Origin of the sequence: Streptomyces sp. NPDC014801 (genome assembly GCF_043082085.1) — a bacterium.
In the GTDB taxonomy this organism is placed as follows: domain Bacteria; phylum Actinomycetota; class Actinomycetes; order Streptomycetales; family Streptomycetaceae; genus Streptomyces.
In genome coordinates this window covers 56,799-111,814 of sequence record NZ_JBIBXG010000016.1, presented here as the reverse complement: position 1 = coordinate 111,814, position 55,016 = coordinate 56,799, and the positions used below count along the sequence as shown (strand labels likewise).

Below are 55,016 nucleotides of genomic sequence, written 5' to 3'. Positions count from 1 at the left end.
GGCCACCGTCACCGCCGTCGAGGGCGTCCCTCTGCCCGCCACCGGCGACAGCGGCCCGTTCACCATCCGCTCCACCGAGCGGGCCGCGGGGCGCACCCAGCTCCCGCCCGACACCGCGACCTGCGCCGACTGCCTAAGCGAGGTGGCCTCCCCCGGCGACCGCCGCCACCGTCACCCCTTCGCCACCTGCACCCACTGCGGCCCGCGCTTCACCATCGCCACCGGCATGCCCTACGACCGGGCGGCCACCACCATGGCCGGCTTCCCCCTGTGCCCCGCCTGCGCCCACGAGTACGGCGACCCGGCCGACCGGCGCTTCCACGCCCAGCCCGTCGCCTGCCCCGACTGCGGCCCGCGCCTCGCCCTCACCCCGGCAGAAGGCCTCGGGATCCGCCCGGCCCGGGACGCGGAGGCCCTCGCCACGGCGCGGGCACTGCTCGCCGCCGGGCGGATCGTCGCCGTCAAGGGCGTCGGCGGCTACCACCTGGCCTGCGATGCCACCGATCCCAGGGCGGTGGGCGCGCTGCGCGAGCGCAAGGAGCGGGGTGGCAAGGCGTTCGCGGTGATGTGCGCCGACCTGGCCACAGCCGAGCGGATCGCCCTCCTCTCCGACACGGAACGCGCCGCCCTCACCTCCGCCCGCCGCCCCATCGTCCTCCTGCGCCGCCGCACACCCCCGGACGGCCTCCGCCTCGCCGACCAGGTCTGTCCCGGCAGCCCGTACATCGGCCTGCTGCTGCCCTACACCCCGCTGCACACCCTGCTGTTCGGACTCCCCGGTGATCCCCCCGGCCCCCGGACACTGGTCATGACCAGCGGCAACCGCTCCGGTGAGCCCATCGTCACCGACGACGCCGAGGCACTGACCCGGCTGGCCGGGCTCGCCGACGCCTGGCTCGGCCACGACCGGCCCATCGCCGCCTTCTGCGACGACTCCCTGCTCCGGATCCGCCCCGACGGCACCGAACAGGTGCTGCGCCGCTCCCGCGGATACGTCCCCCGCCCCCTGCGCCTGCCGCGCCCGGTGCGCCCCACGCTCGCCGTCGGCGGAGACCTCAAGAACGTGTTCTGCCTGGGCGAGGGCGAGCACGCCTGGCTCGGCCCGCACATCGGCGACATGGGCCAACTCGCCACGCTGAAGGCCGCCGAGCGGGCCGAACGGCACCTGGCCCGCCTCACCGGCGTCACCCCGCGACAGGTGGCGGCCGACCGGCACCCCGGCTACCACTCGGCACGGCGCGCCCGCGCCCGGGCCACCGGACTGGGGCTGCGCGCACCGGTGCTCGTCCAGCACCACCACGCCCACATCGCCTCGGCGATGGCCGAACACGGCCTCGACGGCACCACCCCCGTGATCGGCGTCGCCTTCGACGGCACCGGCCACGGCGACGACGGCACGGTGTGGGGCGGGGAGGTCCTGCTCGCCGACTACGCCCGGTACCGGCGCTTCGCCCACCTGGTCCCCGCCCCGCTGCCGGGCGGCGACGCCGGCGTGGCCAACCCCTGCCGGCTGGCGCTCGCCCGGCTGTGGGCTGCGGGGCTGCCCTGGACGCCGGGGCTGCCGAGCGTCACCGCCTGCTCGGACACCGAACGCGCGGTCCTGCGGCGGCAGCTGGAACGCCACGTGGCCTGTGTGCCGACCTCCAGCATGGGCCGGCTCTTCGACGCGGTGTCCTCACTCGTGGGCGTGTGCCACCGGGCGGGCTACGAGGCGCAGGCCGCGGCGGAACTGGAGGCGGCCGCGCTGGAAGCCGGCGGCTCGGACACCGGGGCGTACCCCTTCGGCCTCCGCGGCGGGGACAGCCTCGGCTGCGACCCCGCGCCGATGCTGACCGCCCTCCTGCACGACCAGGCCCGCGGCACTCCCGTCCCGGTCCTCGCGGCCCGCTTCCACCGCGGAGTCGCACGGGCCGTCACGGAGATCTGCCGCCGCGCCCGCACCGCGACCGGCCTGGCCACCGTCGCCCTCACCGGAGGCGTCTTCGCCAACGCCCTGCTGGAGCAGGAGTGCGCCGCCCTGCTCACCCGGGACGGCTTCACGGTCCTGCGGCACGGCGAGGTCCCCCCGAACGACGGGGGACTGGCACTCGGCCAGCTGATGGTCGCAGGAACAGCCCACCACCACGAGACGGAGTGACCCATGTGTCTGGCAGTGCCCGGCAAGGTCGTGTCCATCGACCAGAGCGCCGACCCCCTCACCGGGCTGATCGACTTCGGCGGAGTGCAGAAACAGGCATGCCTGGAGTACCTGCCCGACGTGCAGGTGGGGGAGTACGTCATCGTCCACGTCGGATTCGCGCTGCAGCGCCTCGACGAGGAATCGGCCCGGGCGTCCCTGGAACTGTTCGAGCAACTGGGGCTGCTCGAGGAAGAGTTCGGCGACGCCTGGGAACAGGCCGCCCGGCAGGAGAACGGAAGTGACGTCCGATGAAGTACATCGACGAGTTCAACGACCCCGCACTGGCCCGCCGGCTGCTGGACGAGATCAGCGCCACCGTCACCCGGCCCTGGGCGCTGATGGAGGTCTGCGGCGGCCAGACGCACTCCATCATCCGCCACGGCATCGACCAACTCCTGCCGGAACAGGTGGAGTTGATCCACGGTCCCGGCTGCCCGGTGTGCGTGACCCCGCTGGAGGTCATCGACAAGGCCCTGGAGATCGCCGCCCGCCCCGACGTGATCTTCTGCTCCTTCGGTGACATGCTGCGCGTGCCGGGCACCGACCGCGACCTGTTCCGCGTCAAGGGCGAGGGCGGCGACGTCCGCGTGGTGTACTCACCGCTCGACGCACTCGACCTCGCCCGCAAGAACCCCGGCCGCCAGGTCGTGTTCTTCGCGATCGGCTTCGAGACGACCGCGCCCGCCAACGCCATGGCCGTGCACCAGGCCCGCCGTCTCGGCCTGGACAACTTCAGCCTGCTGGTGTCCCACGTCCGCGTCCCCCCGGCGATCGAGGCCATCATGACGGCCCCCCGCTGCCGGGTGCAGGGCTTCCTCGCCGCCGGCCACGTGTGCAGCGTGATGGGCACCGCCGAGTACCCGGACCTGGCCGCGAAGCACCGCGTGCCGATCGTGGTGACGGGCTTCGAACCGCTCGACATCCTGGAGGGCATCCGCCGCGCCGTCCACCAGCTGGAACGCGGCGAGCACCGGGTGGAGAACGCCTACCCCAGGGCCGTACGCGACCAGGGCAACCCGGCGGCCCTGCGCATGCTGGAGGAGGTGTTCGAGGTCGCCGACCGCAACTGGCGCGGCATCGGCCCCATCCCGGCCAGCGGCTGGCGGCTGACCGACGCCTTCCGCGCCTACGACGCCGAACACCGCTTCGACGTCACCGGCATCCGCACCGAGGAGCCCGCCGTGTGCCGGGCCGGCGAGGTCCTGCAGGGGCTGATCAAGCCGACCGAGTGCGAGGCGTTCGGTACGGCCTGCACCCCGCGCACCCCGCTCGGCGCCACCATGGTCTCCAGCGAGGGCGCCTGCGCCGCCTACTACCTCTACCGCCGCATGACCGACGGCCCGGCCCGGCAGGGATCCCGTGTCCCCCGCGAGGAGATGAACCCCGTTGGCTGAACTCGCCACCGAAGCGGTGGAGGCGACCGGACCGGTCGTCGACCCCGCGAACTGGACCTGCCCCGCCCCCCTGCGCGACCAGCCGGTCGTCGTCATGGGCCACGGCGGCGGCGGGGCCCTGTCCGCCGAACTGATCGAGCAGGTCTTCGCGCCCGCCTACGGCAACCCCACCCTCGCCGCCCTCACCGACTCCGCCGTCCTGGGCCTCGGCGGCACCCGGCTGGCCTTCTCCACCGACTCCTACGTCGTGAGGCCGCTGTTCTTCCCCGGCGGCAGCGTCGGCGACCTGGCCGTCAACGGCACCGTCAACGACCTCGCGATGAGCGGCGCCCGGCCCGCCTACCTCTCCACCGCCTTCATCCTCGAAGAGGGCGTGGAACTGGCCGTCGTGGAACGCGTCGCGCGGGCCGTCGGCGCGGCGGCCGAGGCGGCGGGCGTCACCGTCGCCACCGGCGACACCAAGGTCGTGGAGTCCGGGCACGGCGACGGCGTCTACATCACCACCGCGGGCGTCGGTCTCGTGCCCGACGGCGTCGACATCCGCCCGCAGCGGGCCCGGCCGGGCGACGCCGTCATCGTCAGCGGGCCCATCGGCCTGCACGGAGTGGCGGTCATGAGCGTGCGCGAGGGCCTGGAGTTCGGGGTGGAGATCGCCTCCGACACCGCACCCCTGGCGGACCTCGTGGCCACCATGCTGGCCGTCACCAAGGACATCCACGTCCTGCGCGACCCCACCCGCGGCGGCCTCGGCGCGTCCCTCAACGAGATCGCCCGCGCCTCCGGCACCGGTGTCCGGCTGCGCGAGCGGGCCCTGCCGGTCCCCGACGAGGTCGCGAACGCCTGCGGCTTCCTCGGCCTGGACCCGCTGTACGTCGCCAACGAGGGCCGGCTCGTCGCCTTCGTACCCGCCGAGCACGCCGACGCCGTGCTGGCGGCCATGCACGCCCACCCGCAGGGCGCCGGAGCCGCCCTGATCGGCGAGTGCGTGGCCGACCACCCGGGCATGGTGGTCGTCGCCACCGGACTCGGCGGCACCCGGGTGCTCGACCTCCCGCTGGGCGAGCAGCTGCCGCGCATCTGCTGACCCGTCCCCGGACGGACATCGGCCCCGCCGTGACGGCGGGGCCGATCGCGTCCCACGGCTCAGGTTTCGACGCCGGTGATCTCCAGCTCGCGTCCCCTGCGCAGCTCCCGGGACGGCCGGTCGCAGCGCGGGCACCAGAAGAACGGGGGCATGCCGACCGCGAACTCCTCGGCACACTCCCCGCACCAGGCGTGCGCGGGCACCTGCTCCACCACGAGCCGGGCCGCCGCGAGGGCCGTACCGTCGCGGGCCACCTCGAAGGCGAAGTGCAGCGCGTCCGGCACCACACCCGCCAGCTCTCCCACACGGACGGTCACCGACACGACACCGTCGGCGCCGTCCGCGCGCGCGATCTGTCCGGCCTGCTCCACGATCGCGGTCGCGATCGACAGCTCGTGCACGCCGGCCTCAGGGGTAGCGGCGGCGGGCGCGCAGCCCCCCGGTCATCCGGTAGATCCGCAACTCCCGCACGATGCCCGGGAGTTCCTTGACGATCAGGGCCGCGACCACGCCACCCGCCAGCGCACCCTGCGCCGCGAGCAGCTGCCGTCCCGACAGACCCCGCCGCACGGTTCCTTCCCGCTCGGCTGTGTTCATCGCGTTCCAGGCCTTCATGGCGTCACTTCCGCTCTCTCATCCCGGTGAGATGTTCGGCATGTCCTTCACCAGGGCGTCATGCCGTTTCCAGTGGACACCGGTGGAGCGGCGCGCGTCGGAGGTGCCGTCCTGGTGGTGTCCGGTCTGGTGCTGGTACGGACCCCTGTTGCCCTGGTGCAGTCCGCGCACGTGGGAGGGGGTGTCGGGCCTGGCCTGGGGCCGGCCCACCCGGATGCTTCCCATGTCCGATCTCCTTCCGGTCCTCACGACCGCTCGGTCAGCTCCCCGAAGAACTGTTCTACGGCCGGCCAGACCCGGCCGCCACCGGACAGGCCCTGCCACTCGCGACGGACCAGGGCGGTCATCCGGAAGCAGTCGTCGACCGGCACGATCCAGTGTTCGTCGAGTCCGCGGACGGTGTTCACCAGCAGCGCCTCCACATCCGGCACCATGGTGGCCAGCTGCGGTACCGCGGCGACCAGCCGCCGCCAGGCCGCCGCGTCCACCTCCCAGCGCATGGCCCCGGCCGGACTCGGTCCCTGCGCGGTGACCGTGCCGTCGGCGCGCGGCACGAAGAACACCAGCCCGACCGGCACACCCAGCACCCCGGTGTCGACCGGGGGCAGGCGCAGCCGGCGCCGGGGCACCAGCCGGTAGCGACCCTCGCCCGCCCCGTCGTCGGCGAACAGCACCGAGCAGGGCCGGCACACGCACCGCACCTCGGCGGCGCCGGTGTCGTACAGGTGGGGGTGCTCCTCGCCCACGTCGGCGGCGCACAGCTCGCAGCGCTCGGCCGCCGCCGACTCGGCGCGGCCGGCAGTGGAGCGGATCACCCGGGCGAGCGCCCCGTCCACCCTCACCGCGCCTCCTCGGGCAGCGCCCGGCGCCGGATCGTGCTCAGCGGTACGAAAGCCGGAGCCGCCTTGCGCTCCTCGGTGACCGCCTCGACCGCCTCCAGCTCCGGGGCCACGGCGAGGACGGCGGCCCGCACGGCGTCGACGACGCCCGCCGATCCGCCACCGCACCCCGAACCGCAGCCGCCGCCGCTGTCCAGCCGGACCCGGGCCACCTGCCCTTCGACGCCGGCCCAGACCAGGTCGCCGCCGCGTTCACGCACCGCCGGCCGCAGCTTGTCGACCGCGCGCTCGGCCCGGCGCTCCGGCGGCTCGGGGTGGATGTCGTGCAGCACCAGCAGGTGAGCGAGCAACTCGTCCTCCGCCAGCGTCTCGCGCAGCGGCTGCTCCGCGTGGTCCAGCACCCGGGCGAGGGCCTCGCCGTAGACCTCGGTCAGCAGCCGCACCGCCTCCATGGCCGGTCCGGGAGCGGACTCCAGTTGGGCGAGCACCTCGTCGAGACGGGCGAGCCGCGCCTCCACCGCCGGGTCCGCCAGCCGTACGGCGGTGTCAGCCATGGTCGGCTCCGTACGTCGGCGAGTGCACGGTGGTCAGGGTCTTGCCCTTGCCCATGTACATGTGGACGCCGCACGGCAGACAGGGGTCGAAGCTGCGGACCGTGCGCATGATGTCGACGCCCTTGAAGTCGTCGGGCCCGTTCTCCTCGAAGATCGGCTGGCCCTGGACGGCGTCCTCGTACGGGCCCGGGGTGCCGTAGATGTCGCGGGGGCTGGCGTTCCACGGGGTGGGCGGGTACGGGTGGTAGTTGGCGATCTTCTTGTCCCGGATCACCAGGTGGTGCGAGAGGACGCCGCGCACGGCCTCGTGGAAGCCGCAGCCGATCGACTCGTCCGGCACCTCGAAGTTCTCGTACACCTTCGTCTCGCCGCTCCGGAGCATGCCCATGGCCTCCTCCAGGAACTGCAGGGCCATGGCGGCGGCGTAGGCGATGAAGTACGGCCGGGCGCGGTCCCGTTCCAGGGTGTTGCTCCACTTCGGGATGCGCCACTCCAGGGTGGTCTCCGGCAGCTTCTCGCCCTTGGGCAGGGTGATGCGGATACCGCCGCCGGTCGTCTTGACGTACGGCGTGTCGACCAGGCCGCTCAGGGCGGTCGACCAGAGCCGGGCCAGGGGGCCGCCACCGGTGTCCAGGGCGAGGTGGTCACCCGTCTCCTGATGGAACCAGCGCGGGCTCATCACCCAGCTGTAGTTGCCCTCGAAGTCCCGCTTCTGCGGCACCGGCACGGTGGTCTGGTTCCACGGGTGGCGCATGTCGACCGGGTTGCCGAGCGGGTCGTGGGTGACGAAGGGGTCCTCGTTGACCCAGTCCTCGTAGAACGAGCTGCCCAGCATGATGCGCAGGCCGAGGTTGATGTCGATGAGGTTGTTGGTGACCAGCTTGCCGTCCACGATGATGCCCGGGGTGACGTACATCGCCTTGCCCCACTCGTTCATCGTCGCGTACCGGTAGTCGACCACGTCCGGGTTCTGGAAGGCGCCCCAGCAGCCCAGCAGGATGCGGCGCTTGCCGACCTCCTCGTAGCCGGGCAGCGCCTCGTAGAAGAAGTCGAAGACGTCGTCGTTCATCGCCACCGCCTTCTTGATGAAGTCGATGACGCGCATCAGGCGGCTGAGGTAGTCGGTGAAGGTGTTCGGCTGCGGCATCGTGCCGACCCCGCCCGGGTACAGCGTGGAGGGGTGCACGTGCCGCCCCTCCATCAGGCAGAACATCTCCCGGGTGATCCGGCTGACCTTCAGCGCCTCCTTGTAGACCTCCCCCTCGAAGGGGTTGAAGGCCTTCATGATCTCGGCGATGGTCCGGTAGCCGTGGATGTCCCCGCGGGGGGCGTCGGTGCGCTCGGCGCGGGCCAGGACACCGGGGTTGGTCGCCTTGACCATCGCCTCGCAGAAGTCCACGAAGACCAGGTTGTCCTGGAAGATCGTGTGGTCGAAGATGTACTCCGCCGCCTCGCCCAGGTTGGTGATGTGCTCGGCCAGCTTCGGCGGCTTGACGCCGTAGGCCATCTGCTGGGCGTAGTTGGAGCAGGTGGTGTGGTTGTCGCCGCAGATGCCGCAGATCCGCGAGGTGATGAAGCCGGCGTCCCGCGGGTCCTTGCCCTTCATGAACACCGAATAGCCGCGGAAGAGCGACGAGGTGCTGTGGCACTCCACGACTTCCCGGTTGGCGAAGTCGATCTTCGTGTAGATCCCCAGGTTGCCGATGATCCGGGTGATGGGGTCCCAGGACATGTCGACGAGCTGGGCTGGTTTGCGTCCTGTGGGCCGGGACTCGGTGGTGGTCATCTGCGGTACTGCCCCTCGCTGTTCGGGTCGATCGGGTCGGTGGCGGGACGGGGACGGACGGCGTCAGGCACGCCAGTACGGGTCGTAACCGCTGGTCAGCTTGCGCTTGTTGTGACGCCACTTGGGCTCGTGGTTCACCAGGTCGTTGGTCAGGCCGCGCAGCCGCCGGACGACCGCCCCGTACGGCTTGATCACCATCGACGACAGCGTGCCGCCCGGGGGTTCGTCCATGAACGGCATGAAGGCGTCCGGGAAGCTCGGCATCGTGCAGCCGATGCAGATGCCGCCGACGTTCGGGCAGCCGCCGATGCCGGCCATCCAGCCCCGCTTGGGCACGTTGCAGTTGACGACCGGGCCCCAGCAGCCCACCTTCACCTGGCACTTGGGGGAGTTGTAGTCCCTCGCGAAGTCACCCTGCTCGTAGTAGGCGGCCCGGTCGCAGCCCTCGTGCACGGTCTTGCCGAACAGCCACTGCGGACGCAGCATGTGGTCCAGCGGCGGCGGGGGAGCGGCACCGGCCGCGTGCTGGAGCACCCAGATCAGGGTCTCCATGAAGTTCTCCGGCTGGATCGGGCAGCCGGGCACGTTGACCACCGGCAGCCCCGAGCGGGCCTTGAACTCCCATCCCAGGTAGTCCGCGAGTCCCATGCAGCCCGTCGGGTTGCCCGCCATGGCGTGGATACCGCCGAACGTCGCGCAGGTACCGGCCGCGACCACCGCCCAGGCCCGGGGCGCCAGCTGGTCGATCCACTCGTTGAGCGTCTGCGGCTCGCCCGTCTCCGGGTCGTTGCCGAACGACGTCCAGTAGCCGTCGCCCTCGATGATGTTCTGGTTCGGGATGGAGCCCTCGATGACGAGGATGAACGGCTCCAGGTCACCGCGCGCCGCCGCCCGGTAGGGGGCGAGGAAGTCCTCGCCGCCCAGGCTCGGCGAGAGCACCTTGTTGACGAGGTTCACCTTCGGCAGCCCCGGGATGAGCCCGAGCACCACGTCCTCGATGGACGGCTGGCCCGCGGCGGTCAGCGACACCGTGTCGCCGTCGCAGCTCATGCCCTCCGAGATCCACAGGATGGTGATCTCGTCGAACCCCTCCCTGGCCTCGGCCCTGGCGGGCTCGCCGCCGACTTCGGTGGTACCGCTCTGTGTGGTCATCTCTGGCCTCCGTTGCAGCCGGATCTCGAAAACCGTTCAGGCCGCGGCCGACGGGGCCGCGAGGGTCGGTGCGGGAAGTTCGCCGGGGCGGCGGCCGGCCGGGGCCGGCCCGCGCCCTCAGGCGTGGGCATCGGACCGCCGTGTCTCGGGGTGGTCGGCCGGGTGCGCGGCCCGCGGGGACCCCGGCCCGTCCGGGCCGCCCTGGTCCGCTGCGTCGTCGGCGGCGAGCGGTTCGACCTCGTCGGGGCGGAAGTAGTGGAACCGGCCGTACCAGCCGTGCAGTTCGGCGGCCGGGTCGTCGTCCACGGTGACCGCCAGGTGGATGCTGCGATCCACGTCGTGGAAGAGCGCGGACACCCGCGCGGACCGCCCGGCCAGGAACATGTCCTGGGCGTCGGCGCCCCGGACGCGCGGACGCAGCCGCACCCGGCTGCCGCCGCCCACGGGCACCCCGTCCACCAGCACGGTGTCCGTCGTGGGGAAGAGACCGTCGTCGCCGCCCTCCTGCCACCAGGCCGGCCGGGCCGAAGCGGGTTCCTCGGCCGAGGCCCCGGCCGGGGTCAGGGAGCGGATGGTGCCGTGCAGCCGGGCGAAGACCTCCTGAGGCATGGTGTCCACCCGGTCGACGATCCGGGCGGCGCGCGGATCGGTGGCCCGCGCCTCGGCCTTCTCCTCGTCGGTCAGCAGCATCGTGCGCAGCGTGAGGATCTCGTCGATCTCCGCCGCGTCGTGCAGATCGCCGGGACTCTCCGGCGCCACCTGCGGATGGTCCGGCAGGATGATCGGCGCGGAGAGCAGGGACGCGCCGGTGGCGCCGTCCTCGGCGCCGGGCCGATCGGGCGAGGACGTGCCGGTGGCCCCGTCCGCGCCGCCGGACTGCTGCGGCGCCCCGCCGAGCACCGGGAACGTGAAGGCGTTGCGGCAGCGGCGCACCTCGTCCGCGAGAGCGGCCGGCGGATCGATCAGCGACACGAACTCGACGCCGTCGCCGAAGAGGAGGGTGTGCGTGGCGAGCAGCGCCTGCCCCAGCACCGCACCGCGCGGGGCCGCCGGATCCGGCGCCCGGTCGGTGTTCTCGGTGCGCACACGCAACCGGTACAGGCGCGGGGCCAGGGGCTCGGCCACGATGGTCGCTTCGGCCCGTACCTCCCTGCGCCGCCGCACCGTCCGCCCCGCTCCGGCGGGCAACGGCTCGTACTCCTCACCGGCCGGCGCCCGCACCGCGACGGTCCGGCCGCCGTGCGCGAGCTCCTCCAGGGTGAGCGCCAGCTCCGTCTCGCGGGGCACCGCTTCCTCGAAGGACAGGTGCGTGACGCCGTCCGCCGTCCGCAGCGACTCGACCGGGCGGTACCTTCCGTCGCCGTCGGCCGCCTCCACCTGCTTGTGCTGGAGCTGCAGGTACCGCACCCGCACCCGTACGCCGGCGTCCTCGCGCCGCGCCCGGACCAGGCACTCGGTCTGCTGGTACCAGGAGTCGGCGGAGCCGGAGAGTCCCGGCGTGACCGGGCCGTCCCGCTCCACCCAGTTCCGGGGCAGCAGTACGCCGAACTGCCAGCGGACCCTGTTCTTCGCCGAGGACCGGCGGTACGGGTACAGCAGGTACCCCTCGTACAGCACGGCGTCCGCCACGGCACTCAGCGGCGTACAGCCCTCGCCGGATCCGTTCACCACGCTCGCTCCTCGCACTCGCGGTCGGCGCTTCCTCCCCACGGTCACACCCGCGACGCCGGCCCGCCCCTCCGGCGCACCGTCATTGGGCCGGACAGGGGAAGCGTTGCAGTGTCAGCAGGAGGTGGGGTCGCGTCCGACCGGCCTCGACAGCGGGCTGCCGTGACCGGGCGGTGGACCGTGCGGCGACGGGGGAGAGGGGCGGGCGGGAGAGGGCACGGCCTGCCGAGGCGGGCGGGAGAGGACAGCGCCGCGCCCGGGGCGGGCGGGAGAGGACAGCGCCTGCCGGTCTCGTCGACCGGCCGGTGCTCCGCTTCAGCCGGAGGCCAGCGTGCGGACGATCACCGTCCGCAGAGTCGCGTCCCTCCCGGTGCGCTCCAGCCGCAGTCGGGCCGAGCGTCCCCGCATCGTCAGGGTCATGAGCTGGTTGCCGAACCAGGGGCCGCCCTTCTTGCGCCACCTCACGGGTGGGCGGGCACAGCGGCCGTGGCGCGCGAAGGCGCGGCCCACGAGACGCGCCGGTGCGCTCCACCCGAGGCGGAAGCCGACGCGCATCGACAGGGGGACGGAGTTGTGCACCGGGGAGCAGGTGAGCTGGACGACGGGGAGGCCGGGCCCGCCGCGCCGCCAGGAGGCCTGCGCGAGGTAGCCGTGGTGCACGTCGCCCGACAGCACGCACACCGTGGCGGGCGCGTCGGATCCGGAGCCCACCTCGGCGATCAGATCGGCGAGACCGTCGAACGAGCGGGGGAAGGCGGCCCAGTGCTCCAAGTCGGCCCCGCGGCGCAGGCGTTCGCCGAAGCGGGCCCAGCGCGGTCCGCGTTCACCGGCGCACAGGGCGGCGTCCCAGGCCTCCAGGTCGTGGACGAGAGGGGGCAGCAGCCAGGGCAGTGAGGTGCCGATCAGCAGGTGGTCGTACCCGCCGGCGTCGGCCAGCACCTGTTCGCGCAGCCAGTCGGCCGTGCCCGGGTCGAGCATGGCGCGGCGGTCCTCCCGGAGCACCCGCGCCGCGCGCGAGTCCACCATCGCCAGCCGGATCCGGCCGAAGTCGCGCACGTAGCTGAAGCGCACGGAGGCCGGATCGGTGTCGGCCTGCGTGGCCAGGGCCCGGACCGCGTCCGTGCCGTCCGGGGTGGCACGCACGGCGGCGTAGGTCGGGTCGGCGGCCAGTTCGGTGGGGGAGAGGTTGCCCAGGTGCTGATGCACCCAGTACGACATCAGACCGCTCAGCAGCCGTTCCTGCCACCAGTGCGTGGCGCGCATGTCGGCGAGCCAGGCGGCGGAGGTGTTCCAGTCGTCGACGATGTCGTGGTCGTCGAAGATCATGAAGCTGGGCACGGTGGACAGCAGCCAGCGGACCTCCGGATCCAGCCACGATTCGTGGTAGAGGCGGCAGTACTCCTCGTAGTCCGCCACCTGGCTGCCGGGCGGCTCCCGCAGATCCCGGCGCCGGGCCAGCCAGCGCCGCGTCGCCTCGCTGGTCTCGTCGGCGTACACCTGGTCCCCGAGCAGGAGCAGCACGTCGGGGCGCTCGGCGTGCGGGTCGGCCGCCAGGCGTTGCGCGAGGGAGTCCAAGGCGTCGGCGCCCACGGGATCCTTGCCGTCGGCCGGAGGAGCGGCCCAGCGGCAGGAGCCGAAGGTGACCCGGACGGTGTCGCCGGCACCGGGCACCCGGATGACGGAGGGCGGGAAGGGCGTGTCGGGCAGCGGCCACACCGGGGTGTCGTCCAGGAGCACCTCGTACGACGGTGCCGTTCCCGGCTCCAGACCCGTGACCGTGACCAGCGCGTAGTGGTGGCCGGCGACCTGGAAGGTCGGCGCCGTGCCGCCCGCGCCGTTCGAGCAGCGCACCTGGGCGACGCACGGACGGCTCGTCTCCGCCCACACCGTCGCGCAGGAGCTGTCGGTGTACCGCAGCAGCGGCCCCAGCCTCAGTTCGACCACGCCGGCGGACCTCCCATGTCGCGCGGTTCGGTGGTAACGACCGTTGAACCGTACAGCGCGCGACCGCGGACAGGCCCGCCATCGGGCCGCCACACGCCACGACGGCACGGCTGACGCAGGCCCCGCTCCGCGGTTCGTCCGGTGTCCTGCCTGTCGCCAACTTGCCGGGTGGCTACGGTTCTTTGCTGTTCCGGCAAGAACTCCGGGAGCCGGGCCGGGGCCGGACGCAGCATGGCAGGCATCTGTCCCCTCGCCGAGAGGCCGAGCCATGACCGTCACCGAGCCGTCCCTGTCCGTGCCGCCCCCGCTCAGCCTGCGAAGACGCTGGGTGGTGCTGGGGGTGTGCTGTCTGAGCATGTTCCTGGTCGGGCTGGACACCACGATCGTCAACGTGGCGCTGCCCGCCGTCGGTGACGGGCTGGGCATCGGACCCCGGGGCCTGGAATGGACGGTCGACGCCTACACCATCGTCCTGGCTGCCCTGCTGATCTCCTCCGGAGCGCTGGCGGACCGGCTGGGCCGCCGCCGTGTCTTCCGCTCGGGGCTGCTGGTCTTCGGCGCCGCCTCGCTGCTGTGCGCCGCCGCTCCCTCGGTGGGAGTGCTCGTCGCCGCCCGCGCCGTCCAGGGTGTCGGAGCCTCGATGCTCAGCCCGGTGGCCCTCGCCATCGTCGTGAGCGCCATGCCGGACCCGCGCGAGCGCGCCCGGGCGATCGGCGTGTGGGCCGCGGTCTTCGGCCTGAGCATGGCCGTCGGACCGGTCACCGGCGGGGCGCTCGTCTGCGCGCTCGGCTGGCGCTCGGTGTTCTGGATCAACGCGCCGGTCATCGCAGCCGCTTTGCTGCTCACCGCCCTGTTCGTACCCGAGTCCCGTGCCGCGGGCCGGCCGCGCCGACTGGACCTGCCCGGTCAGGCGCTGCTGGCCCTGCTCGTCGCCGTCGTGGTCGGGCTGCTCATCGAGGGCCCGCACATCGGCAGGCTCTCGCCCACGGCCCTCGCCGGGTACGCCGTCGCGGCAGCGGCCGTGCTCGCCTTCGTACGGGTCGAATCGCGGCGGCCGGAACCGCTGATGGACCTCGCTCTCTTCCGCCGCCCGGCCTTCGCCGGCGCGGTTCTGGGCGCGGTGGCCGTGTTCGTCGCCCTGAACGTGACCCTCCTGCTCAACACCCTGTACCTGCAGCACGGGCGCGGCTGGACACCCCTGCACGCGGGAGCCGTGACCCTGCCCATGGCCCTCGGAGCGATCGTCTGCGCCCCGTGGTCCGGCGCGCTCGCCGGCCGCGTCGGCCCGCGCCCGCCGCTCACCGCCGCCGGCGTCTTCCTCACGGCGGGCGGCCTGTGCCTGCTGAGCCTGGACCGGCACACCCCCGTCATGCTGCTGCTGTCGGCCTACCTCCTCATCGGCATCGGCTTCGGATTCGCCAACGCCCCCCTGACCAACACCGCGGTGAGCGGCCTGCCGCGCAGCCGGGCCGGAGTGGCCGGAGCCGTCACCTCCACCGCACGCCAGCTCGGCTCCGCCCTCGGCATCGCCGTCGCCGGCGGCCTCGCGACGGGAACCGGTCCCGCTCACCTGGCGGAGGCCTCCCGTCCCGGGTGGTTCGTGGTCACCAGCTGCGGCCTGTTCCTCCTGCTCGTCGCCTGGGCGGCACGGCCCGCCGAGTGACCGGCAGCCACAGCGACTCCGCAAACCGCCGTACGGCGGTCAACGCGCCGGCGTCGCACCGGCGGTGCAGGGCCGGCGGTGTGTTCAGGCCGGCGGTGTCAGGCGTTGCAGTGTGGTGATCACCCGGTCGAGCGTGTCCTTGCTGTGCGGGTCGGCGAGATTCGTCCACAGCTTGAACATGAGGGCGCGCAGCGCGGGGTGACGCATGCTGTGGGTGGCGACGGCCTTCATGATCGTGGGGTGGTTCAGGGCCTGCACGATGAGCCGCCCGAGGGTGAAGTAGCTGCCGTAGGAGCTGCGGACGAGGTGGGGGTAGGACTGGAGGACCTGCTCGCGCTGGGCGGGGGTGGGCCGTGCGAGTGCGCGGGTGACGGTGTCGGCGCTGAGACGGCCGGATTCCATGGCGTAGTCGATGCCCTCACCGCTGAGCGGATTGATCATCCCGCCGGCGTCGCCCGTCAGCAGCACGCCCCGCGTGTACTGCGGGTCCCGGTTGAAACCGGCCGGCAGGGGAGCGCCACGGACCGGTCCGGCGGCGTGCGCCTCGTCGAAGTGCCACGCCGCGGGCAGGCGCTGGGTCCACTCCTCCAGCATGCGCCGGTGGTCGACCTTCGGTTTGTGCCCCACGTGGAAGGTGCCGAGCCCGACGTTGAAGGTGTTGCCGCCCACGGGGAAGATCCAGGCGTAACCGAACGGCATGTAGGTGCGTCCGGTCCGGTCGCGTGCCGTGAGGTCGAGCCAGATCTCCAGGTGGGAGTCGTTGCGGCGCGCGGCGGTGTAGTAGCGGCGCAGGGCCACACCCATGGGCCGGTCGATGCGCTGGTGCAGGCCGAGTGCCACGGCCAGGCGGCTGGAGGCACCGTCAGCGGCGACGACCACCGGCGCCCGGTAGGTGCGGCTGACGCCGCCGTGCTCGGCGACCACCCCGGTCACACGACCGGTCGCGTCAAGCACGGGTGCGGTGACCTTGGTCCCCTCCAGCAGGCGGGCCCCGGCCGCCACCGCGTGCCGGGCCAGGAGCTGGTCGAAGTCCTCGCGGGTGCGGACGAGTCCGAAGGAGGGGTAGGAGGCCACCGTGGGCCAGGGCATCTCCACGGTGTCCCCGAGCCCGTGAACGCGCAGACCGGCGGTGCGCACCCACCCGTCGCCCTCGAGGCCGACCCCCATCGCGCTCAGCTCTCTCACGGCGCGAGGTGTCAGCCCGTCGCCGCAGATCTTGTCCCGGGGGAACGCCGATTTCTCCAGGAGCAGGACGCTGCGACCGGCCGTGGCCAGGTGGTAGGCGGCGGTTGATCCGGCGGGACCGGCGCCTACGATGATCACGTCTGCGGACTCATGAGCTGCAGCGGGCGACACGGGCATCTCCTTCTGTTCCGACAGTATTGCCGGAGTGGGGCGGGACCGCCGTGTGCAACCCGCCCGCGAGGTTTTGGTCACGCTGCGTCGTCGAGGAGAGGCCCGACGCCATGCGAAACCGGCGAGCGACTGTGGGGCACGGACACACAGGCCACGCTGACATGTCGACCCGTGGTGGCCAATGGCCGGGTCTGCGTCCGCGTGAGGGCGTGTGCGGCGGACTCGAACGGCGACCGGGGGGTACTCCGTCGACGCCCTGCGCCTCGCCACCGGTGGCCGGGCGGGGGTTTCGCAGGCCGTGGCGCCGAAGGAGAGGCCGTATGAAGATCGACGAGTCACTGGTCAGGGAGCTGCTGGAGGCCCCGTCGGACGACACCGTTCTCGTCCTCGTGGAAGGCAGTGCCCACGTGGTCGACCAGACCGCCCTGAGCAGCGAGCGCTACCGCGGGGCAGCGGTGGTGATGTCACACGCCGAGCTGATGGAACGCCTTGGCACGCGGTCACCCGCCGAGGCGGATGCCCCGCACCTGGCGGCCGCCTTGCAGGACGCCGTCGACAAACTGGGCGCCTGAAGGGCGCGTTCGTCGTCCGGCACGGCGGTCAGGGCGGGGGCAGGGCACGGCCTCGGGGGTCGCCCCGGCGGGTTCCTCGCGCATGCGTACGCTGCGGACCTCGTGGGTGTCGCCCCCGCGTCCCGGAGGTCAGCTGCGCAGATGCCGTTGCAGCCAGTCGGCGGCGGTGCGACGGAAGAGCCGGCGGTTGTCGGCGCGGAGGAACTCGTGTCCTTCGTCGAGCAGGGTGAGCAGTTCGGCCGTCACCCCGCGTTCGCGTGCCGCCCGTACGAACTGCTCCGACTCGCCCGGGGGAACGTTGTTGTCGTGTTCCCCGTGCACAGCGAGCACCGGTGCGCGCAGCGCGTCGACGCGGCTCATCGGTGACAGCTCCCGCAGCAGTTCACGGTCGCGTTCGGGGTGGCCGTACTTGTGGGCCGCCGACTGGGCGATCCAGGGTTCGGTGCCCTCGAAGAACGTCGTCAGGTCCGACATGCCGCACACCGCCACCCCGGTGCGGAAGAGCTCCGGGTGCCACACCAGGGAGGCGAAGGTGAGATAGCCGCCGTACGAACGCCCCATCACCGCCAGCCGGGCGGGATCGGCCAGACCGGCCAGGACGGCGTGGGCGGCGCAGTCCGCCACGTCGTCGATCGCGGCGAACCGTCCCCGGCCCAGGTCCGCGTCGACGAACGACCGGCCGTATCCCGAGGACCCGCGGACATCCGGTGCGAAGACGTCCACTCCGCGCCCGAGGATCTCGTGGTACAGCGGGTTGAGGACGGGGCGTTCCTGTTCCTCGGGGCCGCCGTGCAGATGGATGACACAGGGGGCCGGTTCGCCGGGAGCGCGGCCCGGCGCACGGTAGTACCAGCCGTTCAGGGACAGCCCGTCCCGGGCGGTGGGGCTGAGGGGGACCGGTCGCACGGGCGGGCGGCCCGGGGGAACGGCGTCCTCGTCCCGTGACGACCAGGGCGTGCGCACCGGGGTCGCACCGCCGGGCAGCCACCAGATGCCGGGGCGACGGCGGGACCCGGACAGCGCCAGCAGCATCCGCGGGCCGGCGTCCGTGATGCGGGTGACGACCTCGTGCGGCAGGGACACGGACCGGGACGGGGCCGCATCCGCCCCGGACCGGGACGGGCCCGCATCCGCGCCGGACCGGGCGGACGCGTCCTGGTCCCGCCAGGACGACGCACCGGCGTCTGCCCACGGCCGAGCGGAGCCACCGGCGTCTGCCGTCCGATGTCCGGACGCACCGGCCTCTGCCGTCAGCCGTCCGGACCCACCGGCCTCTGCCTGCGGCCGTGCGAACGCGCCGGAGTCTCCCCCCGGCCGCCCGCCCGCGCTCGTGTCCAGGATCTCCACCTCGCTCATGCCCCGGATGTTCCAGGCGAGCACGGCGGAACTGCCGTCGCGGGCGCACCGCAGCAGTTCCAGGTCGCTGCTCTCCCGCGCGGCGGCGACCGACCAGCTCAGCGGATGTCCTTCCGGGGCGAGTTCCGCGGCGAGCAGGACCGCGAACTCCCGGTGGGCATTGCTGCGCAGCCACAACGTGTCCGCGCGGGGTGAGAAGCCGCCGATCCACGGGTCGCCGTCGGCCACCGGCATCACGCACGTCGTGACGTGGTCGGCGGTGCGCAGGACGACGGCTTCACGTCGGCCGCGAGGTCCCCGGCGCAGCAGCGCGAGCGCGCCGTCCCGGCTGAGGTCGCAGACGCGGAGCGTCGCCGCGTCCTTCTCGACGGCGAGCAGGACGGGGGCGGCGAGACCCTCGGGGTCGACGAGGTACGCCGACAGTCCGTCGCCGAATCCGGCGGCCGGGGCATCCTTGCCGCCCGGTGCGCCGAGCGCAGCCGTCTCCACGGTGAGGAGGGGGGAGGGCCGTCCGGGCCCGGGTTCCGTGTGGGGCGCCGGGCCGAGGAGCTGCGTGTCGCCCGTACGGCCGTGCCAGGGGGCCGGCAGGAGGGCGTCGGCCGGGCCGGGCGCACCGCCCTCCGCCGTGGCGTCCGGGCCGGGTACGGCGGTGGGGACCGCGACGGTGACCGCGACCGCCGACCCGTCGTGCGCCCAGCAGCCCAGGTGCGCGGAGCTGCCCGGCTCGGCTCCGGCGAGGATGTGCCGGTCGCTGCCGTCGGGCCGGACGCACAGCACCCGTGTGTGCTCACCGCCGCCGGGGGCCGTGGTGTAGGCGATCCAGCGGCCGTCCGGCGACCAGGACACCTCGGTCACGGGATCCGGGCCGTCGTCGAGCAGCCGCACGGCGTCACCGTCCACGGGGCCCGTCCAGAGCTGCGGCACGCCGCCCCGGTCACAGATGAAGGCGACATGTGTGCCGGCCGGGTCGGCCGAGGGGTACCAGCAGCCGTGCGCGACGAGCCGCGTCGTCGCCTCGCGCGGCCCGGAGGCGTTCGGCAGCGGGACGCGGGCGGGCGCGGCGAAGGCGGCGGTACGGCCGTCCGGTGCCGACGGGGGCGCGGGGGCGGCCCGGTTCAGGTGGGCGGCGGAAGGCCGCCCGGCACCGGCACCAGCCCTGTCGGCGTCCGAGGGCCGTACCGCGTCCGAGGGCCGTACCGCGGGGGACTCGCCGGTGCCGGACGGCCCTGCCGCCAGGGACTCGCCGGCGTCGGGTGGCCGTAGGGCGAGGGACTCGTCGGTCAGATTCCGTGCGTCTGCAGCCATATCTCCAGCAAAGCCACTTGCCACAGTGCGTTCGCTCCGCGCTTGGTGCGGTGTCGGTCGGGGGCCGCCAGGAGTTCGCTCACGTAGGAGTCCCGGAAGAGGCCGCGCCGCTTCGCCTCGGGCGCGCCCAGCGCCTCCCGCACCCTGTCCAGTACGGGCCCGGCCATGTGCGTGATCGCCGGGACCGGGAAGTAGCCCTTGGGACGGTCGACCACCTCGCTGGGCAGCAGCTTGCGGCCGGCCTCCTTCAGGACGCCCTTGCCGCCGTCGGCCAGCTTCAGCTCCGGCGGGCACGCTGCCGCCAGCTCCACCAGCTCGTGGTCCAGGAACGGCACACGGGCCTCCAGGCCCCAGTCCATCGTCATGTTGTCGACCCGCTTGACCGGGTCGTCCACCAGCATGACATGGGTGTCGAGGCGCAGGGCGGCGTCGAGTGCCGTCTCGGCCCCCGGCACCGCCATGTGCTCCCGTACGAACCGGCCGGAGACGTCCTCCGCCGGCAGCATGTCGGGCTGCAGCATCGCGGCGAGGTCGGCGTGCGACCGGTCGAAGTACACCTCGGCGTACCGGTCCGGCTCCTCCTCGCGGGCCGCGGCCGCCAGCTCGGGGTACCAGCGGTAGCCGGCGAAGACCTCGTCGGCGCCCTGCCCGCTCTGGACGACCTTGACGTTCTTCGACACCTGCTCGGACAGCAGATGGAAGGCGACGACGTCATGGCTCATCATGGGCTCGCTCATCGCCGCGACCGCCGCGTCCAGGGCCGCCGAGACGCGCTGCGAGGGAACCACCAGCTGCTGGTGATCGGTGGCGAACTCCCTGGCGACGAGGTCCGAGTAACGGAACTCGTCCCCCTCGTCGCCGCCTTCCGCCTCGAAGCCCACGCTGAACGTCGCGAGGTCGCGCTGCCCCTCGTCGGCCAGCAGGGCCACGATCAGGCTGGAATCCAGTCCCCCGGACAGCAGGACGCCCACCGGGACGTCGGCGACCATCCGCCGCCGTACGGCCGTGCGCAGAGCGTCCAGCACCGCGTCCCGCCACTCGGCCGGGCGCATGCCCGCGTGCTCGGGACGGCGTGTGTACGACGGCTGCCAGTAGGAGTGGTCCCGGTAGTTGCCGTCCGGATCCACGACCCGCACGGTGGCCGGGGGAAGCTTGCGCACCCCTGCCAGCACGGTCCGGGGAGCGGCGACGGTCGCATGCCAGCTGAAGTACTGGTGTACGGCGGCCGGGTCGAGCGAGGTGTCCACGTCGCCGGCGGCGAGCAGCGCGGGCAGCGAGGAGGCGAAGCGCAGCCGCCCCGGAGTCCGCGCCAGGTACATGGGCTTGATGCCGAGCCGGTCGCGGCCCAGGATCAGCCGGCCGGTGCGGTGCTCGACCAGGGCGAAGGCGAACATGCCGTGGAAGTGGTCGACGCAGGACGTACCCCACTGCCGGTACGCCGCGAGGACCACCTCGGTGTCGGAGGTGGACCGGAACCGGTGCCCGAGGGCCCTCAGCTCCTCGCGCAGCTCCTGGTAGTTGTAGATGCACCCGTTGAAGACACCGGTGATCTGCTGCTCGGTGTCGGTCAGGGGCTGCGCACCGCGCTCGGAGAGGTCGATGATCTTCAGGCGGCGGTGTCCCAGCGCGACGGCGCCCCGCGACCACACCCCCTCCCCGTCGGGTCCGCGGGCGGCGAGCCGGTCGTTCATCCGCTCGACGGCCGCCAGGTCGGGACGCGTACCGTCGAAGCGCATCTCTCCGCTCAGGCCGCACATCGGGAACCACCTCCCTCCTGCCCGTGCCGGTCGCGCAGGGCGCGTGACGGTGAGGGGTGGGGCGGGCGGCCCGCCGGTATGTGGCCGGGACTGATCGACACGGTGGTGCGTCTCCTTCGTCGTGACAAGAGTCGGGTACGGACGTGGCCGGCGTGGCCGGTGTTCAGCGACCGGCGCTCCTGGCCACGGTGGCTGCGGAGGGGTGGGCGACCGGCCGCCCTGCGGAGCCGAGGCGCCGGGCGGGAGCGGCGGGCCGTCGGCGAGGGCGGTCATCGCCCCGGGTCTCCGCGATCGCCAGATCGGTGCAGGCCAGCAGGTCGTCCTCGTCGGCGGCGCGGCGCATGCGGTGGGCGGCGCTGCCGGTCGCCAGGGCCCGCTGCGCGAGGTCCCGGACCGCGGGCCAGTCTCCGGCGGCTTCGAGCGCGGGCCGCACGCGTTCCAGCAGGCGCCGTACGACCTGGGCCGCGGGTGCCTCGTGCCGGGTCTCGGGGTCGAGCAGGGCCCCCTCCAGGCCCGACCGGGCGGCTCGCCAGGAAGCGGCACGCAACCATGCGTGCCGGCCCGGGCAGGCGGGCGCGCCGGGCCGCTCCAGCCGCTCGCGGGCCTCGCTCACCAGGGCGCGGTACAGCCCGGCGATGAGCACGACCGTCTCCGGTCGGGGGCAGGCGTCGCAGATGCGCAGTTCGAGGGTCTGCTGGTGGTCGGAGGGCCGGATGTCGTGGTAGATCATTCCGGCGTCGCTGATGACACCGGAGTCGATCAGGTCCTGTACGGCCGCGTCGTACTCGGCGGCGTCGGCATGGCACCCGGGCGGGCCGGAGGTCGGCCAGCGCTGCCACACCATGGTGCGCCAGCTGGCGTAGCCGGTGTCGGCCCCCAGCCAGTAGGGAGAACTGGCGGACAGGGCCAGCAGGACGTGCAGCCACGGGGAGACCTCGCACATCAGGCGCACGGCGAGGTCGCGGTCGGGCACGTCGACGTGGATGTGCGTCCCGCAGATCAGCTGCTCGTCGGCGATCTTGCGGTACTCGTCGACCATGTGCCGGTAGCGGCTTCCGGCGGTCGGCCGGGTGTCCTGTATGCGGGCCAGCGGCACGGTGCCGGCGGCCACCACGGCGAGCCCGTGCGCGCTCGCCGCGGCATCGAGCCGGCGTCTGGAACTGATCAGATCGTCGTAGAGGCCGTCAAGAGACGCATGAACACCGCTGTTCGACTCGATGGTCGCCTGCTGCAGCTCGGTCGTGAAGGTGTCTGCGGGGAGCCTCTTCAGCATGGTGTCGGCCTGCGGTGCGAGCAGACCCGACTCCACCTCGACGATGTGGAATTCCTCTTCCACCCCGATGCGAACGGTCACGGCACTCCTAACGTGACGGGTGAACGCTGTTGGCCTCACCCGGAAATCCGCCCGTCCCACCGGTCTCCGCAGGAGGGCTGTGCCCCTCCGACTTCCCACGTGACCCATTGCTAAGCAGGGGCGCTCCTCGGAGGGCGCGAAGTCACATATGAGCGCACGGAACAGCACGCGGCGTAACGGGGGCCGACGGGCGGCGCGAACGGGGCCGACGGGCCGCTGAGGAGAGGTGCGGCTCGGCGTGTCTCCGCATCCTGACGCTCATGCCTAAGGCATCTCTTCAACCAAGTGCGCGCCGTTGTTCCGCGTGTCGTTCACGGCCGTAGTGACGGGGCGGGCGTTCAGGTTGCCGTCCGCGGGCTGGGTGAGCAGGGCGCGTAGTTCTTCGGTGTCGGCGTGGTGGGGGTCGAGCCACGCGGAGTAGTCGTCGGGGGTGAGGGCCAGGGGCATGCGGGGGTGGACACGGCCGGCTGCGTCGGTGGCCTCGGTGGTGATGATGGTGCAGGTCACGAGCCAGGCGGCGGTCTCGTCGTCGTTCTTGATCTCCGGGTTGCGCCAGTACTCGTAGAGGCCGGCGAGCGCCAGCACCTGTCCGTCGGCGGGGTGGATGAAGTACGGCTGCTTGCGGGTCTTGCCGGTGGCGGCGTCCTTGATCGCGGTCCACTCGTAGAAGCCGTCGGCGGGCAGCAGGCAGCGGCGGCGGGCGAAGGCTCGGCGGTAGGCGGGCTTCTCGTGCACCGTCTCCACCCGCGCGTTGATCAGCCGGGAGCCGATCTTGGGGTCCTTGGCCCAGGACGGCACGAGCCCCCAACGCAGCGGCCGCAACTGCCTGCCAGGCGGTGCGTCGGTGCTGTCCTTGCGCGGGGCGCGTTCCAGGACGGCGTAGACGTCGTCGGTGGGGGCGACGTTCCAGCTCGGTGCCAGCGTCTCGTCGGGGCGCCAGTCGGTGACGTCGAAGAGGCGGGTCAGGTCCTGCGGACTGCGGGTGGAGGCATAGCGGCCGCACATATCGCCACTGTGCCACGGCGACCCTCCGAGGGTGGGCGACACGTCGACGGGGGCAGCAGCCGCCCGCAACCTGCTACCACCCTGCTACCATGCATGCATGACCAGTGGCAGGAAGCAGACGCAGCTCCGAGTCGATCCCGAGATCCTCGCCGCCGGGAAGGAGGCCGCGGCCGCCCGCGGCCTCGACTTCAACCGCTATGTCGAGCGACTCATCGTCGAGGACACCACTGGTGTCCGCGCTGCCGGCATGGCCGCCGCCCAGCGGCTCATCGAGGAGCACGGAGCCTTCCTCAACGACCTGGAGCGGCAGCTCGACGCTCCCTACGCGCAGCCTCAGCCGGGCGCGGCAGCGTGATCCTCCACATCGACGAGTCCTGGATCCTCGAGGTAGCCGAACGCGCAGGACAGCGCGATCCCGGCGTCGACGACTACGGCGTCCCCGTAGCCGCCGTTGCCCGCCACCGCGCGGAACTCCTGGAGCACCCGATCTACGACGGCCCGTACGCAAGGGCTGCCGCTCTGGTGCACACACTGGGGCGCTGCCGCTGGCTGGAGCGCTCCAACCTGACCGTCGCCTGCGCGGTCGCCGTCATGTACCTCGAAGCCGGCAACATCTCGGTCAACCCCACGCGTGAGCAACTCACAGCGCTGGCCCACAAGTTGAACAACCCCCGCACCACGGCCGAACACATCGCAACCATGCTGCGCACCTGGAAGCCGTAGCCATGCGGCGAAGCTCCGCCGGAGAGGCCTCTGGCAGAGCTCCCGACCGCGTGGCACCTTCTGGGCATGCGCCTGGTAGCTGACGGAGCCACGCCGACTTCGCTGTTGTTACTCGTCAAGGATTCTCGAGACTGACGACGGGCACGCCTTCCAGCTGGCGAGCCCACAATGCCCCCACAGATGACGACCGTACTCTCAGGCAGAGAACCTGGAGCGACCGGCACCAGTTCCACGCCCGTGCACCGGGCAACCGCCCTGATCGTCATGACTTGGACGGCGGCACCGGCCAGGGATGTCCATCCGGTGAGCTGTTTGCCGGCCGCCCGGCCATCACGTAGTCGCGATACTCGTCCTGGACGACCCCGGCGTTGACCCACCTCCCTCTCACCGCTCCGGTGATGTCTTCAGCGGCTGAGACGGCGACGAGCGGGTCGTCGGTTGTCGTGAGAAGGCGGCCGAACTGCTCTTCCTCGTCGTCGGGATCAAGGGGAGGGAACTCAACCAGATCAGTGAAGTTTTCGTGACCGACATCTTCCCGGGTGTGCAGGAAGACCTCGTAGTCGACCTTGGCCGGCCGGATCTCGACGTAGCGGATGCCGGGATGTTCGGGTGAGCCGGCCGGGCCAAGGAACTGCTCGACAGGACGACCCCGTCTCAAGGCCCCGAGGGGGAAGGACTCTGTCAGGTAGCGCACGGGAGCAGCGTAGAGGCTTAACAGGAACCGCGGCTTGATGTTCATCTTGCGTTGCTCTGTGCACGAGAATGTTCTGGCTCACATTCCGTTTAGGCGTGGGGCAAGTTGGATTTCGGAGCCGTGCGATGGCAGTTCCAACGGGAACGAAGCCGGGGAGCCGCACCGCCACCGCAGCCGCTCTCGTCACCTGGCTCCGACCATGACGGCCCGGCCGTCTCCTAGGCTTTTCCCGTGACCGACCAAGATCCGTTCACTGTCTGCTATCCCGCTCTTCTGCCGTGGGCGCAGGCTTCCCGGCAGGAGGATCTACACCGTGCTGTGCGCATCGCTGTGGAACGCTCGCTTGTGGTGCTGTGGGGCCACTTGGACCCGCAGAGGGCGGCGACCGACGCTGACGTGCACGCGATCGTCGCCGCGTCTGACGCGTACGTCCAGGGCTGGTTCGACGCCGTGATCCGACCCGCCGCCCACTATCCCCCGAGCAACTGGGGATGGCCGTCCTCACTGGCCGTGTGGCTGGAGGCGTCCAGGAATCACGGCCGGGGCAGGGCCGTAGGTCACACCATCGCCGAGAATCTCGACTTCTTCGCCAGGTTCCCTCTCTGCAGGACGCTGGAACTGGTCCAATACGCCGATCACGCCGCCCGAACCACGTCAGGGACTGCCCGAGAGCGGGCTGCCGGTGCCACTGCCGCGGCCCTGCGGTGGGCATGGGCCCGCCACGCCGACAGACTCGGCTGGGACGACGCGGAGTGGTACGAGTACGTGGAGGTGAACGAGCTGGTCGGCTGGACGACGGCGGCGCTGCAACTTCCCGGGGTGAGACCGTCACAGGCTGCCGCCCGAGTGGAAGAGATCGCCGGACGGAAGTGGGACGACTGGTCACCCTGGACGTCGGAGGAACTACCTGCGCAGTTCATCGCGCAGGCGGCGCAAGCTGTGGCGGATTGTGTGGCGACAGGCGCGGTCGCCAGCGGTGGGAACTCGGCGCCCAGCGGGCGGACTTCCGGGTAACCCTGGCCATACGCGTGCGGAGCGGTGAAGTCCGCAGGCCGCGGCCGGAGCTGGCGCCGCCAGGAAGGGAGTCTCAGACTTCGGACGGTTGGTGCTCTCATGCTGGTCTCGGAGTTCCCGCCGGGTAACACTGAGGGGCCGGCCGTCACCGGGAGGTCAGTCTGCTGTGCGGACACGTCCCGGGGCGGCCCGTCCATCGCTCGGCAATGGCGCCGGGCGCCGAGCACCGGTCGCGTACCGGTGGCAGCTGTGCCAGAAAGGGACCGTGTGACGACCCGAGACGACAGCAAGACCCGGCTCGACGCCCTGCGCGTCGAGATCGAGCGGCGCAATCCTGCTCAGCCCGAGTTCCACCAAGCCGTGCTCGAGGTGCTCGACACCCTGGCGCCGGTATTGGCGGCACGGCCGGAGTACGCCGAGCCAGGCCTCATCGAGCGGCTGTGCGAGCCGGAGCGCCAGGTCATCTTCCGGGTGCCCTGGCAGGACGACCACGGCCGCGTGCACGTCAACCGAGGCTTCCGGGTGGAGTTCAACAGCGCGCTCGGACCGTACAAGGGCGGTCTGCGCTTCCACCCGTCGGTCAACCTCGGCATCATCAAGTTCCTCGGCTTCGAGCAGGTCTTCAAGAACGCGCTGACCGGTCTCGGCATCGGCGGCGGCAAGGGAGGCAGCGACTTCGACCCGCACGGACGCAGCGACGCGGAAGTCATGCGGTTCTGCCAGTCGTTCATGACGGAGCTGTACCGGCACATCGGCGAGCACACCGACGTGCCGGCCGGTGACATCGGCGTCGGCGGACGCGAGATCGGCTACCTGTTCGGGCAATACCGCCGCATCACCAACCGCTGGGAGGCTGGTGTCCTCACCGGCAAGGGAGCCGGCTGGGGCGGCTCGGCGATCCGGCCCGAGGCCACCGGCTACGGCAGTGTGCTGTTCGCGGCGGCCATGCTCCGCGAGCGCGGCGAGGACCTGGCGGGCCAGACGGCGGTCGTGTCCGGCTCCGGCAACGTCGCCATCTACACCGTCGAGAAGCTGCTCGCCCTCGGTGCCCATCCGCTGACCTGCTCGGACTCCACCGGGTACGTCGTCGACGACAAGGGCATCGACCTCGACCTGCTCAAGCAGGTCAAGGAGGTGGAACGCGGGCGGATCAGCGAGTACGCCGAACGGCGCGGGGCCTCCGCCCGGTTCGTGCCCGGAGGCCGCGTCTGGGAGGTGCCGGCCGACGTCGCGCTGCCGTCCGCCACCCAGAACGAGCTGGACGAGAACGACGCGGAGACGCTCGTACGCAACGGTGTGAAGGCGGTCGCCGAAGGCGCCAACATGCCCACCACGCCCGAGGCCGTCCACCTCTTCCAGCGTGCGGGCGTCGCTTTCGGCCCCGGCAAGGCCGCCAACGCGGGCGGCGTCGCCGTGAGCGCGCTGGAGATGGCGCAGAACCACGCGCGTACGGCGTGGTCGCCGGCCCGGGTGGAGGAGGAGCTGACGCACATCATGAACGACATCCACACCACCTGCCACGAGACCGCCGCACGCTACGGCGCCCCGGGCGACTACGTCACCGGCGCGAACATCGCGGGCTTCGAGCGGGTCGCCGACGCGATGCTCGCCCAGGGCGTCATCTGACGGCCGTCGCCGCGCGGGCGCAGGAGCGCGAGGAGCCATCGCTACGGCGTTGACCTCGCGTCCGTAGCGACGGGGTGCTTGTCCCGGCAGGCGCGTGGGGCACCGTCCGGTCCCACGCCGCCGAGGGCGACTTGATGCCGTCGACCCGCTCGCACCGCTGATCGTGCGCCGCCGGGTGGTGGACGGTGGCTCCTGGCCCACGGCTGGTCGACAGGACACAGGTACTCCAACTGCCCGCCGGCCGGCAGTGTGCCAGCTCGCCCGTGCGGCACGTGCGGCCATGGGCCCGTCACGCCGACAGCCGATCTGACGGTCAGCCGGACGCGGGACCGAAGGCCACGCGCCGGTAGGGTGCAGCCGTGCGCACGGTCGAGGTACTGCTGGACGAGGTGGCGGAGCAAGCGGTTCGGGAGGCCTGGCGGCGGCTCGCAGACGCGGGGCTGCCCAGTCAGGCTCGGCACCGCTCACCGACCAACAGTCCTCATCTCACCCTGGCCGCCTGCCCAGAGCTGACCACGCCGATCCGCTGGGAGCTCGCCGAAGTGGCCGCCATGCTGCCGCTGCCGGTGCGAGTCACCGGCGTGGTGCGCTTCGAGCGGCCCACCTCGGTGCTGGCCTGGGCGCTGGACCTCGATCGGGAGCTGGCCGCCGTGCACCGCAGGGTATGGGAAGCGGTGGTCTCGGAAAGCCGGTCCGGGACGTTGAACCCCTTTCACGCCCCGGAGCGTTGGAGTCCGCACATCACTCTCGGCCGCACCCGGCGAGCCGGCGCCTTCGCGGACCGGCGTATTCCCGCACTGCTGCCGGCGCCCCCGCTGTCGATCCGGCTCACCACGCTGCGCAGCTACGACACCGAGACCGGCGCCCTGGAGGTCCTCTCGCCCCCTCCATGAGCGCCCTGCGCCCTGCCCGACCGCGCGGACCGTACGAAGAGGTCTCGGCGTCCGGCGCTCCCGACGCCGTGGCGAGCGGTAGCGTGTGCAAGGCCAAGTCCCGCTCGACGTGGAGGTGTTCCGGCGATGCACTGGGTGACCCGCGTGGATGTCGAGGCCGCACCGGACACGCTGTGGAGGGTCGTCGCGGACGTGGAACGCTGGCCCGAGTTCCTCGCGACGATGCGGCACGTGGAGCGGCTCGGAGACGAGAAGCTCGGGCTGGGTTCACTGGTGCGCATCAGGCAACCACGGATGCCGGTGCTGACCTGGAAGGTCACCGAATGGACGCCCGGCCGGTCGTTCGCCTGGCAGTCCCGATCCGGCGGGGTGACGACGACCGCCAGCCACACCGTGACGCCCCGGGGCGACCACAGCACACTGACCCTGGGCATCGACCAGACCGGGCCGGCGGCCCCGCTCGTCGGCCTCCTGCTGGGCCGGCAGACACGGCGCTACGTCGAAGTGGAGGCGGCGAGCACCAAGCGTCGGGCCGAAAGCGTTGCCTGACGCCGGCCGCCGGGACGCGCCACGCGACGCGGACCCCGAGGCCGCACCACCTGGTTCGAGGCGGGGGCGGGACGGTGGTCTTCCGACGCTTTCGAAGAAGCCTCAGCGGTCCGAGTCCGACGGTTGGAAGCAGGCGATGACGGCCTTGCCGTGCGGACAGCGCCGAGCCTCCCAGCGGTCGGCGAGCGCCTCCATGAGCAGGATGCCCCGCCCACCGGGTTGCAGCCCGTCGGGCTCCCGGGGCGCCGGCAACACCGGCGAGGAGTCGTGCACCGCGATGTGCAGGGACTGGCTGTCCCACGACATCACCAGCTGCGCGGTGCTGTGCCCGTGCACATGCGCATTGGTGACCAGTTCCGACACGACCAGCAGCACGTCGTCGGTCGTGTCGGGGTGACGGCTCGTCCATCCCAGCTCGTCCAGATGGGACCGCGCCCAGTCACGTGCCGTCTTGACCTGGCTGTTGAGGGGCAACGAGCGGGCCCAGCCCACCGCGCGCAGCGAACGTCCGTCCATGTCTTCCTTACTCCTGCAGAGTCACGTGTCCAGTCGGCTACCCCGATACGGGCCCCTTACGTCGGAACCACCCCAGAGGTCGGAACCACCCCAGAGGCCAGGGGAGGTAAGTCACGTGCGGATGATCGTGCCCAGTCTGTGAGGTGCGAGAAGTCGTTGCTGGGCAGCCCGGAACCCGGTCGGCCGCCCGGGACGGGGCCCGGCCTGTGTCGGCGGTGCGACGCCGCCACGGCCCCCGTGAGGATCACGCTGTGTGACACCACCCGCAGGAGCCCACCGAGCGGGTGCCCCTCACGGCGTTGCAGTCCGCTCTCCGCTCCGATCGTGCATACGGTGCTCTGCGGGTGACCGGTCTCGCGGTGAACGAAAGAGGCGTACGGCGTGGTGGCGGAATCGGGTAGCGGGGCGGCCAGAGGGGGGCGCGGGGGCCGTGCGGGCGGCCGCACGGCGCTGGGCAGCCGCCCCGCGCGCTCCGTACGGCTCCCACCGCGCCGCCCGACCGGCGCGGCCGACGCGGCCGACAGCACCGGGCCCTGGCTCCGTTCCGCCGCCGCCCACGCCTGGCGGCTGATCCTCGTAGGCATCGTCGTCTACGGCCTCTTCGCGGTGCTGGGCCGATTCCAGCTCATCGCCGTGGCCCTGTTCCTGGCGCTGGTCATCACGGCGGTGCTGCGCCCGGCCACCGACCTGCTCGGCCGGTTCGTGCCCCGGCCGCTCGCCGTCGCCCTCGCGCTCGTCGGCAGCATCGTCGTACTGCTCGGGTTGTTCGCCCTTGTGGGCGACGCGGTGGCCAACGAGTCCTCGAAGCTGGCGGACGAATTCCGCAACGGTGTGCACCGCATCGAAGTGTGGCTGCAGCGGCCACCGTTCCGGCTGAGCCAGCAGAAACTGTCCGACCTGCAGGACCAGATCGTCCACTATCTCTCCGCCCATCGGGCGGGGCTTCTCAGCAGTGCGGTCAGCGGCATCAGCCGCGCCGTCGAGTTCGTCACGACGGGCGCGCTCGCGCTCTTCGCCTCGGTCTTCTTCCTGCACTCTGGCGAACGGCTGTGGAGCTGGTCGCGCGACGAGGTGGTGCCCGGACGTGCCCGGCCGGCGTGGGACCGGGCGGGCCGGGCAGCCTGGCGGGCCTTCGCCGGGTACACGCGGGGCATCATCATCGTGGCCGCCACCAACGCCGTACTCGTCGGGATCGCCCTGCTGGTCCTCGAGGTGCCGCTGGCCCTGCCGCTGGCGCTGCTGGAGTTCTTCGCCGCCTTCGTACCGCTGGTCGGCTCGCCGGTAGCGCTCGGCGTGGCCACGGTGGTGGCACTGGCCGGGCGTGGCCCGGTCATCGCCCTCGTCGTGCTGGCGCTCATCGTGATCGTCGGCCAGCTGGAAGGGCACGTCCTGCATCCCCTGGTGATGAGCTGGGCGGTCCGCCTCCACCCGCTCGTCGTGGCCGTGTCCGTCCTCGCGGGCGGCACCGTGGCAGGCGTCATCGGCGCGGTAGTGGCGGTGCCCTTCGTCTCGGTCGCCTGGGCGGTGTTCCGGGCCCTACGGCCGGGACCGCCTCCGGCACGCTGACGGGCCTGCGGAGAGGCAGCCTCCGACATGGCGTCCCGCGGCTCGTGGGCATCAAGGCCATCACCCGAGCGGTGGCCACGCTGAAGAAGCTCGATGTGGGCAGACCGGCCGAAGTTCAAGTGCTGCCCGGACTCCTCCTGGCAGTCGGCCGGCCCCGAGCGCCCCCGGCGACGGCTGCGTCGGTTCACTGCTCTAGTCTTCGCCTGCCGCAAGGACATCCACAGATCATTTCCCAGGGGGGGACCATGGCGACACCGTCACCGAACCACCATCCGTACTCGGCACCACCGGCTCAGCCCGCGTCCGTACCGCTTCCAGGGCCCGCAGGAACCAGCTCGCGGTGTTGCCGGTTCTGCGGGGGGACGCCCGCTGTCGAGGCCACGATCCGGGGGCACCAGGGCTTTGTGGTCATCATGCGGTTCCGGGAGGTGCGGGGGCCGTTCTGCCGTGTCTGCGGTATCGCGGTACATCGTGAGATGACCGCCAAGACGCTGTGGCAGGGCTGGTGGGGCATCGCCTCCCTCGTCATCGCTCCGGTCACACTGCTCTCCAACCTTGTCGCTCGTACGCGATTCGGTCGGATGACGCCTCCCATCAACTGCGTGCAGCCTCCGCTGGATGCCGGCAAGCCGGTGATCCGGCGTGCGGGAGCCCTGGGCATCGTCGCGCCGTTGCTCATGGTCGGTGCGATCGCGATCGGTGTGGAACTGGACGACAGCGCCCGCACGGCGAGTGTCGGAGATTGCGTGAGCGCCCGCGGCGCCGAAGTCACGGTCGTCGACTGCGGATCAGCCGAGGCTGAGTTCAAGGTCGCGGAGCGGTACGAGGGAAGTGATGCGCGTTGCGATCGCAGCCTCTTCGACGAGTACGACGAGTCCTCAGGGGGAGGCCGCTTCACTCTGTGCCTCACTCCGCTTCCCTAAGCCTTGACCGGCCGACCACGTGAGTGGTCCGCGCCCGGGTCGTTGATGCGGCCAAGGAGCGGGCGATCCGGCAGATGCCGAGTGGGAACGGCTGCGGCCGTTCCCGCCGCCAGCAACAGGCGTTGTGGCCGGCGGCCACCCGGGTTCGACGGCTCAAGATCACTTCGGTGACCCAAGCGCCTATGGTCTCGCCGCCGTCCTCCGCCCGCTGCAAGGACCACGCGAAGGCGGCCGTCTTCACATCGGAGCCCTCAACCTCGGCGAGCGCGGCCGACAGGCGAGGCGAGGAGGAACCGCCACACCGGCGCGCGATGAGTTTGGGCGGCGGCAGGGGTCTGACGGAGAACACCTGATCTTTGGAGGGCGCCCGATGGCCGAAGGACACGTTCTGGACACGCGGAAAGCTCTGGAGCGGGCGATCCATGTCGAGCGGATGGCGCTCGCTCAGGATCTCGCCGAGCTCAGCGAGGCCCAATGGGCGAAAGCATCACTGTGTGAACGCTGGACGGTGGAGGAGGCGGTGGCCCATCTGACGGCGGGTGCCAGCACGACTATGTGGCGCTGGCTGCTGAGTATGACGACCGCGCGGTTCGACTCCGACCTGCACAACGATCGACAGCTCGCAAAGCACCGGGGTTCTACACCGGAAGAGACCTTGCGCCGGTTTCGCGAAGTGGTCGCAGGGCCCGCCGGGCCGTCAGGACACACCGCGGCCTGGCTGGGTGAAGTAGTGGTCCACGGCGAGGACATTCGTCGGCCGCTGGGCCTTGTGCGGACACCTCCGGTGGCCACCACGACCGCCGTGGCCCGGTTCTACGCAAGCCGCAATTTCACCGTCGCGAGCAACACTGCGATCGAAGGCTTGCGGGTCGAGGCCACAGACGGACCGTTCAGCACCGGCTCGGGGGACTTGCTGCGCGGGCCGACCCTGTCGCTGGTCATGGCGATGGCAGGCCGAGCAGCAGCGTGCGAGGACCTCGAGGGGGACGGTGCGGCAGTCCTGCGCGCCCGACTGCGCTCAGCTTGAAAAGCAACCCCAACTTGGTGTTCGATCGCGCCAGAGACACCCCGGCCGGCACTTCCCCGCCCCTCTGCCGCACCCAGTACCCCGATACACCGACTTAAGGTGGCCCAGCAGTAGCTGCTGGACACGAAAGATCGGCCAGGTGGGCAACCAGATCCTGGGGTGCGTCCCGTGAGTGGATGTCAGGATGTCAGTCGGTCGACGTGCGAGGGAATGACGGGGTGGCAGTGACGGGGACTTCGGTCGATGCGGTGGACGCGGTGGACTGGAGCCGGTTCTGCACGGGCGTGCCGGAGCACCATCCCGTCGACGAGGTTCCGCGGGCGCTGTGCCGCCTGGTCAGGCGAGGCCCGGCGGCGACGGAGGAGGACTGCCACCCGCTGTACTCCTGCCTGTTCGCTCCGGCAGGCGGGCTGCCGTCGGTCGCGGCCGCGGCCCTGCCGTTCCTCACGGCGCTCGCATGCGACCCTGCCAACGGCGCACGAGTCACCCTCGTCGAACTGCTTGGCGCCCTCAACGATGCGGCGCGCGAGGCCGGTGAACAGAGCACCCACGGAGCGTGGCAGAAGGAGTGGCGGCGTCAGGGCAACAAGATCACAGCGCTCCTCGCGGACCCTGTGCCCGGGGTCCGGCGGGCCGCCCTCCACCTCGCGGACGACGACACGCTGCTTCAGCGGTGGCACGCCGAGACGGACCCGGTCGTACGCCTGCCCCTCCTGCTGACACTGGGCACCCGTGCCGCGACGACGGCCGGCGCTCCCGAGACCGGGGCGTCCGGCGGCCGGTTCCGGTTCGCCGGCGCGGTGCAAGCGGTGCTGAGCCGGGTGGTGCGGGACGACGAGCCGGTGATGAAGGTGGCGGCCGTGATCGCGCGGGCTTCCCTCGACCGCGACGCACCTCTGCAGCATGTGGACCTGTTGCTGGACGTCCTCACCAATCCGGCCGTTCGGCCCCGTTTCGAGCGGATATGGTGGCTGCCGAGCGTCGACATCCCCTTCACGCGTGACGATGTCGCCGCATGGGTGTCCGGTCTCCTCGACCACGTCCCCCCGTACGCCCTGTCGTTCGTGACCCGGCTGGCCGAAGCGGCGGAACGCACCGCGGACGACGGACTCCGCCGAGTCGTCCTGGACGAGGCGTGGCGGCACCTGGTGCTACGGCGTTCCGCGGCACCGACGGTGCTGCCCCTCGCGGCACGGTTGCTGGACTGTGCCGACGACTGCGTGCGGCTCAAAGCCGCCCACCTCCTCGCCATGCTCGCGCCCGACAGCGGCCGGCATGCCGACCGCCTGGCGGCACTGCTCGACGATCCCGGGATCGACGAAATCTCCTGGATCGAGGGGACAGCCGGCGACTTCGCACGCTGGGCCCTGGTCCGGCTGGGCGACCCCCGAGGCCTCCCCGGCCTGGTCGAGTCGCTGTGCGCTCCCCATCGGGAGCAGTTCGCACGCAGCTGGGTGGCGGGCGATCCGCGCCTGCCGGAGATGCACGAAGTCCTCGCGCCGCTGCGTGAGCACGCCGACGTCCTGTTGCCCGCGCTGCTGGAGGAGGCGCGGCAGGACCACGAGCGGCACGGCGACCACGGTGAGATCATGGGCACCTTGCTGCGCGTCGCCGAGGAGTGGGGGCCCGACGCCATGGCCGTGCTCCCGGTGGTCCTGCCGCTCCTGAAGGACACGCGGTACTCGTTGCGCGTGGTCGACGTGCTGGTGGCGATGGGCCCCGGTGCCGCCTCAACGGCATCCGCCGTGCGCGACGCGGTCGTCCTCGACCATCCGGGCAACCACCACAGGATCGCCTGGGCCGCGTGGCGCATCGCGGGAGGTGACGACGGCACCGCCCTGCGACTTCTGGGCGAGGCGCTGGACGACGAGCAGGCGTCACCGTACGGACCGGTCCGTCTTCTGTCCGACTTCGGCCCCGCGGCGGCGGCGCACGCCGCACGGGTGCGTGAGGTCATGGAGAACACCGAGTACGGGAGGGCGACGGCGGCGGTCGCTCTGTGGGCGATCACCGGTGACCCGGGTCCCAGCCTGGCGGTATTGGAGCAGGCCGTTGTGCGCTTCACCGGGGACGACGACCGCTACGGCGTCCTGGCCGAGGCACTCCGCGGGTTCCTACACATCGGCACGGTCACTCCGACCGCACGGCGGGCACTGCGGCTCGTCGAGGCCCGCGATCTCCGGCTCTCCCACTACCGGGACTACCGGGCCATCCTCGACGACCAGGAACTTCGCTCCGCCATCGCCGCGGTGATCGCGCTCCCGTGACCGTCCTGGCTGCGCCGTACCGGTCAGCCCGAGCTCTGACCACCAGGAGATCATCGGCCTTGCTCGCGGTGACTCACCTCGTGTCCTCCACGAGCTCGCCACGCCGTCATCGGCGCGTGCGTCGACATCGACCCTCACCAGTCCGAGACCTCGCCTGGGCGCGATTACCGCCTCGCGCTCGTCCGGTACGTCACCCAGTGACCGTTCGGCACGTTGCGGAGTGGGGCGGAGGCTCGCGGGCCTGCGCACCGGCCACGGCCGGTGCGCAGGCTTCGTCCTTCCTGGCGAGTTTGTCTCCTTGTCGCGCTCACCTCCCGGTCAGGCGGCGAGGGCGTGGCCGGGGTGCAGCACCACCTTGGTGTAACCCTCGATCCGCTTGTCGAACTTCTCGTAGGCCTGCGGAGCGTCCTCCAGTGGCAACTCGTGGGAGACCACGAAGCTCGGCTTGGCCCGCCCGGCCATGATCAGGTCGCGCAACTGCCGGTTGTAGCGTTTGACGTTGCACTGACCGGTGCCCATCTGCTGGCCCTTCTCGAACATCTTGCCGATGGATACCAGCAGTTGGCCCTGCTTGGCGTGCTCGTCGGGGCCGCCCGGGTCGGACGGTACGTAGAGACCCGGTATGCCGAGCATGCCGGTGGGCCGGACGGTCATGACCAGTTCGTTGAGGACGATGGCGGGCTCCTCGTGGCTCGTGTCGTGCGCCTGGGCCTGATAGCCGACGGCGTCCACGCCCTTGTCCGTTCCTTCTCCTCCCGTCTGTTCCTTGATCTGCTCGGCAGGGTCGCCCTGGGTGAAGTCGATCGGAATGGCGCCGATCTCCTCCGCCTTGGCGAGCCGCTCGGGCACCCGGTCCACGGAGAACACCTTCGACGCTCCGCGCAGCAGCGCGGAGTAGGCTGCCATCAGGCCCACCGGCCCGGCACCGAAGACGGCCACGCTCTCGCCGGGGGAGACCTGTGCGAGTTCGCAACCGTGGTACCCGGTCGGGAAGATGTCGGCCAGCAGCACGAAGTCCGTCTCGTAGTCGTCGCCCGGTGGCAGCTTCAGGCAGTTGAAGTCGGCGAACGGCACCCGCAGCAGTTCGGCCTGCCCGCCCGTGTAGGGGCCCATGGCCACATAGCCGTAGGCTCCGCCGGCGAAGCCCGGATTCACCGTGAGGCAGAACCCCGTCTTCCCGGCGAGGCAGTTCTTGCAGAAGCCGCAGGCCACATTGAACGGCATGACCACGCGGTCACCCGGCGACAGGGTGGCCACACCGCTGCCGACCTCCTCCACGATGCCGAGGTTCTCGTGCCCGAACACGATCCCGGCCTCGGCTGCGGTACGGCCCTCGTACATGTGCAGGTCGGATCCGCAGATCGCCGTCGACGTGACCCGTACCAGTACGTCGTTCGGGTGCTGGATCTGTGGATCGTCGACGTCCCTGATCGTCACGCTGAAGGGCTTTTCGTAGACGACGGCCTTCACCACGACCACCTCCGCTGCTTGCGCTGAACGATGGCGGCAGAGACCAGCCAGTGACGGGGACGCGACGAAAAGCGTCGATCCTCCTTCCGTTCATGCGGCTTTCCGACCGTGGCCCCCTGTGCCCCACCGCCGGTAATCTCAGCAAACGTCCGCACGGCCGGGCTTGCAACCCGGCTGTTGAAAGTGCACTTCACGCACGCTGAGCACGCGCCCCCCAGCCGCGGGGCCGGTGCGGGTCGGCTTCGGGGAGCCGTACGGGACGCTGCTCCCATCCCGCCGATCAGGTCGAGTCGGTCGAGGTCACAGCAGCCGGTCGACCAGCCCGTCGACGTAGTCCGGTGTGAGTGGGCCCATGCCGAACAGGACGCGGACGTACATCGGAGCCATCACATGGTCCAGCACGTCGAACGCGTCGGGTGCGTGCTCGCCGCGTTCGCGGGCGCGATCGAGCATGGACTGCAGTTGCCGGGCGCGTTCGGCGAGGAGGTCGTCACGCGCCTGCAGCCCCCGCTGACCGGTGTGCGACAGGGCGACCGACAGGCGCAGCAAGGCCAGACCGTCGGGTCCGGTGATCTCGCGGGCCACATTGGCCGCGTAAGCACGCAGGTCACCGGCCAGGCTGCCGGTGTCGGGCATCGGCGACCGCGCGTTGAGGCGGGTGAGGGCCACGTCGGTGAGCAGGGTCTCCAGGTTGCCCCAGCGGCGGTAGATGCTGCTGTCGGCCACGCCCGCGCGGGCTGCGACCTCGCCGACGGTGAAGTTGCCGTAGCCGCGCTCGTTGATCAGGTCGGTGACGGCCTGGTGCACGTCCGCGGCGACTCGGGCGCTGCGCCCGCCGGGCCGTCGGGCTCGCTGTCGCTCGTTCACGCCCCCCACCTTAACGCAGCTGGGCCTTGCGTTAGGGGGAAGCCCCACCCTACAGTCGCCTAACGCAGTCACTGGCTGCGTTAGAGCGTCCCGGGGGCGGCCGCGTCGGCCGTGGCGAGGCGCACCTGACGAGGGAGAGGAATCCTCATGGCGGCATCGCCCGCTGCCTCAGGCAGTCGACCGAGCCGTGCCGTGCTGCTCACGGTGACCTGCTCGGGTCAGTTCATGGTGCTGCTCGACAACACGATCGTCGGAGCCGCGCTGCCCGACATGCAGCACCGGCTGCACACTCAGCTGACCGGTCTGCAATGGATCGTCGACGCGTACGTGCTGCTGGTGGCCATGCTGTTGCTGTCCGGCGGCGTCTTCGCCGACCGGTTCGGCCGCAAGCGGGTGTACCTGACCGGCGTGGCGGTGTTCACCGTCGCATCGGTGCTGTGCAGTCTCGCGCCCTCGCTCGGCTGGTTGATCGCCGGCCGGGTGCTGCAGGGTGTCGGCGCCGCGGCGCTGAGCCCCGCCTCGCTGGCCCTGCTCGCCGCTGCCTTTCCCGTGCCGCAAGAGCGCATCAGAGCCATCGGGCTGTGGGCCGGATTCAGCGGAATCGGTCTGGCCGCGGGCCCGGTGGCCGGCGGCGTGCTGACGGACGCCTTCGGGTGGCCCGCCATCTTCCTGGTCAATCTGCCCGTCGGTGTGATCCTGCTGCTGGTCGGTCTGCGCAGCCTCGAAGAGACCCGCAATCCGAGCGCCCCCGCGATCGATGCCCCGGGGACGGTGCTGTCCGTCCTGGGGGTGGGAGCGCTGACCTACGGGCTGATCGAGGGAGGTGCCCGCGGCTGGACGTCGCCCGTGATCCTGGTGAGTTTCACCGCCGCGGTGTTCCTCCTCGCCGCCTTCAACGCCGTGGAAGCCCGCCGTTCCGCTCCGATGCTGCCGCCGCGGCTGTTCCGGCAACGACTGTTCACCGTGTCCAACACCGCCATGGTCGTGGTGGGATTCGCGCTCATGGGCTCGTCGTTCTTCTTCTCCCAGTTCTTCGTCTACGTCCAGGGCAGCACGATCCTGCGCGCCGGCCTGCAGACCCTGCCGACAACCCTCGCCATGGTGATCGTCAGCCCGTACGCGGGGCGGCTCGCCGCCCGGTACGGCTTCCGGAGCGTGGTCACCGTCGGCCTGGCCGTGGCCGGCCCCGGGCTGCTGGCGCTGGGCATGGTGCACGCAGACACCGGCTACGGGAACGTGTGGTGGCGGCTGGCCGTCATCGGCATCGGATTCGCCCTGACCATGTCACCCCTCACAGGCGCCGCCATCCAGGCAGTCGACCCGCACGAAGGCGGCCTCGCCTCGGGCATCAGCAGCACCACTCGGCAGATCGGTGCGGTGCTCGGCGTGGCGGTACTCGGCGCCGTCGTCCGCGCCCGGCAATCAGGCGGCGCCACCTTCGCGTCCGGCCTCGACAGCGCCTTCCTCGTCGCCGGTGCCATCACATCGGCCACCGCCCTGTTCACCGGCCTCTGGCTGGCGAGCTCCAGGACCGCGGAAGGCGCCGCGACGCGGCAGCCTTCCACCGATCAACAGGCGGCGGCACCCACCTCGAACGAGGCATCCGCGAAGAGCCGTTGACGGCGCCACGGACATGCGCCGGGGGAGTCCGGCCGGGGGATCCGAGCGGCGAATGCTGCGCGGCGGCAACGACCAGGCCCTGATCGGCCCCGCTTGCCGGTTTCACTGCCTCTGCCAGGGCCGCGTGCCGACGACAACTCGGGGTCCCGTGGCTGGAGACTCGTCCTCCTCACCCACACCCGCTCGACTTGCCGTCAGACGGCGGCACTCCGACTCCAGCCCGAGGCCCGCCCGGCCGTCGCGCACGGGCGTGAACGACCAGACGGGGCCCCGGCTCGGGATCCGCCCTGGCCGTCACGCACTCGCTCGAACGACCAAGCGGGTCGGCAGGATCAGTGGCGTGGGGTCCTGACCGTCGAGGAGCGCCACCAGCATGCGGGCCATCTCCCGGCCCAGCGCCTCTATCGGCTGATGAACGGTGGTGAGCGGCGGGTCGGCGATCTGCGCGGCGGTCAGGTCGTCGAAGCCGACAACGGCGACGTCGGCGGGGACCTGCCGGCCGGCCTTCCGCAGCGTGCGCAGCGCGCCCGCGGCCATGTTGTCGCTGGCGGCGAACACACCGTCCACGTCTGGGCGCTTCTCCAGCACTGCGGCCATCGCGGCGGCCCCACTGGTCTCGGTGAAGTCCCCCTCCTGGGGCGGCAACGGCTCCAGGCCGGCGGCGAGCATGGCGTCCCGGTAACCCTGGTACCGAGCGCGCCCGGCCTCGGTGTCCAGCCGCCCGCAGAGCGCGGCCACACGAGTACGGCCACGGGAGACCAGATGTTCGGTCGCCTCGCGGGCCCCGCCGACGTTGTCGACGTCGACGTACCACCGGGGCGCCGAGCCGATCGGGCGTCCGCCGAACACGACGGGCATCCGCGCCTCCTCCTCGGCGATCCGTGTCAGGGGATCCTCCTCGCGCAGCGCCATCAGCATGACGCCGTCGGCACCCCTGGATCGCAGGAGTTCCGCCACCCGCTTGCGGCCCCGCTCGGAGGCGGCGAGACAGAGCATCAGGTGCAGGTCGGCCTCCTCCAGAGCCGCCGACGCCCCCACGATCACCTGGCCGAAGAACGGGTCGGCGAAGATGGCCGGGTCCTCTCCCGAGACGACCAGGGCGGCGGCACCCGTATGCCGCGTGGCCAGAGCGCGGGCGGCCGGGTTGGGGACGTAACCGAGTTGCCGGACGGCCCGTTCGACGGCCTCGCGTTTGGCGCGGCTGACGTGCGGGGCGTTGTTGAGGGCGCGGGAAGCCACGGAACGGGAGACACCGGCGCGTTCGGCCACCTCGTCGAGCGTCGGCTGCCGACGCGGCGCATCTTCTGCCATGAACCCGGAGTCTTCCACAGGGCCGGGAACCGGCGGTCACCTGCCCCCTGGTAGCGCTTCCAGTCCACTGTCGCTCCCAAGTCCTCTTCGGTCCTCCAAGCCCAACGCCGCCTCACCTATTGACACTTAAACCAGCCCGCCCCACGATTGGGACCGCTTCCAGTGGGAGCGCTCCCAAAGCTCCCCGTCCCCCAACTCCCGTGCCAGGAAACCGAGGTCCTGTGATGAGCCGCAGACTCCGCACCCTGGTGGCAGCGCTCTGCGCCCTGCCGCTGGCGCTCGCCGCCGCGCCCTCCGCACACGCGGCCGACCCCACCACCATGACGAGCGGGTTCTACGTGGACCCGGACTCCACCGCCAAGAGGTGGGTGGCGGCCAACCCCGGCGACGGCCGGGCCTCCGCGATCAACGCCGCCATCGCCAACACCCCGATGGCCCACTGGTTCGGCTCCTGGAGCGGGACCATCGGCACCGCGACGGGGGCCTATGCGGGAGCCGCGGACCGCGCCGACAAGCTGCCCGTCCTCGTCGCCTACAACGTCTACAACCGCGACTACTGCGGCGGGCACTCGGCGGGCGGTGCCTCCTCGCCGTCCGCCTACGCCAGTTGGATCGCCCAGTTCGCGGGCGGTATAGCGAGCCGCCCGGCGGTCGTGGTCCTGGAACCGGACTCCCTCGCGGACTACGGCTGTATGACCCAGGCCCAGATCGACGAACGCGAGGCCATGCTCACCGGCGCCCTCGCCGAGTTCAACCGCCAGGCACCCAACACCTGGGTCTACATGGACGCCGGCAACCCCGGCTGGGCCGGCGCGGCGACCATGGCCCGGCGGCTGCACGAGGCGGGCCTCCGCCAGGCCCACGGCTTCTCGCTCAACGTCTCCAACTACTTCACCACCGCCGAGAACATCGCCTTCGGCAACGCCATCAACGCGGAACTCAGCGCCCGCTACGGCTACACCAAGCCGTTCGTCGTCGACACCAGCCGCAACGGCAACGGCTCCAACGGCCAGTGGTGCAACCCCGCAGGCCGCCGTATCGGCACCCCCACCCAGCGGGGCGGCGGCGCCGAGATGCTGCTGTGGATCAAGACACCGGGGGAGTCCGACGGCAACTGCGGCGTCGGGACCGGCTCCACGGCCGGACAGTTCCTCCCCGAGGTGGCCTACAAGATGATCTACGGCTACTGATCCGGGTCCACCACCGCCGTCACCGGCGCATCGGCATGCCGCGGGCGGCGGATGTCTGTCTCCACCCCCTCATCGACCAGGAAGCAGCCAAGGAAGCAGCCATGCAACCACGCACCCCACGGCGCCGCGCGGCCGCCGTCATAGCGGCCCTCACCGCGTTCAGCGCGCTCACCGCACTCGGCACGACACAGGCGCAGGCCACCACCCCCACGCAGAACGTGGTCACCCCGGCGACGAAGTTCTACGTGGACCCGCACAGCAAGGCCGCACAACAGGCACTCGCGGACGCCAGGAACGGCGACATCGAGAACGCCGTGAACATGGCCAAGCTCGCGAGCTGGCCGCAGGCCGAGTGGTTCACCGAGGGCACGCCCGACGAAGTGCGCGCCAAGGTCGGCAAGCTAGTCCACCGGGCGCGGGCCGTGGGCCGTACGCCCGTGCTGATCGCCTACAACATCCCGGGGCGGGACTGCACGCAGTACTCCAGCGGCGGTGCCGCGTCCTCCGCCGCGTACCGGCAGTGGATCGACGCGTTCGCCGCCGGGATCGGCACCGACAAGGCGGTGGTCGTCGTCGAACCCGACGGCGCGGCCCTCCTCCCCAAGGACTGCGGGCCGGCCACGGACCCGACCGGCGAACTCACGGCCGCCCGGATCGCCGACCTCGCCTACGCCGTGAAGACCCTGAAGACCAAGCCCCGCACCGCGGTCTACCTCGACGCGGGGAACGTCCAGTGGCGTCCCGTCGGCGACATGGCCCAGCGGCTGCTGGACGCCGGGGTCCGCGACGGTGACGGCTTCGCCCTGAACGTGTCCAACACCCACCCCACCGACCACAACGCCAGATACGGCACCTGGATCTCGAAGTGCATGTGGTTCGCCACCGAGAAGGGTGGCCCCGCCGACTCGTGCGCCGGCCAGTACTACTCGGCGGCCGCCCCCAACGACGGCGCCCCCGGCAACGCGGTCTCCTCCACCGACCCCACGACCTGGCACTGGACCGACGCCTGGTTCGACCAGCACGTGGGCACCCCGCCCACCGACGCGCTGCGTCACTTCGTGATCGACACCAGCCGCAACGGCCTGGGCGCCTGGACGCCGCCACCGGGCAAGTACACCGGAGATCCTGAGGCCTGGTGCAACGCGCCCGGCCGGGGCCTCGGCCCGCGCCCCACCGCCGACACCGGCGTCCCGCTCGTCGACGCCTACCTGTGGCTCAAGATCCCCGGCGAGTCCGACGGCAGCTGCACGCGCAACACCGGCGGCACCATCGACCCCGAGTACGGCATCGTCGACCCGCCGGCCGGTGTCTGGTGGCCCGACCAGGCCCACACCCTGGCCCGCAACGCGGCACCACGCCTGACGTTCAACCGCTGAGCCGGCTTCGGGCCGTCCGCCGGCTCTCCGAACCCGGCGCGGGCAGCCACGGGGAAGACCGGAACTGGTAAGGGCGCCCCAGGAGACAGGGCGGCGCGTCGCCGTCGACCCGCAGGCATTCCGCCCACCGGCCAGGTGGGGCCCTGTCTGCGCCACGAACCAGAGAAGCGCGGCCCGCCCACCCCGCACCACCCTCCTCGGCGATGCGGGGTGGGCGGGGCCGCTGCCCGCAACGGCCGGGGGCGTGTCGAGCGGGCCGCGTACCCTGGGCTCCGTGCCCCGTCATCCGAACAGGCCCCGTCGGCTGATTGCCGACGGGCGCACGTATCTGTGGACGCTCCGTCACAGCCACAGCGTGACGGACAACAGCCGATCATGCCGCGAGACCCTCACGCTGCACGCGCAGCCGGCCGGCACGGGTGGCACCCTGCGCATCGTCTTCACCGAGGGGCCGGGCAGATACGTCCCGGGCGGGGCACCACTGGGCTCTGGAGACGTGGGACATGTCCGCGGTGCCTCCTTGAACCTGCACGAACCCGGCGCCGTCCGAGCCCTGCTCGACGCGGCGTTGGCGTCGGGGTGGCAGCCGGAGGGGCGACGGGTCGTGGAGATCGACGGTTGGTTGCTGCTGGGAGAAGCAGCCGCCGCCCGGGCCGCAGCCACGGAAGGCCATTGAGACGGGGCAGACCGGACCGGTCAGCGGCCACGTGCGGCCACGCCGTCAAAGTCGGCGCCTGAGAAGCGGACTCAGTGCTCCGGCGGACGGACCTCCGTTCCGCCGTGTGGCGGAGGCGGACGCGACTGGCGAACGATGCCTGCGAGCCCTGGCGTTGACGACGATCAGTGGGTATCCCAACGCCCTCCGATCGGAGCCCCGCATGCTGAACAGGACCCTGCGCGCCACCGCCCTTCTCGCCGTGATGGTTGCCGTCGCAGCGCCCGTCGCCGTTGCCGCGCCCGCCCCGTCTTCGCCGACTGCACGGGAGACCGTCACGGTCTCCTCCCTCAAGGGCGACGCGCGCATGGACTACCCCATGACGGATCAGGTGGTGCGGGTGTCGGTCGATGCCCGAGCCGTGTACAGCGTGGGCAGCACCCCGCAGCGCTCCTGGGGCACCTTCCGCATCTCGCACGCCCAGGACGGCAAGCTCTACTGGGGGGAATTCGCGGTCGACTGCCTCACGACTGGCGGCCCCACGGCCACCGTCACGGGCCGTCTGGTCCGCACCAGCCCTGGCCACCCGTGGCTGACCATGCTGGACCCGCACACCCGCATGGGCGTGAGCTTCTTCGTCCCGGAGAAGGGCCAGGCCCGAATCGGACTCTCAGGAGCCACCAAGAAGGGTGAGCCCCTGCTCACGAAGTGCATGGCACCCGCCGCCGACGCGAAGGTCGTCGACGGCGGTTACACCCTGCGCGACCGCAAGGGCTGAGCAACCTTGGCGAGGGCCGGCCGATGGCGCACAAAACAGCGGAGAGAGGATCGATCGAGCGTCGTGGCGCGGCCGAGCAGCCATACGCGGGTTTGCGCCGGCCCGGCCTCGCAGCTCTCACCCACTGGCGAAGCCTCGGTGGGTGAGAGTTACGCCGGGCTCAGCCCCAGGTCTTGCCGGCCGGTTCCTTGATGGTGCGGTTGATCCGGTTGAAGAAGTTGGTCAGTGCGATCTCCAGGTTGATCGCTCCGATCTGTTCCTCGGTGAAGTGGGCGTTGGTCTCTTCCCAGATCTCGTCGGTGACGCCCGGTGCGCCGTCCTGCAGCCGGGTGGCGCCCTCGGCCAGCGCCAGTGCCGCGCGCTCCGCGTCGGTGTAGAACGGCGCCTCACGCCACGCCGCGACGTTGTGCAGCCGCTCGTCGGTGTCACCGGCTTTCTTCCCACCGGCAGCACTGGCGTAGACGCACGCCGAGCAGCCGTTGATCTGGCTGGCACGCAGGTGGACCAGCGCGAGCAGCTTCGGGTCGACACCGCCGGCGGTGATCGCCTTCTGCAGGTGCCGGATCGCGGTCCACACATCGGTGTTGTTCGTGTTCTTGTTCTTGAGCCGGTTCTCCATGGGGGAGTGCTCTCCTTCATCGGGTTACGTTGCGGCGCTTGTGCGCGTCATCCCTATGACGGAGCAGCTTCCACGGAGGTAACAACATGTCCGGCACCCATCCGAAAGACCCGATCACCGATGCCTTCGAATCCCACCGTGACCGGCTGCGCGCCGTCGCCCACCGCATGCTCGGATCACATGCCGACGCGGAAGACGTGGTCCAGGAGGCGTGGCTGCGTCTCTCCCGGCAAGACACCGACACCATCGACAATCTGGGCGGCTGGCTGACCACCGTGGTCGGCCGCATCAGCCTCGATGTCCTGCGGTCGGGCCGGACCCGGCCAGAAGTCTCCTACGACGACCGGCTACCCGAATTCACCGTGACGCTCGACGACGCTCCCGCTCCCGATGACCTCGCGGTACTCGGAGACACCGTCGGCCTGGCGCTGCTCACGGTCCACGACTCGCTGCGCCCTGACGAACGACTGGCGTTCGTGCTGCACGACGTCTTCGCCGTGCCCTTCACGGAGATCGCCACCATTCTCGGCAAATCCGCCGACGCGACCAAAATGCTCGCCAGCCGCGCCCGCAGGAAAGTCCGGGCCGCCCAGCGGCCGGAAAGCGCCGGTCGACAACAACGCGAGGTCGTGCAAGCCTTCCTGGCGGCAGCCCGCGACGGCCACTTCGAGCAGCTGCTGCAGGTTCTGCATCCGGAGGTGAAGTTCACAGTCCACACCTCGAACGGCACGTTCGTCACGCTCGGGGCGACGGAAGTCGCCACCCGCGCGCGCGTGGCCGGCAGCGCGGCACGAGGACATGCGGCAATCGTCAACGGCCGCCCCGGCGTCATCTCCTGGGACCGGGACGGCACCCCCCTCTCCCTCCTCGTCTTCACCGTCGCCGACGGCCACATCACCGAGATCACCGCTGTGGTCGACCCGGACGAACTCGCACACATGGACCTGCCGGCCCCGAGGTGACTCCCTGTCGGCGAAGGCCTTGCGCGCGCGAAGTGTCCACGCCCGGCCCGCGAAGGCGTTGAGCTCAGCCTCCAACGCCATAGGGCCGGATGCCTATCCTTCTGACGTGGCGAACTGGTGGGGTTCTGCGGTGAATGCGTTGTGGGCTCTGGACCGGCTGCTGGGAGGGCAGCGACGTCCGACTCCGTTCCAGAAGTGGGTGGGGCGACACCCGATCAAAGCCGGTACGTGGGTCGGCGTGGCGGTCGCGCTCTTCTCCACGGTCTTCTTCTTGATGGTCTCCGACGAGGCGGAGCCGGAGGACGTCGTCGTCGCGGCGCTCTTCGGGCTGGTCCTGGGACTCCTCTTCGGCCTGACAGCTGCATCGGAGCGGCTCCGACAGCGCAGGCTCAAGCGTCTAGGGATAGGGGACGGATCGTAGTCCCGGCCTGAGACTGCCTGTGCAGGAACGCGTCGGACGGGTGAGGTGTGCCGGCACGCGGTGATCTCGGGCATAGGCCGATGAACTGGGGGATATCTGCCTCTCATGAGGCTTCTGACAGAGTTGCGCGATGCAGACCGGTCGCTGAGCAAGCAGGCGGCCTGCCGCATCCCACCCGGCATGGGCAAGGTGCTGTCAGCCGTGGAGGAGGCCGCTGAGAGCACGAAGCTGTGGTGCGGTGCCGCCGCCGCGATGGCCTGGCTGGGCGGGTGGCGCGGGCGGAAGGCGGCGGCCACCGGTCTGGCCGCCCTGGTGGCGGCCCAGCTGTTCTCCAACGGCCTGTGCAAGCAGCTGGCCGATCGGCCCCGGCCACCGAAGGAGTGGTTCCCCCACGACGAGGTCGACGACCGCCCCGACTCCTCGTCCTTCCCCTCCGGTCACACCGCCGCGGCGGTGGCCTTCACCGCCGCCGTCACACCCACCTGGCCCGCCGTCGGGGCACTGTGCGCGGTGCCGTGCGCCATGGTGGCGCTCGAGCGGGTGCAGAGCGGCGCCCACTACCCCAGCGACGTGGCCACCGGTGCCGCCATCGGCCTGGCCGGCGCCTGGCTCACCCGGCGTGCTCCGCGCCTGATTCTGCGCCACCTGCCCTAACAGAATGGGGGAGAGCGGGCGGATTGGTGGGAGCCCTGCCAACTCGCCCCACATAGACCTGTCCTGAACTCGCATGCCCGGGGTACTCGCACCCTCATCGGATGGTCGGGCGCATGACACGGCCCGGCCGGCAGGAAAGCAGAGGAACGGGAGGTGGCCGCCGTGTCGAGCACACAGCCCCACCATGCCGGCCCGAGCGCGGACCGCTTGGGCCAGGAGCCGGTGGGCGAGTTGGTGCAGCGGGCCTCGCAGCAGCTGACGGAGCTGGTGCGCGGGGAACTGCGCCTGATGCAAGCGGAGATGAAGGAGAAGGGCAAGCACTACGGCAAAGGCGGCGGTCTGTTCGGCGGCGCCGGCGTCGTCGGCTTCCTGATGGCACAGGCGCTGGTCGTCACGGCGATCGCCGCACTGGCGGTGGCGCTGCCGGTGTGGGCAGCGGGCCTGATCGTCACAGCGGTTTTGGGTGTGATCGCCGCAGTCCTGGCCATGAGTGGAAAGAAGCAGGTCGACCAGGCGGCGCCGCCCGCCCCTGAGCAGACCGTCGAGAACGTGAAGGCCGACGTGGCCGAGATCAAGGAGAGCGCACACCGATGACCCAGCCGCCCCACGACGAACCCACCGCCACCAGCACCGAGGAACTGCGCGAGCAGGTTGAGCAGACCCGGACCGAGCTCGGAGAGACGGTCGAGGCGCTCGCGGCGAAGACCGACGTCAAGGCGCGCGCCCAGGAGAAGGCCGCCGAGGTCAAGGAGCAGGCTGCCGCGAAGACCGGCGAGCTGAAGGAACAAGCCGCGGTCAAGGCGGAGGAGCTGAAGGGACAAGCCGCCCTGAAGGCGGAGGAGCTGAAGGAGCAAGCCGCCCTGAAGGCGGAGGAGCTGAAGGCGAAGGCCACCGACCTGGCCCACCAGGCACAGAACCGGCTGCCCGAACCGGTCAAGGACAAGGCCGCCCAGGCCGCCGGGCAGGCCCGGGCCACGGCGGCACAAGCCGGTCAGCTCTGGCAGGAGAAGGCGCCCGGGCCCATCAGGGAGAAGACCGCCCAGGGGCTGCTGCTGGCGCGTGACAATCGCAAGGCCCTGCTGGCAGCGGCAGCGGCCGTTCTCGTATGGAGGGCCTGCCGCCGCCGGAAGGGGTGAGCCGCGTGAAGGCGTCGAAGATCGTCTACAAGCCGGTCGGACTCGCGCTCGGCGCGGTCAGTGGTATGGCCGCGGGAGCGCTGTTCAAGCAGACCTGGAAGATGGTCGGCCACGACGAGGACGCGCCGGACGCCACCGACGAAGAGCGCTCCTGGCGCGAGGTGCTGCTGGCCGCCACGCTCCAAGGCGCGATCTTCGCCGGAGTCAAAGCGGCCGTCGACCGTGCCGGCGCCACGGCAGTTCGCCGTCTGACCGGAACCTGGCCCGGCTGATGCGGTGTAAGAGCCGGGGGGCTGATACGACCAGTACCAGCCCCCCGGCTTCGCCGCGCCGGGCCCACGAGAGTGCCCGCGTGTGTCCGATGTCCGATCAGGACGCGGCCACCCCACCGTGCGGCATTCCAGGCCGGAAGTGCGGCTGGGCTGCGCCGTGGCCCGTCGTCAGCCGAGTGCCTGGTCGGGTGTTTCGCGGATGTCGACGAGCGCGTCGACGCCGACAAGCTGCAGGGTGCGCATCACGGAGCGCCCGACGCCTGCCAGGCGGAGCCAACCGCCGGCCTGAGTGAGTGCCTGGTGGGCGGCGATCAGGACGTTGATGCCGCTGGAGTCCATGAAGGCGACCTGCCGCATGTCCACCACCACGCGAGGCGATGGAGCGTCGGCCAGATCGAGGGCTTGGCGCAGAGCGTCGCCCGTGTGGTGGTCGATCTCCCCGGCCAGGGTCAGCACGTGGACGTCGTCCACGGTGGACGACTCGACGGACAGCTGACCCGGCAGCACCCCGTGTTCGGTACCCGGCACTTCTTCCTCACCCATGTCGGTGATCCTGGCACACCATGCCCTTGCTTGGAATCGCTGCCCCCGCAGCCACCGGCCGACCCAGGGTGTGATGAAAATGTGACGGAGCCGACAGGGAGTCTGTAGGCGTCGATCACACGTGCGCGGGTAAGCGTGTGACGTGAACGGGGTGATGAAGGCGGCCACGATGGATTCAACGCCTGTGGGCGGGGACGGCACCATGCCCGGCGAGCAGGTCCTGCACACCACGGTGGCCTTGGACGGCGATGGTGCGGTCATTGCGCAGGCGCGGCACCTGGCCGCCGATTTCCTCACCCGGGTCCAGGCCGAACACGGCCTGCCCGTCTCGCAGCGTGCCATGGAGCTCACGCAGCTCGTGGTCAGCGAACTGGTCACCAACGCCCGCAAGTACGCACCCGGCCCGGTACTGCTGGATCTGCGCATCTGCGGCAATCTGGTCGAGATCGTGGTCTGGGACTCCGACCCCGTCCTCCCCATCGCCCGGACCGGGGATGCGGGCAGGGTCGGCCAGCACGGCCTGGAGATAGTGATGGCCGTGGCCCAGGGCTTCGAAGTGCAGCGCGAGCCGGTCGGCAAACGCATCACCGCCCGCCTCGCCCTGGCCGACGACCCCGGGGGCGCCATCTACGGCCACCGCCCCCTGTGAAGGTGGTGAGGGGGCGCTGGGTCACCGGCGCATGCCGGATGGGTCCACCCCCGCCCGGCGTTCCGATGACAGCCGGGCGGCCTGGCGCCGCGGATGAGCTCGCCTCCGAGCCCCTGCGCTCCCGCTCGGCGATCTGACGGCCGAGCCACGCGACGAGCGTAAGGAGATCTCCGCGCCGGTCATCTGGCCAGGCCCGGGGGGAGTGGCCTGTCGTCGGTGCGCGACCGCCGCCGCGACCAGCGCGGCCTTGTCCCGGCGGCGCCGGCAGATCGTCGACTTCGCTGCCCCGGAACAGCTCGCAACCGCCCCACGGACAGTAACTCACAGTCCACCTGGGCCAGAGCCCTGGCACAGCCGCTTCGGCGACTGCGGATGGGCGGCGGATGAGTCGGAGCACGCGACCTGGTCGTCTGGTCAATCAGGTCGGAGCGGGGCAGGGCGCTATGCGCGCTCTGCAGAAGGTCGTGGGGGCCCTGGTCAGCCCAGTGAGGCGCTCGCCGCACGCAGCTCGTCCAGGGCCGCCAGGGCGTAGGGGGCGAGGTCGTCCTTGCCGTCCTGGTCGCCCTCGGCCCATTGGGCGTATCCCCGCTTGAAGGCGAGGACGCCCAGTTCCCCCGCGAGAGCCGCTACCGGATCAGGTACGCCGCGGGCGACCAGCGCCGTTGTCATCGCGGCTGCGAGGGTCGCGGTCTTGAGGGCGTCACGTTCCTGAAGCTCGGCACTCGCCGCGACGGCCGCCTTCAGACGAGGAGCGAGTTCGCGACTTTCAGGGGCCATCATGCCCGCGGCACGCACAAGGCCGGCGGCGACCGCCTCGAGCGGGCTGGCGTCGGCGGGCGCGTCGGCGATCCCCTCGGCCAGCAGTCGGCTCAGCGTCTCCTGCCCGGCGACCAGCAGCTCCCGCTTGTCGGGGAAGTACCGGAAGAAGGTGCTCTTGGTGACTCCGGCGCGCTCGGCGATCTGCGCGACCGTCGTGGCGTCGTACCCCTGCTCCGTGAACAGGTCGACAGCCGCTACGACGAGGCGCTCACGTGCGCCGGGTTCCCATCTGCCCATGGCCACCATCATAAGTGATGGGACTGTTGTCCCATCACTGCGGTAGAGTGATGAGACAACAGTCCCATCACTCGCGGAGGAACATCCCATGCGTGTATTCGTCACCGGCGGAACCGGCCTGATCGGGTCCGCCGTCGTCGCCGAACTCCTCGGCAGCGGCCACACGGTCCTTGCTCTTGCCCGCTCCGACGCATCCGCGCGGGCCGTCGAGGCGGCCGGCGCCGAACCGCTCCGAGGATCTCTCGCCGATCTGGACACCCTCCGCGCCGGCGTCGCCCGGACCGACGGGGTGATCCACCTGGCGTTCGCCAACGACTTCAGCAGCTCCGAAGCCCTCGCCAAGGGGATCGCGGAGGAGGCTGCGGCCCTTGAGGCCATCGGCGAGCAGCTCGTCGGCAGCGACCGTCCCTTCGTCATCACCTCCGGTACGCCGTTCGTGCCGGGCCGTGTATCCGTCGAGACCGACCCGGTACCGACCGACGGGCCGGTCGGGGGCCGCGGTCGGGCGGCCATGGCGGTTCTGGCGCTGGCCTCGCGCGGGGTGCGCAGCGCGACCGTGCGTCTGCCGCGCACCGTCCACAACCAGGGCAGGGGCGGGTTCGCCGGCCTGCTGACCGACATCGCGCGGCGGAGTGGTGTGTCCGGTTTCCCGGGTGACGGCGCACAGCGCTGGCCGGCCGTGCACGCGCTCGACGCGGCGGTCCTCTTCCGGCTCGCCCTGGAGCAGGCGGAGGCCGGTACGTGCTGGCATGCCGTGGCCGACGAGGGGGACCAGGTGCGGGACATCGCAGCCGTCATCGGCCGGCGACTGGGCCTGCCGGTCGAGTCGGTGCCGCTGGAGACTTACGGCCCCCTCGGCCCGATCTTCGTGACCGACCAGCCCGCGTCCAGCGCCCACACCCGGCAGGAACTCGGCTGGGAACCGAAGCACCCCAGCCTTTTGCAGGACCTGGAGAACATCGAACCCTGACCACCAGCGGGAACGGATTCTTCTTCAGGCACCCTCCGGCAGCGTCACCCTCAACTCCTACAGGCTTACCTGTACAGCTAAGCCTGTAGGAGTTAACGTGGCAGGGATGAGTGAGAACCACCCGAACCCGTCCCCTTCGGCGTTCGAGGCCTCCCGCGAGATCCGCAAGGTCGTCAGCCGTCTGCGACGCCGCATCCTGAAGTCCTCCGAACAGGAAGACCTCACGCTCAGCCAGGCGTCCGTCCTGGCCCGTATCGCCGACAGGAACGACGCCACGGCAGCCGAGCTGGCCTCTTCGGAGGGCGTCCGCCACCAGTCGATGACGACGACGGTCGCGTCACTCGCCGCACTCGGGCTGGTGACCCGGCGCCCCGACCCCGACGACGGGCGGCGACAGCTGATCTCGCTGACCGCAGAGGGCCGCCGCCGGGTCGAACGGGGCCGGCAGGCCCGGACGGAATGGCTCGCCGGGCAGCTGCAGGACAAGTGCACGGAGGACGAGCGGCAGCTGATCATCGCCGCGATGGCCGTACTGGAACGGCTGACCCATGACTGAGCCGCAGACAGGCGCCATACCCAGGACGGACACGCCGGGCTTCGACCGGCGGTTGCTGCCGCCGATGATGCTGGGCTCGGTCCTCAACCCGATCAACTCGACGATCATCTCCGTCGCGCTCGTCCCGATCGGCGCGGCCCTGGGCGCCCCGGCCTCGCAGACCGCGTGGCTGGTGTCCGCCCTGTACCTGGCCACCTCGCTCGGGCAGCCGATCCTCGGTCGGCTCATCGACATCTTCGGACCGCGGCGCCTCTTCCTGCTGAGCACGAGCCTCGTCGGCGTCGCGGGCGTCGTCGGCACCCTGGCACCGAATCTGGGCGTCCTGATCACGGCCCGCGTCCTGCTCGGATTCGGCACCTGCGCCGGGTATCCCGCCGCGATGGCCCTGCTGCGCGGCGAAGCGGAGCGGACGGGACGGAACAATCCCGGCGGAGTGCTGACCGCCCTTGCGGTCGCCAACCAGACCATCGCCGTCGTCGGCCCGCTGCTCGGCGGTCTGCTCATCGCGGTGGGCGGCTGGCGCGCCACGTTCGCACTGAACGTACCGCTGGCCGTCGCCGCCGTACTCCTCGGCCTGTGGCGCCTGCCGAAACCGGCCGGCGCGGGCCGGCCCCCGCGGCGCGGACGCTTGGCCGCCGAGCTCGACCTGCCCGGCATGACGCTGTTCGCCGCGATGCTCGTGACGCTGCTGCTCTTCCTGATGAACGCGCACCTACGCGATTGGTACTTGCTGGTGATGTGCGCCGTCGCGGGAGGCTTGTTCACGGTGCGCGAGTTGCGGGCGGCCACCCCGTTCATCGACCTGCGCGTGCTCGGCGGCAACACGCCCCTCCTGGCCACGTACGGACGAGCCCTGGTCGCCTACGTCGTCGCGTACGCCTTCCTCTACGGCTTCAGCCAGTGGACCGAGGAGAGCTACGGGCTGACGCCCTTCCATGCCGGACTGGTGCAAGTCCCCATGTTCCTCGTGGCGATCGGCGTCTCGGTGCTCACCGGGCGGAGGCCAGGCGTACGCGGAAAGCTCCTGGTCGGCGCGGCCGGGCAGATCGTCGCCTGCCTGCTGATCCTCGCGCTCACCGAGACGAGCGCGCTATGGACGCTGCTCCTCGTCCCCCTGATCTTCGGCGTCCCGCAGGGCCTGAACAACCTGGCCCTGCAGAACTCCGTCTACTTCCAGGCCGATCCCGAGCGCACGGCGTCCTCTGCCGGGCTGCTGCGCACGTTCGCCTACATCGGCTCGATGGTCGCCTCCTCGGCGACCGCCGCGTCCTTCGGGCGCCGCGCCGACACCGCGGGCTTGCACCAACTCGCCTGGGTCATGCTGGGAGCCGGCGCGCTCTACCTCTTGCTGACGGTCCTGGACCGCACCTTGGGACGCGTGGGGAAGTAAGTCACTGGGCCGGAACACCAGCGGTGCACCGCCCGCGCCGTAGGCGTCCATGCCTGCGCCGATCCCGACCTCGCCCTGGACAATACGATCCTCACCAGCATCCTCGCACGGTGCGGAGCGGTCAGCACGGTCGAGGAGTGCAGGCCTGCCGACCTCCAAGCCCATGGTCAGGGCCGGGGGCCGGGCGGCCGATCAGAGTCAGGCTCGCTCACAACTGGCACTTCCACCTTGGTGAGTTCGTGGGCCTTCAATTGTTCCGGTCTGCGGGCTTGAGGCGCAGCGCGGAGACGAGGAAGAAGATGCCGCCGAGGAAGGCGTACCCGGCGAGAGTCGTGAGCGTGGCGCCGTCCTTGCCGGCCTGAAGGAAGAAGCTCGTGCCGGCGACGGTGGAGATGGCTCCGCTGATGATCATCGGCCATTGGCCGCCCATGCGGCGCCGGACCAGGCCCACGGCGAGTTGTGCGAGGCCCGCCGTGACGGCCCAGACCCCCCAGACCCGCAGGACGGCCGGGACACCGGAGGCGACCGCGGCCGCCAGGGCGACAGTGGCGAGGACGCTGAGCCCGATGTTCACGGACAGCCTCTTCACCGCGCCGTCGGCTGCCCGGGCCGACCGCAGGTCGACCACCGCGCAGGCCGCGTCGAACAGGGGATAGAGCACCAGCAGTGTCCCGCTGAGCGGGCCCAGCGTGTCGGCCGTCGCGAACAACAGGGCCGCCCAGACGGCGGCGAACGCGAAGCGCACGAGATACAGCTTGCGCAGAACCCCGGAGAGTTGGGCCGGCCCGGTGGGAGCGGGTTGATCGACGACGGCGTTCATGGCGACCGCCTTCCAGATTGAGGGAGAACGTTCGGTCTCTTCTCATCCTTGGTGGCTCCGGTCACCCTGTCAAGACCGAACGTTCTCCCTCAGTTGTATGATGGGAAGCATGAGCCGGATGACGAAAGAGGGCAGCACGTCCGAGGCCCGAGCGCGGCTGCTCGGGACAGCGGTCAGGATCTTCTACGCAGAGGGGATCCACTCCGTCGGCGTCGACCGGATCATCGAGGAAGCGCAGGTGACCCGGGCGACCCTGTACCGCCACTTCTCAGGCAAGGAGGATCTCGTCCTCGCCTACCTCGAGCAGGCGGACCAGGGCA

Annotated in this window: 55 protein-coding genes (2 of these 55 cut by a window edge); 32 read left to right on the top strand and 23 right to left on the bottom strand. The window is 71.3% G+C overall.

Annotated elements, in window-relative coordinates; genetic code table 11:
• The 4 genes in view from hypF to hypE are tightly spaced (at most 3 nt apart) and all read left to right on the top strand, a layout consistent with a single transcriptional unit that may run on beyond the window.
• Positions 1-2,137 carry the 3' portion of a carbamoyltransferase HypF gene (gene hypF / locus ACF1AL_RS34190; RefSeq protein ID WP_391777850.1) on the top strand. It extends 218 nt beyond the left edge of the window, so the window shows 2,137 of its 2,355 coding nt (coding positions 219-2,355); the start codon falls outside the window, past its left edge; it ends in the stop codon at positions 2,135-2,137.
• Between the two features lie 3 nt (positions 2,138-2,140).
• A complete protein-coding gene (locus tag ACF1AL_RS34185; RefSeq protein ID WP_366839543.1) occupies positions 2,141-2,431 on the top strand; it encodes a HypC/HybG/HupF family hydrogenase formation chaperone in 291 nt (96 codons plus the stop codon).
• Positions 2,428-3,573: a hydrogenase formation protein HypD gene (gene hypD / locus ACF1AL_RS34180; RefSeq protein ID WP_391777851.1), complete on the top strand. Its 1,146-nt coding sequence runs from the start codon at positions 2,428-2,430 to the stop codon at positions 3,571-3,573. Before ACF1AL_RS34185 ends, hypD begins: the two co-directional genes overlap by 4 nt.
• Positions 3,566-4,657, top strand: a complete 1,092-nt coding sequence (gene hypE / locus ACF1AL_RS34175) for a hydrogenase expression/formation protein HypE (protein WP_386583933.1) — start codon at positions 3,566-3,568, stop codon at positions 4,655-4,657. Before hypD ends, hypE begins: the two co-directional genes overlap by 8 nt.
• A 59-nt stretch (positions 4,658-4,716) precedes the next feature.
• Here the strand turns inward: hypE and hypA are convergent, their stop codons facing one another.
• The 9 genes from hypA to ACF1AL_RS34130 all read right to left on the bottom strand — a co-directional run bounded on the left by hypA (position 4,717) and on the right by ACF1AL_RS34130 (position 13,215).
• Positions 4,717-5,058 carry a hydrogenase maturation nickel metallochaperone HypA gene (gene hypA, locus ACF1AL_RS34170; RefSeq protein ID WP_366839540.1) on the bottom strand — a complete coding sequence of 114 codons (342 nt, stop codon included), beginning with the start codon at positions 5,056-5,058 and terminating at the stop codon, positions 4,717-4,719.
• A 7-nt stretch (positions 5,059-5,065) separates the two neighbouring features.
• Positions 5,066-5,272 carry a hypothetical protein gene (locus ACF1AL_RS34165; RefSeq protein ID WP_384210112.1) on the bottom strand — a complete coding sequence of 69 codons (207 nt, stop codon included), beginning with the start codon at positions 5,270-5,272 and terminating at the stop codon, positions 5,066-5,068.
• Positions 5,273-5,290: 18 nt separating this feature from the next.
• Positions 5,291-5,497: a hypothetical protein gene (locus tag ACF1AL_RS34160; protein ID WP_391698988.1), complete on the bottom strand. Its 207-nt coding sequence runs from the start codon at positions 5,495-5,497 to the stop codon at positions 5,291-5,293.
• Between the two features lie 20 nt (positions 5,498-5,517).
• Entirely contained in the window at positions 5,518-6,114 is a 597-nt protein-coding gene (locus tag ACF1AL_RS34155) for a DUF5947 family protein (RefSeq protein ID WP_386583928.1), read from the bottom strand.
• Complete coding sequence (locus ACF1AL_RS34150; RefSeq protein WP_384210120.1) at positions 6,111-6,665, bottom strand: NifU family protein; 555 nt, start codon at positions 6,663-6,665, stop codon at positions 6,111-6,113. Before ACF1AL_RS34150 ends, ACF1AL_RS34155 begins: the two co-directional genes overlap by 4 nt.
• A complete protein-coding gene (locus ACF1AL_RS34145; protein ID WP_384210122.1) occupies positions 6,658-8,451 on the bottom strand; it encodes a nickel-dependent hydrogenase large subunit in 1,794 nt (597 codons plus the stop codon). The genes ACF1AL_RS34150 and ACF1AL_RS34145 overlap by 8 nt, the downstream gene beginning before the upstream one ends.
• 63 nt (positions 8,452-8,514) lie before the next feature.
• The gene (locus ACF1AL_RS34140; protein ID WP_366839534.1) at positions 8,515-9,603 is read right to left on the bottom strand and encodes a hydrogenase expression protein HypE; all 1,089 of its coding nucleotides are present in this window, start codon (positions 9,601-9,603) and stop codon (positions 8,515-8,517) included.
• Positions 9,604-9,720: 117 nt separating this feature from the next.
• Entirely contained in the window at positions 9,721-11,274 is a 1,554-nt protein-coding gene (locus ACF1AL_RS34135; RefSeq protein WP_391777852.1) for a hypothetical protein, read from the bottom strand.
• A 312-nt stretch (positions 11,275-11,586) separates the two neighbouring features.
• Entirely contained in the window at positions 11,587-13,215 is a 1,629-nt protein-coding gene (locus ACF1AL_RS34130) for an alkaline phosphatase D family protein (RefSeq protein ID WP_391777853.1), read from the bottom strand.
• 268 nt (positions 13,216-13,483) lie between these two features.
• Here ACF1AL_RS34130 and ACF1AL_RS34125 point away from each other — a divergent pair, with 268 nt between their 5' ends.
• Positions 13,484-14,878: an MFS transporter gene (locus ACF1AL_RS34125; RefSeq protein WP_391777854.1), complete on the top strand. Its 1,395-nt coding sequence runs from the start codon at positions 13,484-13,486 to the stop codon at positions 14,876-14,878.
• A gap of 84 nt (positions 14,879-14,962) precedes the next feature.
• On the opposite strand, the gene ACF1AL_RS34120 is transcribed toward ACF1AL_RS34125, so the two are convergent.
• Entirely contained in the window at positions 14,963-16,240 is a 1,278-nt protein-coding gene (locus tag ACF1AL_RS34120; protein ID WP_391698997.1) for a geranylgeranyl reductase family protein, read from the bottom strand.
• Positions 16,241-16,554: 314 nt separating this feature from the next.
• On the opposite strand from ACF1AL_RS34120, the gene ACF1AL_RS34115 reads away from it, so the two are divergent.
• Positions 16,555-16,806 carry a hypothetical protein gene (locus ACF1AL_RS34115; RefSeq protein WP_391698999.1) on the top strand — a complete coding sequence of 84 codons (252 nt, stop codon included), beginning with the start codon at positions 16,555-16,557 and terminating at the stop codon, positions 16,804-16,806.
• Between the two features lie 129 nt (positions 16,807-16,935).
• Here the strand turns inward: ACF1AL_RS34115 and ACF1AL_RS34110 are convergent, their stop codons facing one another.
• The 4 genes from ACF1AL_RS34110 to ACF1AL_RS34095 form a co-directional block, all read right to left on the bottom strand.
• A complete protein-coding gene (locus ACF1AL_RS34110) occupies positions 16,936-19,467 on the bottom strand; it encodes a S9 family peptidase (RefSeq protein WP_391777855.1) in 2,532 nt (843 codons plus the stop codon).
• Entirely contained in the window at positions 19,443-21,224 is a 1,782-nt protein-coding gene (locus ACF1AL_RS34105; RefSeq protein WP_391777856.1) for an N-acetylglutaminylglutamine amidotransferase, read from the bottom strand. Before ACF1AL_RS34105 ends, ACF1AL_RS34110 begins: the two co-directional genes overlap by 25 nt.
• Before the next feature lie 163 nt (positions 21,225-21,387).
• A complete protein-coding gene (locus tag ACF1AL_RS34100; RefSeq protein WP_391777857.1) occupies positions 21,388-22,578 on the bottom strand; it encodes a glutamate--cysteine ligase in 1,191 nt (396 codons plus the stop codon).
• Positions 22,579-22,842: 264 nt separating this feature from the next.
• Positions 22,843-23,583 (bottom strand): SOS response-associated peptidase, encoded by a 741-nt coding sequence (locus ACF1AL_RS34095; protein WP_391777858.1) that lies wholly within the window; start codon positions 23,581-23,583, stop codon positions 22,843-22,845.
• A gap of 97 nt (positions 23,584-23,680) precedes the next feature.
• On the opposite strand from ACF1AL_RS34095, the gene ACF1AL_RS34090 reads away from it, so the two are divergent.
• Together ACF1AL_RS34090 and ACF1AL_RS34085 are read left to right on the top strand one after the other, a co-directional pair.
• Positions 23,681-23,938 carry a hypothetical protein gene (locus ACF1AL_RS34090; RefSeq protein ID WP_391777859.1) on the top strand — a complete coding sequence of 86 codons (258 nt, stop codon included), beginning with the start codon at positions 23,681-23,683 and terminating at the stop codon, positions 23,936-23,938.
• A complete protein-coding gene (locus tag ACF1AL_RS34085) occupies positions 23,935-24,306 on the top strand; it encodes a fic family toxin-antitoxin system, toxin component (protein WP_391777860.1) in 372 nt (123 codons plus the stop codon). Before ACF1AL_RS34090 ends, ACF1AL_RS34085 begins: the two co-directional genes overlap by 4 nt.
• A 262-nt stretch (positions 24,307-24,568) precedes the next feature.
• Here the strand turns inward: ACF1AL_RS34085 and ACF1AL_RS34080 are convergent, their stop codons facing one another.
• Positions 24,569-25,045 carry a hypothetical protein gene (locus tag ACF1AL_RS34080; RefSeq protein WP_391777861.1) on the bottom strand — a complete coding sequence of 159 codons (477 nt, stop codon included), beginning with the start codon at positions 25,043-25,045 and terminating at the stop codon, positions 24,569-24,571.
• A 186-nt stretch (positions 25,046-25,231) separates the two neighbouring features.
• Here ACF1AL_RS34080 and ACF1AL_RS34075 point away from each other — a divergent pair, with 186 nt between their 5' ends.
• The 4 genes from ACF1AL_RS34075 to ACF1AL_RS34060 all read left to right on the top strand — a co-directional run bounded on the left by ACF1AL_RS34075 (position 25,232) and on the right by ACF1AL_RS34060 (position 29,082).
• Positions 25,232-26,014 (top strand): hypothetical protein, encoded by a 783-nt coding sequence (locus ACF1AL_RS34075; RefSeq protein WP_391777862.1) that lies wholly within the window; start codon positions 25,232-25,234, stop codon positions 26,012-26,014.
• 267 nt (positions 26,015-26,281) lie between these two features.
• Complete coding sequence (gdhA, locus tag ACF1AL_RS34070) at positions 26,282-27,640, top strand: NADP-specific glutamate dehydrogenase (RefSeq protein ID WP_391777863.1); 1,359 nt, start codon at positions 26,282-26,284, stop codon at positions 27,638-27,640.
• Between the two features lie 359 nt (positions 27,641-27,999).
• Positions 28,000-28,533 (top strand): 2'-5' RNA ligase family protein, encoded by a 534-nt coding sequence (locus ACF1AL_RS34065; RefSeq protein ID WP_391777864.1) that lies wholly within the window; start codon positions 28,000-28,002, stop codon positions 28,531-28,533.
• Between the two features lie 126 nt (positions 28,534-28,659).
• The gene (locus tag ACF1AL_RS34060) at positions 28,660-29,082 is read left to right on the top strand and encodes an SRPBCC family protein (protein WP_391777865.1); all 423 of its coding nucleotides are present in this window, start codon (positions 28,660-28,662) and stop codon (positions 29,080-29,082) included.
• 102 nt (positions 29,083-29,184) lie between these two features.
• Here ACF1AL_RS34060 and ACF1AL_RS34055 read toward each other — a convergent pair whose 3' ends face one another.
• Positions 29,185-29,598, bottom strand: coding sequence for an ATP-binding protein (locus ACF1AL_RS34055; RefSeq protein WP_391777866.1), 414 nt, complete (start codon positions 29,596-29,598; stop codon positions 29,185-29,187).
• Positions 29,599-29,979: 381 nt separating this feature from the next.
• On the opposite strand from ACF1AL_RS34055, the gene ACF1AL_RS34050 reads away from it, so the two are divergent.
• The 4 genes from ACF1AL_RS34050 to ACF1AL_RS34035 all read left to right on the top strand — a co-directional run bounded on the left by ACF1AL_RS34050 (position 29,980) and on the right by ACF1AL_RS34035 (position 35,381).
• Positions 29,980-31,164 (top strand): AI-2E family transporter, encoded by a 1,185-nt coding sequence (locus tag ACF1AL_RS34050; RefSeq protein WP_391828543.1) that lies wholly within the window; start codon positions 29,980-29,982, stop codon positions 31,162-31,164.
• Between the two features lie 476 nt (positions 31,165-31,640).
• Positions 31,641-32,087, top strand: coding sequence for a hypothetical protein (locus ACF1AL_RS34045; protein WP_391699023.1), 447 nt, complete (start codon positions 31,641-31,643; stop codon positions 32,085-32,087).
• 370 nt (positions 32,088-32,457) lie between these two features.
• Positions 32,458-33,114 carry a maleylpyruvate isomerase family mycothiol-dependent enzyme gene (locus tag ACF1AL_RS34040; RefSeq protein WP_391777867.1) on the top strand — a complete coding sequence of 219 codons (657 nt, stop codon included), beginning with the start codon at positions 32,458-32,460 and terminating at the stop codon, positions 33,112-33,114.
• 224 nt (positions 33,115-33,338) lie between these two features.
• Positions 33,339-35,381, top strand: coding sequence for a hypothetical protein (locus ACF1AL_RS34035; protein ID WP_391777868.1), 2,043 nt, complete (start codon positions 33,339-33,341; stop codon positions 35,379-35,381).
• Positions 35,382-35,699: 318 nt separating this feature from the next.
• Here the strand turns inward: ACF1AL_RS34035 and ACF1AL_RS34030 are convergent, their stop codons facing one another.
• Together ACF1AL_RS34030 and ACF1AL_RS34025 are read right to left on the bottom strand one after the other, a co-directional pair.
• Positions 35,700-36,851 carry a glutathione-independent formaldehyde dehydrogenase gene (locus ACF1AL_RS34030; protein WP_366839592.1) on the bottom strand — a complete coding sequence of 384 codons (1,152 nt, stop codon included), beginning with the start codon at positions 36,849-36,851 and terminating at the stop codon, positions 35,700-35,702.
• Between the two features lie 300 nt (positions 36,852-37,151).
• Positions 37,152-37,718 (bottom strand): TetR/AcrR family transcriptional regulator, encoded by a 567-nt coding sequence (locus ACF1AL_RS34025; RefSeq protein ID WP_366839516.1) that lies wholly within the window; start codon positions 37,716-37,718, stop codon positions 37,152-37,154.
• 147 nt (positions 37,719-37,865) lie between these two features.
• Here ACF1AL_RS34025 and ACF1AL_RS34020 point away from each other — a divergent pair, with 147 nt between their 5' ends.
• Positions 37,866-39,338, top strand: coding sequence for an MFS transporter (locus ACF1AL_RS34020; protein ID WP_391777869.1), 1,473 nt, complete (start codon positions 37,866-37,868; stop codon positions 39,336-39,338).
• A gap of 294 nt (positions 39,339-39,632) precedes the next feature.
• Here ACF1AL_RS34020 and ACF1AL_RS34015 read toward each other — a convergent pair whose 3' ends face one another.
• Complete coding sequence (locus tag ACF1AL_RS34015) at positions 39,633-40,649, bottom strand: LacI family DNA-binding transcriptional regulator (protein WP_391777870.1); 1,017 nt, start codon at positions 40,647-40,649, stop codon at positions 39,633-39,635.
• Between the two features lie 224 nt (positions 40,650-40,873).
• Here ACF1AL_RS34015 and ACF1AL_RS34010 point away from each other — a divergent pair, with 224 nt between their 5' ends.
• The 4 genes from ACF1AL_RS34010 (at position 40,874) to ACF1AL_RS33995 (ending at position 44,648) form a co-directional block, all read left to right on the top strand.
• Positions 40,874-41,839: a glycoside hydrolase family 6 protein gene (locus ACF1AL_RS34010; RefSeq protein ID WP_391777871.1), complete on the top strand. Its 966-nt coding sequence runs from the start codon at positions 40,874-40,876 to the stop codon at positions 41,837-41,839.
• A gap of 101 nt (positions 41,840-41,940) precedes the next feature.
• Positions 41,941-43,215, top strand: a complete 1,275-nt coding sequence (locus tag ACF1AL_RS34005; RefSeq protein ID WP_391777872.1) for a glycoside hydrolase family 6 protein — start codon at positions 41,941-41,943, stop codon at positions 43,213-43,215.
• A gap of 274 nt (positions 43,216-43,489) precedes the next feature.
• Complete coding sequence (locus tag ACF1AL_RS34000) at positions 43,490-43,891, top strand: hypothetical protein (RefSeq protein ID WP_391777873.1); 402 nt, start codon at positions 43,490-43,492, stop codon at positions 43,889-43,891.
• Between the two features lie 202 nt (positions 43,892-44,093).
• The gene (locus tag ACF1AL_RS33995; RefSeq protein ID WP_391777874.1) at positions 44,094-44,648 is read left to right on the top strand and encodes a hypothetical protein; all 555 of its coding nucleotides are present in this window, start codon (positions 44,094-44,096) and stop codon (positions 44,646-44,648) included.
• Between the two features lie 160 nt (positions 44,649-44,808).
• Here the strand turns inward: ACF1AL_RS33995 and ACF1AL_RS33990 are convergent, their stop codons facing one another.
• Positions 44,809-45,267 carry a carboxymuconolactone decarboxylase family protein gene (locus tag ACF1AL_RS33990; RefSeq protein WP_391777875.1) on the bottom strand — a complete coding sequence of 153 codons (459 nt, stop codon included), beginning with the start codon at positions 45,265-45,267 and terminating at the stop codon, positions 44,809-44,811.
• A gap of 86 nt (positions 45,268-45,353) precedes the next feature.
• Here ACF1AL_RS33990 and ACF1AL_RS33985 point away from each other — a divergent pair, with 86 nt between their 5' ends.
• The 6 genes from ACF1AL_RS33985 to ACF1AL_RS33960 all read left to right on the top strand — a co-directional run bounded on the left by ACF1AL_RS33985 (position 45,354) and on the right by ACF1AL_RS33960 (position 48,712).
• The gene (locus ACF1AL_RS33985) at positions 45,354-46,229 is read left to right on the top strand and encodes a sigma-70 family RNA polymerase sigma factor (RefSeq protein ID WP_391777876.1); all 876 of its coding nucleotides are present in this window, start codon (positions 45,354-45,356) and stop codon (positions 46,227-46,229) included.
• 106 nt (positions 46,230-46,335) lie between these two features.
• Complete coding sequence (locus tag ACF1AL_RS33980) at positions 46,336-46,650, top strand: hypothetical protein (protein WP_391777877.1); 315 nt, start codon at positions 46,336-46,338, stop codon at positions 46,648-46,650.
• Positions 46,651-46,755: 105 nt separating this feature from the next.
• Complete coding sequence (locus tag ACF1AL_RS33975; RefSeq protein WP_366839506.1) at positions 46,756-47,304, top strand: phosphatase PAP2 family protein; 549 nt, start codon at positions 46,756-46,758, stop codon at positions 47,302-47,304.
• A gap of 162 nt (positions 47,305-47,466) precedes the next feature.
• Complete coding sequence (locus ACF1AL_RS33970) at positions 47,467-47,898, top strand: phage holin family protein (protein ID WP_391777944.1); 432 nt, start codon at positions 47,467-47,469, stop codon at positions 47,896-47,898.
• Positions 47,895-48,440, top strand: coding sequence for a DUF3618 domain-containing protein (locus ACF1AL_RS33965; protein WP_391777878.1), 546 nt, complete (start codon positions 47,895-47,897; stop codon positions 48,438-48,440). The genes ACF1AL_RS33970 and ACF1AL_RS33965 overlap by 4 nt, the downstream gene beginning before the upstream one ends.
• Positions 48,441-48,445: 5 nt before the next feature.
• Positions 48,446-48,712 carry a DUF4235 domain-containing protein gene (locus tag ACF1AL_RS33960; RefSeq protein WP_384210191.1) on the top strand — a complete coding sequence of 89 codons (267 nt, stop codon included), beginning with the start codon at positions 48,446-48,448 and terminating at the stop codon, positions 48,710-48,712.
• A 168-nt stretch (positions 48,713-48,880) separates the two neighbouring features.
• Here ACF1AL_RS33960 and ACF1AL_RS33955 read toward each other — a convergent pair whose 3' ends face one another.
• Positions 48,881-49,255 (bottom strand): STAS domain-containing protein, encoded by a 375-nt coding sequence (locus tag ACF1AL_RS33955; RefSeq protein WP_366839504.1) that lies wholly within the window; start codon positions 49,253-49,255, stop codon positions 48,881-48,883.
• 169 nt (positions 49,256-49,424) lie between these two features.
• Here ACF1AL_RS33955 and ACF1AL_RS33950 point away from each other — a divergent pair, with 169 nt between their 5' ends.
• On the top strand, positions 49,425-49,904 hold the full coding sequence (locus ACF1AL_RS33950; RefSeq protein ID WP_391777879.1) for an ATP-binding protein: 480 nt from the start codon (positions 49,425-49,427) through the stop codon (positions 49,902-49,904).
• A 477-nt stretch (positions 49,905-50,381) separates the two neighbouring features.
• Here ACF1AL_RS33950 and ACF1AL_RS33945 read toward each other — a convergent pair whose 3' ends face one another.
• Positions 50,382-50,960 carry a TetR/AcrR family transcriptional regulator gene (locus tag ACF1AL_RS33945; protein ID WP_391777880.1) on the bottom strand — a complete coding sequence of 193 codons (579 nt, stop codon included), beginning with the start codon at positions 50,958-50,960 and terminating at the stop codon, positions 50,382-50,384.
• Between the two features lie 88 nt (positions 50,961-51,048).
• On the opposite strand from ACF1AL_RS33945, the gene ACF1AL_RS33940 reads away from it, so the two are divergent.
• The 3 genes from ACF1AL_RS33940 (at position 51,049) to ACF1AL_RS33930 (ending at position 53,876) form a co-directional block, all read left to right on the top strand.
• Positions 51,049-51,930 (top strand): SDR family oxidoreductase, encoded by an 882-nt coding sequence (locus ACF1AL_RS33940; RefSeq protein ID WP_391777881.1) that lies wholly within the window; start codon positions 51,049-51,051, stop codon positions 51,928-51,930.
• A 106-nt stretch (positions 51,931-52,036) separates the two neighbouring features.
• Positions 52,037-52,486, top strand: coding sequence for a MarR family winged helix-turn-helix transcriptional regulator (locus tag ACF1AL_RS33935; RefSeq protein WP_391777882.1), 450 nt, complete (start codon positions 52,037-52,039; stop codon positions 52,484-52,486).
• Complete coding sequence (locus ACF1AL_RS33930; protein ID WP_391777883.1) at positions 52,479-53,876, top strand: MFS transporter; 1,398 nt, start codon at positions 52,479-52,481, stop codon at positions 53,874-53,876. The genes ACF1AL_RS33935 and ACF1AL_RS33930 overlap by 8 nt, the downstream gene beginning before the upstream one ends.
• Before the next feature lie 247 nt (positions 53,877-54,123).
• Here the strand turns inward: ACF1AL_RS33930 and ACF1AL_RS33925 are convergent, their stop codons facing one another.
• The gene (locus ACF1AL_RS33925) at positions 54,124-54,696 is read right to left on the bottom strand and encodes a hypothetical protein (RefSeq protein ID WP_391777884.1); all 573 of its coding nucleotides are present in this window, start codon (positions 54,694-54,696) and stop codon (positions 54,124-54,126) included.
• A gap of 109 nt (positions 54,697-54,805) precedes the next feature.
• On the opposite strand from ACF1AL_RS33925, the gene ACF1AL_RS33920 reads away from it, so the two are divergent.
• Positions 54,806-55,016, top strand: the beginning of a protein-coding gene (locus ACF1AL_RS33920) for a TetR/AcrR family transcriptional regulator (protein ID WP_391777885.1). 389 nt of this gene lie beyond the right edge of the window; only the first 211 of its 600 coding nucleotides appear in the window; it begins with the start codon at positions 54,806-54,808; its stop codon lies beyond the right edge, outside the window.

Excerpts from the sequence above, each read along its gene's own strand:
- ACF1AL_RS33940 (WP_391777881.1), top strand. The coding sequence starts at position 51,049 with ATGCGTGTATTCGTCACCGGCGGAACCGGCCTGATCGGGTCCGCCGTC.
- ACF1AL_RS34015 (WP_391777870.1), bottom strand. The coding sequence starts at position 40,649 with ATGGCAGAAGATGCGCCGCGTCGGCAGCCGACGCTCGACGAGGTGGCC.
- ACF1AL_RS34045 (WP_391699023.1), top strand. The coding sequence starts at position 31,641 with ATGACCGCCAAGACGCTGTGGCAGGGCTGGTGGGGCATCGCCTCCCTC.
- ACF1AL_RS34125 (WP_391777854.1), top strand. The coding sequence starts at position 13,484 with ATGACCGTCACCGAGCCGTCCCTGTCCGTGCCGCCCCCGCTCAGCCTG.
- ACF1AL_RS34145 (WP_384210122.1), bottom strand. The coding sequence starts at position 8,451 with ATGACCACCACCGAGTCCCGGCCCACAGGACGCAAACCAGCCCAGCTC.
- ACF1AL_RS34160 (WP_391698988.1), bottom strand. The coding sequence starts at position 5,497 with ATGGGAAGCATCCGGGTGGGCCGGCCCCAGGCCAGGCCCGACACCCCC.
- ACF1AL_RS34185 (WP_366839543.1), top strand. The coding sequence starts at position 2,141 with ATGTGTCTGGCAGTGCCCGGCAAGGTCGTGTCCATCGACCAGAGCGCC.
- ACF1AL_RS34040 (WP_391777867.1), top strand. The coding sequence starts at position 32,458 with ATGGCCGAAGGACACGTTCTGGACACGCGGAAAGCTCTGGAGCGGGCG.
- ACF1AL_RS33985 (WP_391777876.1), top strand. The coding sequence starts at position 45,354 with ATGTCCGGCACCCATCCGAAAGACCCGATCACCGATGCCTTCGAATCC.
- ACF1AL_RS34010 (WP_391777871.1), top strand. The coding sequence starts at position 40,874 with ATGAGCCGCAGACTCCGCACCCTGGTGGCAGCGCTCTGCGCCCTGCCG.
- ACF1AL_RS34020 (WP_391777869.1), top strand. The coding sequence starts at position 37,866 with ATGGCGGCATCGCCCGCTGCCTCAGGCAGTCGACCGAGCCGTGCCGTG.
- ACF1AL_RS34120 (WP_391698997.1), bottom strand. The coding sequence starts at position 16,240 with ATGCCCGTGTCGCCCGCTGCAGCTCATGAGTCCGCAGACGTGATCATC.
- ACF1AL_RS33950 (WP_391777879.1), top strand. The coding sequence starts at position 49,425 with ATGGATTCAACGCCTGTGGGCGGGGACGGCACCATGCCCGGCGAGCAG.
- ACF1AL_RS34140 (WP_366839534.1), bottom strand. The coding sequence starts at position 9,603 with ATGACCACACAGAGCGGTACCACCGAAGTCGGCGGCGAGCCCGCCAGG.
- ACF1AL_RS34080 (WP_391777861.1), bottom strand. The coding sequence starts at position 25,045 with ATGAACATCAAGCCGCGGTTCCTGTTAAGCCTCTACGCTGCTCCCGTG.
- ACF1AL_RS33945 (WP_391777880.1), bottom strand. The coding sequence starts at position 50,960 with ATGGGCAGATGGGAACCCGGCGCACGTGAGCGCCTCGTCGTAGCGGCT.
- ACF1AL_RS34150 (WP_384210120.1), bottom strand. The coding sequence starts at position 6,665 with ATGGCTGACACCGCCGTACGGCTGGCGGACCCGGCGGTGGAGGCGCGG.
- ACF1AL_RS33930 (WP_391777883.1), top strand. The coding sequence starts at position 52,479 with ATGACTGAGCCGCAGACAGGCGCCATACCCAGGACGGACACGCCGGGC.
- ACF1AL_RS34105 (WP_391777856.1), bottom strand. The coding sequence starts at position 21,224 with ATGTGCGGCCTGAGCGGAGAGATGCGCTTCGACGGTACGCGTCCCGAC.
- ACF1AL_RS34055 (WP_391777866.1), bottom strand. The coding sequence starts at position 29,598 with ATGGACGGACGTTCGCTGCGCGCGGTGGGCTGGGCCCGCTCGTTGCCC.
- hypD (WP_391777851.1), top strand. The coding sequence starts at position 2,428 with ATGAAGTACATCGACGAGTTCAACGACCCCGCACTGGCCCGCCGGCTG.
- ACF1AL_RS34115 (WP_391698999.1), top strand. The coding sequence starts at position 16,555 with ATGAAGATCGACGAGTCACTGGTCAGGGAGCTGCTGGAGGCCCCGTCG.
- ACF1AL_RS33935 (WP_391777882.1), top strand. The coding sequence starts at position 52,037 with ATGAGTGAGAACCACCCGAACCCGTCCCCTTCGGCGTTCGAGGCCTCC.
- ACF1AL_RS33990 (WP_391777875.1), bottom strand. The coding sequence starts at position 45,267 with ATGGAGAACCGGCTCAAGAACAAGAACACGAACAACACCGATGTGTGG.
- ACF1AL_RS34090 (WP_391777859.1), top strand. The coding sequence starts at position 23,681 with ATGACCAGTGGCAGGAAGCAGACGCAGCTCCGAGTCGATCCCGAGATC.
- ACF1AL_RS33955 (WP_366839504.1), bottom strand. The coding sequence starts at position 49,255 with ATGGGTGAGGAAGAAGTGCCGGGTACCGAACACGGGGTGCTGCCGGGT.
- ACF1AL_RS33925 (WP_391777884.1), bottom strand. The coding sequence starts at position 54,696 with ATGAACGCCGTCGTCGATCAACCCGCTCCCACCGGGCCGGCCCAACTC.
- ACF1AL_RS34110 (WP_391777855.1), bottom strand. The coding sequence starts at position 19,467 with ATGGCTGCAGACGCACGGAATCTGACCGACGAGTCCCTCGCCCTACGG.
- ACF1AL_RS34005 (WP_391777872.1), top strand. The coding sequence starts at position 41,941 with ATGCAACCACGCACCCCACGGCGCCGCGCGGCCGCCGTCATAGCGGCC.
- ACF1AL_RS33995 (WP_391777874.1), top strand. The coding sequence starts at position 44,094 with ATGCTGAACAGGACCCTGCGCGCCACCGCCCTTCTCGCCGTGATGGTT.
- ACF1AL_RS33975 (WP_366839506.1), top strand. The coding sequence starts at position 46,756 with ATGAGGCTTCTGACAGAGTTGCGCGATGCAGACCGGTCGCTGAGCAAG.
- ACF1AL_RS34165 (WP_384210112.1), bottom strand. The coding sequence starts at position 5,272 with ATGAAGGCCTGGAACGCGATGAACACAGCCGAGCGGGAAGGAACCGTG.
- ACF1AL_RS34060 (WP_391777865.1), top strand. The coding sequence starts at position 28,660 with ATGCACTGGGTGACCCGCGTGGATGTCGAGGCCGCACCGGACACGCTG.
- ACF1AL_RS33965 (WP_391777878.1), top strand. The coding sequence starts at position 47,895 with ATGACCCAGCCGCCCCACGACGAACCCACCGCCACCAGCACCGAGGAA.
- ACF1AL_RS34095 (WP_391777858.1), bottom strand. The coding sequence starts at position 23,583 with ATGTGCGGCCGCTATGCCTCCACCCGCAGTCCGCAGGACCTGACCCGC.